Here is a 57,671-nt window from a genome sequence, read left to right as displayed (position 1 = left end):
CTGCGAAATGTGCCACAAGCTGCTGGAAAACGGCGGTATCGGTCACTCTCTGGCTATTCACTCGCAGAATGAAGAAGTCATCCGCGAGTTCGGTTTGAGAAAGCCCGTTTCCCGTATACTGGTAAACACCCCGTCCACTCAGGGCGCCGTGGGTATTTCCACTTCGCTGTTCCCCTCGTTCACCCTTGGTTGCGGTACCGTTGGCGGCAGCTCCACCTCTGACAACGTGACTCCGCTTAACCTGATGAACGTACGCCGCGTAGCGTACGATCTGGGTAACACCTGCTGCCAGCCTGCTGCTCAGTCCGCAGCGTGCGCACCCGGCGGGCATGATGCCTCTTCGTCCATCGACGTTGCAGCCATCACCCAGCTCATTGTGGAACAGCTGAAGAAAATGGCCTAATCCGTGAGGCTCTAAGCCCGACACGGTTTTAACATATATATCAACTTTGAATTTAAGGAGAATAATATGTCCTCTTCCAACGCACTCGGAATGATCGAAACCCGTGGTCTGGTTGGCGCAATCGAAGCTGCCGACGCAATGGTAAAAGCTGCAAACGTAACCCTGATCGGCCGCTCTCAGGTAGGCGCAGGCCTGGTTACCGTTATGGTTCGCGGCGACGTAGGTGCTGTTAAGGCTGCTACCGACGCCGGTGCCGCTGCTGCCAACAACGTTGGCGAACTGGTCAGCGTACACGTGATTCCCCGCCCCCACGGCGAAGTGGAACTGATCCTTCCTAAAGCAGAAGGTTAATTCTTCTGCAGGAAGTACGGCCTGCCGGTTCTTGGCCCGTCAGCAACCGTATGACCTGTAAAAGCGGAGGAGGGGGAACGCCTTTCCCCTCCTCCCCTAACCGCCCGAAGCGTTCCGGTGAGAGTGGAGCGCATAAAGGCACAATACCGGCAGCATGCGCAGACTAAGGCCGTACGCAGCCCGCCGATACGAAAATTTTAAACGGCCATAAACAGCAAGCACCGGACATAAGCAGATGCAACAACGCAGGCAGAGCCGGTCGATATTTGTAAGCGGAGCAATCATGAACGAGAAAGCCTTGCAGGAAGTCCTTGAAGGGGTAATCCGCGGCGTAGTGCAGCAGCTGGGCAACCAGTCTGTCACTTCCGCCACGACGGATGTGAACACTGAAGATTCCATTCCCGTCGAGCTTTCGGCACGTCACGCACATCTCAGCGAAGCAGACGCCATCGCCCTGTTCGGTGCGCCTCTTACTCCCGTGCGCGAACTGTCACAGCCCGGTCAGTTCCTGTGCAAAGAGCGCGTCCGTCTTATCGGGCCCAAGGGTGTGATTGATAACGTAGCCGTTCTTGGTCCTTCCCGCGGCAGCTCTCAGGTTGAAGTTTCCAAGACCGATGCACGTATTCTCGGTGCAGATGCTCCTGTGCGCCAGTCCGGCGACATCAACGGTTCCGCCGGTATCATTCTGGCTTCGCAGAACGGCATCGTGGGTCTTGAAGAAGGTCTGATTGTGGCTTCCCGCCACATCCACATGTCCACCGAAGATGCAAAGCGCTTCGGTGTGGCAGACAACGACCTTGTGTGCGTCCGTCTTGAGGGCGACCGTCCTCTGATTCTGGAAGATGTGCTGGTCCGCGTTAACGAAAATTTCAAGCTGGCAATGCACATCGACGCCGACGAAGGCAACAGCGCCGGCTGGAGCAAGGCTGTATCCGGCAAACTCGTAGGCAAAAAGTGCGGAGCCGCTCATGGACTTTGCAAGAATTGATCAGCAGATCAGCGCGCTTGAAAGCTGCGTTGAGAATACCATTGAGGTTAGCCCCGGCGAACAGTTGTTCGTCGGGGTGGACCTTGGCACCGCGTACATCGTTATCGTGGTGCTGAATGCGCAGAAAGAGCCCGTGGCGTGCGCCATGGAGTTTGCGCAGGCCATCAAGGACGGACTGGTGGTGGACTATGTGGGCGCATGCCACATTGTCCGCAAGCTGGTTCAGCAACTTGAAGGACGCCTTGGCCGCACGCTTACTCATGCTGCCATCGCCATGCCTCCGGGAACAGGCCACAAAGACAGCAACACGCATCGCCATGTTGTGGAAGGTGCAGGGCTGGAAGTTACCGCCATTCTGGACGAACCCACTGCCGCCAATGCTGTGCTCGACGTGCAGAACGGCGTCATTGTGGACATCGGCGGCGGCACTACGGGTCTTTCCGTTCTGGAAGACGGCGAAGTGACGTATCTGGCGGACGAAGCCACCGGCGGCACCCATGTGTCGCTTGTTCTGGCCGGAAGCTACGGCATCAGCTTTGTAGAGGCGGAAGACCTGAAAAAAGACCAGGAACGTCAGGCCGAGATTCTGCCTGTTGTGCGTCCTGTGATTCAGAAAATGGCCTCTATTGTGAACAAGCACATTGAGGGCCGCGATATTTCGGGAATTTACCTTGTTGGCGGCACCTGCTGCCTGAAGGATTTTGAAAAAGTGATGGAAAAGGAAACCGGCAAGCCTGTGTACAAGCCTGCGAATCCTTTTCTGGTTACGCCGCTGGGCATCGCCCTTAACTGCATTGCCCCGCAGGCGGACGCTTAGGAGCCACCCATGGATGTCAATGAACTGGTAGGGGCCATTGCCCGTGAAGTCATCAAGCAACTCCATGGGTCTGCTGAAAGGGCCTGCGTCATGGTGCTGGAAAACCGTGATGCGCATCTGGCCGAAATGGTAAAGGGGTACCTTGGCGAAGAAGCTGACATTGTTTTTTGCGGAGAAGACACCGCAGGACGCAAGCCTTCGCGCTACATCCTGCCGTATGTGACTTGCTCCGAAATGGCAGACCTTGCAGCGGGCAGAGCCGATGCTCCCGCGCTGAAGGAAGCCCTCCGGCTGCTCCTTGCAGGAGTGCAGGTAGAAGCGCTGGAGTTTGAATACAAGGTGTACAGCGAAACTGCACCCGGACCGCTGTACAGCCTGTACGAAGGCTATGAAAAAACGCTGGCAGGGTACGGCCTGAAACCGTTTATGCACAAGAAGCCGGAAACCGTGCGCTACTGGCAGAATCTGGTGACAGAAACCGTGGTTGCTCAGGCAGCAGAAGCCGGAGCGCGGAATCTGGAGGTAAAGCGCGGCGCAGTGGTCACCCCGCTGGCGGCGGAAACGGCAAAGAATAACAACGTCAACATTCTTAAGCAGTTATAGGGCGGAAAGCATATGATTATCGGTAAGGTGATCGGCAACGTGTGGGCCACTCGTAAAGAAAGTGCCCTCAACGGCTTGAAGTTGATGGTTGTTCAGCGTCTTGATGCGCAGACCAATCAGAGTCTGGAAACATTTGTGGCGGTGGACTGTGTGGGCGCAGGTACTGATGAAAAAGTGCTCATAGTTACCGGCAGCTCTGCCCGCAAGGCGCTTGATAATCCTTTGTCGCCTGTTGATGCGGCCATTGTGGGCATCATCGACGAAGTAAAAATCAGGCCGGAAGGCTAACCCGTCAGCAGACGCGGAGATATTGGTCGTGGATACGCTCGGAATCGTGGAAAGCAAAAGCATTGCCCGTGGTGCAAAACTGGCGGATGAGATGGTCAAGGTTGCGCAGGTTGAGCTTGTGCGTGCCACCACTGTCTGTTCCGGCCGCTATACGATTTATGTGGGCGGCGACAGGCAGGCCGTGGAAACGGCTGTGAACCACGCCCGTCAGTCCGGTGTCAGCCTGATGGGCAGCTATGTGATTTCAGGAATTTCCGCTCAGGTTCTGGCTGTGCTCAAAAAGAGCGTGAAGCCGGAATACATTGATGCACTCGGCCTTATCGAATGCCGTACTGTATCAGCGGGTGTTGCCGCTGCGGATAGTGCGGTGAAACGGTCGGCCGTCAGTCTGCTTCGTCTTGTGACGGGGCAGGGCATCAACGGCAAATCATATTTTGTGATCAGCGGTGATGTGGCCTCGGTTGAAGAAGCCATAGAGGCCGCAAAAACAGCTTTGGGCAAAAATCTTATCGAGGCGGTGTCCATTCCCAGGCCGGACGCCTCGGTCGTCAAGGCCCTAACAAGTGGTGTGAGGTAAAAAATGAAGAAGAAACTTGTAGGGGTAGAGTGCCTTAATGAGTACATCTGCCAGTCCAGCAACAAACTGTATGCCGACGGTTCCATTATCCTTTCACCCGGTGCAAAGGACGAACTGGCAAAGCGCGGCGTGACCATTGTGTACGGTCCCTGTCCTGATGCGGCACAGGGATGTCCTCCCGGCTGCACATGCCCCGCATGCATGGCAGCGCAGGCATGCCCGCATGGTTGCACTTGCGCGGAATGCACAGCGACGATGGACAAGGACCTTGAACGACTTTTTTACGCCGTAGCGGCCATGCTGAAGACCGAATACGGCATTACCGACCATGAACAGCTGAAAAAAATCAGTTGTCAGGTGGTCAAAACTCTTAAAGCAAACATCTAGCAAGAGGATAACCGGAGGATAGAATGATGAACGCTCTTGGAATGATCGAGACCAAAGGTCTGGTAGGCGCTATCGAAGCTGCTGATGCCATGGTGAAGGCTGCCAACGTTGAACTGGTCGGCCGCGAGCAGGTTGGCAGCGGTCTGGTGACCGTGATGGTGCGTGGTGACGTGGGTGCCGTTAAGGCAGCTACCGATGCAGGTGCAGCAGCTGCCGGTCGCGTAGGCGAACTGGTAAGCGTACACGTGATTCCCCGCCCCCACAGTGAAGTGGAAGGCATCCTGCCCAAACGCGCAGCGAAATAGTGACAATACGGGCGTGCATGTCGGGTACTCCCGCCGCGTGTACGCCTTGTGATTCTGCCGCCCGCACCGGCACCGGCTTACCCATCCGCCGGAGACCATGTTCGGGTTGCATCGGGAGTAATATTTCTTTGCCTGCCCTTAGCCTTTGCGGTCGGTACCTGCGTTGAAAACCGTTAACGCCTTGCTGTGGTGTGATGACTTTTCAAGGTGCCGGCCGGAACAGGGCAAACAGGGCAGACAGCCTGCCACAGGTGATGACACCGGTGCAGGTCCGGCGCGCAAGCGCACGACGGCTTATGGGGCTGGGATGGTGCTCAGTTCTGCAGGCCGCACAAACAAAACACCATAACGCAATGTATAACAGAATATTGTAGGGGGCGAGGGTGACACAATTCTACGGAAAGACAAAAATCTGCTATGGCGAAGACGCCCTTGAAACCCTTGAGAAGCTTCCCATCAAGCAGGCTTTTATTGTTACCGATCCTTTCATGGTGAAGACCGGTTTTGCTGACCGGCTGAAGACCCACCTTGACCTTGGCGGCATCGGGCACACCACCTTTGACGGTGTGGAGCCTGATCCTTCTCTGGAAACTGTGACCAGAGGCACGCATCTGTTCATGCAGAATCATGCGGATGCCGTGATCGCTCTTGGCGGCGGTTCTGCCATTGACGCGGCCAAGGCCATTGCCTTCTTTGCGGGCAAGGTGGATACCAGCCGTCCCAAGCCGCTGCTGGTGGCCATTCCCACCACTGCCGGTACCGGTTCTGAAGTGACTGCCATCTCCGTTGTGACCGACAAGGTCAACGAGGTTAAAATTCCCCTCAACGACGAGATGCTTATTCCTGATCTGGCAATTCTGGATGCCCGTTTTACCCGCACCCTGCCGCCTTCCGTCACTTCCGTTACCGGCATGGACGTTTTGACCCACGCAATCGAGGCATACACCTCGCGCAAGGCGAACACCTTCACATCCATCTATGCAGAGCATGCCATCCGCTACGTGTTCAAGTACCTGCCCAGAGCATACAAGTGCAGCGACGACATGGAAGCCCGTGAAATGATGCTGCTTGCTTCATGCATGGCCGGTATGGCGTTCAATAACAGCGGTCTTGGCATTACGCACAGCATCGCCCACAGCCTTGGCGGTATTTTCCATATACCGCATGGCCTTGCCAATGCCGTGGTGCTGCCATTTGTCATCCAGTTCAACAGCTTTGACGCCGGTGTGCAGTACCGAGAAATCGCACAGATGCTTTCGCTGCCTGCAGGTTCCGTGGGTGAAGGTACCAACAGCCTTATCAAGGCCGTACGCGACCTGAATGAATCCATGGGCATTCCCGGCAGAGTCGGCGCTCTGAAGATTGAAGAAAGTGCGTACCGGCAGCATCGCGAAGTTATTGCCAGAAACGTTCTTGACGATATCTGCACCGCAGGCAACCCGAGAACGCCTTCGCGTGACGACATTAAAACCCTGCTGGACCACGCCTGGTAAGTTCAGGCGGCAGGTTCCGGCGTTCTTTAGGATAGATGATTAACGCCCCGAGTGCTTCTGCGGTGCGCATGGCAGAAGCACAGCGGCGCGGGCATGAATGAGACCACTAAAGGGGACTGCAATGAGAGAGCAGACGGTTGAGATAATTCGATCAGCAGGTGTTGTAGGGGCCGGCGGAGCCGGTCTGCCCACCCACGTTAAGGCCAATGCGACAGTGGACACGGTTCTGGTGAACGGTGCTTCCTGCGAGCCGCTGCTTATGAGCGACCCTTACCTCATGGAAGCTCACGCCGATACCATGATCCGTGGTCTCAAGGCCGTTATGGCCTGCACCGGTGCCGCACGGGGCATCATCTGCCTGAAGGGCAAACACGCCAAAGCCATGGCGTCTGTACGCGAAGCTGTCAGCCGCGATACATCGGGCCAGCTTGAAGTTTTTGAGCTGAAGGATTTTTATCCCGCAGGTGACGAGCATGTGCTTGTATACGAAGTGCTGGGAAAAACCGTTCCCGAAGGCGGTATTCCGCTGCAGATCGGTGCTGTGGTCAGCAACGTGGAAACACTTTTTAACATTGCTTTGGCCATGGAGGGGACGCCTGTCACCCACCGTTATGTGACGGTGTCGGGCGAGGTGAAAAAGCATATGGTGGTCAAGGTGCCTGTGGGTACCCTTGTCTCAGACGTGATCGCCTTTGCCGGCGGCCCCACTATCAATGCGTATGAGGTTGTGGATGGCGGCCCCATGATGGGCCGCGTCCTGCCCGATACGGGGCGTCCCGTGACCAAGACAACCAGCGGCCTGCTGGTTCTGCCCCCAGACCATACCGTGGTGGCAAGAAAGATCATGGATCCCGAGCGCGTACGCAAGATTACCACCAGCATCTGCTGCCAGTGTTCGCACTGTACCGATTTGTGCCCGCGTAACCTGCTGGGCCATTCGTTGCGTCCGCACAAGCTGATGCGTGCGTTTAACGGTGATATTGCTACCAGCTCTGTAGCCCGCGAAGCGTTGCTGTGCTCCGAGTGCGGCCTGTGCGAAAAGTTCGCCTGCCCCATGATGGTGTCCCCGCGCGAACTGAACGCCCAGATCAAGCAGATTCTGCGCAAGGAAGGCATGCGCTGGGAAGGTACCGGTGAACAGCCGAAGCCCCATGCATTCCGCGGCAGCCGTCACGTCCCTACCGGCAGACTTATCAAGCGTCTGAATCTGGTTCAGTACGATACGCACCCCGATTATGCCGGAGAATTTACCCCTGATAAAGTACAGATTCCCCTTGCGCAGCATATCGGTGCGCCTGCCGGTTGTGTGGTGAAAGCAGGCGACAAGGTGCAGCAGGGCGATGTGATCGGCGAGATTCCCGATCAGGCGATGGGCGCCCGCGTGCATGCAAGCATCAGCGGTGTAGTCGAGTCCGTGGCAGACGGCATGGTAACCATTAAGGCTTGTTAACAGCAGGTGATAGATATGAATTTACGTACTATTGGATGTGTGGAGCTGAACAGCGTTGCCATGGGCATGCGTACTGCGGACGAAATGGTAAAAGCTGCCGAAGTTGATCTTGTGGTGGCACGTCCCACCTGCCCCGGCCGTTATATCGTTATTGTTGCCGGTGATACCGGCGCAGTGACCAGCAGTGTCGAGACCGGCTGCCGGATCGGCGGCGAGATGATTATCGACTCCTTTGTGCTGGCCAGCGTGCATCCCGACGTTATTCCTGCTCTCAGCGGTACTTCACTGGGTGTGGACATCAACGCTCTGGGCGTTATCGAGACCTGCACCTCGGCCTCCTGTATTCTGGCTGCGGACGCAGCAGCAAAGGCCGCAGCCGTGAACCTGCTCGAAATCCGTTTTGCGGCAGGTCTGGCAGGTAAGGCTTTCGTTGTCATGACCGGTGATGTAAGCTCGGTACAGGCGTCTGTTGATGCCGGTGTAGCAGGTGTGGGTGATTCCGGCCCCGTGCTCAGCCATGTGGTCATTCCTTCACCCAGTGCAGGGCTGAAGGCTCAGATCCTGTAATTATTGTGATGCCGCAGGTGGCGCAACCGGCAGCTGTAAGGCTTCTGAGCGCCGCCTGTTTTTCTACACAGCGGAAGGATTTGTATGACGTTTTTCGATAACGAGCCGAAACAGCGTGTTATTCAGGAATACGTTCCCGGTAAGCAGATTACGCTGGCCCATGTGATAGCAAGCCCGCAGAAGGGGCTGTACCTTAAGCTGGGTCTGGATAACGAAACCGGAGACGCCATCGGCATTCTGACCATCACTCCCAGTGAAGGGGTTATTATTGCCGCGGACATCGCCACCAAAGCCGCCGGTGTTGAAATAGGCTTTCTGGACAGGTTCGGCGGCTCGCTGGTCATCGTGGGCGATGTAGCCAGTGTTGAAGCTTCGCTTAAGGCTGTTCTGGCCTACTTTGACGAAGTTCTGCATTACGCGCTGGCACCCATTACCCGTTCGTAGGATGCTACGGCCATGAAAAAGGTTATGCTCATCGGGCAGACAGGAGCAGGTAAGGCTGCGCTTATTCATGCTCTGTCTGAAGATGGGTATGCAGCCCGTAAAGCCATGGCCGTTGACTACTGCGGACCGTTTATAAACACCCCCGGCGAGTTTCTGGAAAACAGGCGTTTTTATTTCGCGCTTATCACGACATCTGCTGATTGTGACATGTTGTTTATGGTTCAGAGTGCCACACACAGCACCAGCCTGTTTCCGCCACAATTCGCCACAATTTTCAATCGCACGGTACTCGGAGTAGTGTCACATGCTGATGCTCCCGACGCAAACGTGGAGCGGGCCCGACGCTACCTGCAAAGTGCTGGGGCCCGCTCCGTAATCTGTATTGATGCCGCAACCGGCAAAGGGCTGGATGAGGTGCGCGCTCTGATCGGATCGTGATCCTGTTTATACTGAATCTGCCTATACGATATTTCTATCCTCACCCCTCATGCTGTGTTTGCCGGACATGTTCAGCCTGTCCGACAGCGCAAGGCCCGTCTGAATGTTCAGGCGGGCTTTTTTTTATGCACTGTATGCATGGCAGAGTACCAACATGATATACAGTGATGTATGTATTGTTTTATGATTGTGGTGTGGTGTGGTGTAGAAGAGATTGCATCATTGTTCAGATGGGTGATGAGCATGTTCTTCGCGATGCCTGCTGTGTTGTTGCACTGTATCAATCTGTTTTTTATGGATTGTACTTGTCTTGACCGTGCTGCCTTCACTTGGTACGGAGTTCGAAAGTATAGACAAGTCTTTGTCTGTGCACGCGACAGGCGTAACACCGTTTTAGGGGAACGGGGGGGATGATGCTGATAAGCCGTGACTGGAGCGGGGCTCTGGTCAAACCTGTTTTGACAGGATTTTATTGTTTAGGGGTAGTGATTGTACAGTTGACGCTGGAAGCTCATTCCGAGCAACTCTGGCGAATGTTATACATGTCATTTGCTCCTCTGATGTTGGTTGCACGATTTTGCCCATGGCAACGGCTTGCAGTGACAGCTTCTGTTCTGGCAATCGGTGTTCTGATTACAGGAGGAATTCTCAGCCCGCTTGAATTGGAAGTAATAGAGGAAAGCTTCATAATTATTCCTCTGTTGTATCTTGCTCTTTACCCGGGCAGGCCCTGGGCTTTTATTTGTTCACTGTTGCTTCTTATTCCGTATTTGTACGGAAGTGGTGAAGAACTTTTTGAAAATGTACTTGAGGACTGCCTAGAGCTGATAATCATTACAGCTTTTGCCAGTGTCATGACGTATTATCAGCAGCGGTCTTACCGGTTGATGCTGGGATATCGCGATGAAAGCCGGACTGACTATCTGACACAGCTCAAGAACAGGCTGGCGTACAGCATTTCACTAAGAACTCTTGAAAAGCGCTCCGTGCAGGAGCGTTGTCTGTATGCGCTGCTTCTGATTGATCTGGATGATTTTAAACGCATCAATGACCTGCACGGGCACAGTTACGGCGACCTGCTGTTAAAGCAGTTTGCACGCCGGATTTGTAAGCTTGATTTTCTGAATACCTACCGCATTGGTGGTGACGAATTTGCTATTCTGCTTCGTGAATCTGAAAACATGAACGCAGAAAAAGCAGCTGAAGCTATTTATGCTGTCAGTCGCGAACCGTATGATCTTGGCAACCGCTCCCTTGAAGTGGGACTTAGCATCGGTGTGGCCAGATATACTGGTGAGATACAGGGTAGCGAAGAACTTGAACGTAATGCCGATCTGGCGTTGTTTCAGGCAAAACAGGCCGGTAAAAACAAGGTCAGCTTTTTTGAGCCTACGATTTTAAAGGCAAGAGAACTGCAGGATAAGCTTGCACGTGACATGGGAGCTGCACTGGCCGCAGGCGAGTTTTTTGTGGTGTATCAGCCTAAAGTGGACATGCGGACAGGGTGTATTGTCGGGGCAGAAGCTTTGCTGCGCTGGGAGCACCCTGAGCTGGGAATGATAAGCCCTGCGGAGTTTATTCCCGTAGCGGAAATGACCAGACAGATAGTCCCGCTGGGGCGGTGGGTTCTGGAGCAGGCATGCCTGCAGGCGGCAACATGGCAGCAGAGGGGTGCCACCATAAACCTTTCTGTCAATGTCTCCGGTATGCAGTTTAAAAACGACAATATGGTTCAGGTTGTCGACGATGCGCTTACAATGTCCGGCCTGCCGGCAGCACAACTGGATGTCGAGATAACTGAAACAACCCTGATGGACGATTCTGCGTTTATCATTCCTCTGCTGGAACAGTTACGCGAAAGGGGCGTTGGGTTGGCGGTGGATGACTTCGGCGTAGCGTATTCATCGCTTAATCAGCTTAAAACATTACCCGTCACTGTGCTGAAAATTGATAAAAGCTTTGTGGATCATTGCCATACGGACACACAGGATCTGATGATAATCCGTTCGATTATTCAACTTGCGTCGAACCTCAACCTGTCTCTGGTTGCAGAAGGTGTGGAAGCTAAGGCGCAGGCAGAACTCTTGCTCCAAGAGGGTTGTCTTGTGGCTCAGGGCTTTTTCTACTACCGGCCCCTTGATGCACAGAGTTTTGAAAATCTGCTTTTGCCACCCGTCCCGCTGCAACAAGACTTAGGATAGTTCTTAGATGGTTCAGGTTGCCTGATTTGTCAGGCGGTATAGTGAACCTTTACTGCGTGCCCCTAACTGCATGCCCGTCAGTTGCGTAATGTCGCCTTCAAACGTGCGGGATGGAGCAGCAGGTCCAGTCCGTCGTTTATGTTGTGTATAGCAACTTGCGCGGCAATCAGTGCTGCCGTTGATGTGCCTTCAGTTCCGGTAATCGCAATGGAAAGTGCGGCTTCTTTCAGCATCAGCGCATCATTGCGACCGTTCCCCATAGCTACGCATTGCGTGGCTCCTAACTGCACAAGTACCTGAAGTTTGGCTTCTGCCTCTGAAAAACGTGCTTCATGCGGGTTCGGCTCCTCTTTTGCCGCATAAGTAGTTTCTTTACCTGTTAGGTCTTTTCCCTGCACATTTTCTTTTTGTGCGCTTCCAGCAGGGGGAGTGTCACGCTGTGATTCCATGATATTGATGTCCGGTGTGCTGCCTGCCACATCGTGCCCGCCACATGATGCGCCGGAGATATTGCGGTGCGCTGTGTGTAAAATCATCACTTCTACAGGAAGATCACGCACTGCTGCGGCAACGGAACCATGCGTGTTCGCTGTAAGCACAACAATGCGCAGTGATTCCGCAAGCTGTCGTATCCGCTTTGCAACGCCGTCTATCAGTGCGCCGTCTCTGGCTATTGTGCCATTGTAATCCAGCACCAGCGTTTTCAGATTTAAGGGGGCTCTGCCATGAATTTCTATATGCAGCATGATGCGTTCTCCAGATAGTTTTCAAGATCCGCTATTTCAGGCAGGCCGGATTCTTTTTTCCAGACTCGGGTTATGCAGCCTTCGTTCATCAATACCAATGTATCAGCAAGCCTGAGAGCCTGACCCAGACTGTGAGAGACCATCACGACGGGAAGGCGTCTTTTCAGCGAAGTGATAAGTTCTTCAATGGTGCGGGAGGCAACAGTGTCCAACGATGCAGTCGGTTCGTCCAGCAGAAGCAGTTCCGGCAACATCGCCAGTGAACGGGCAATGCACAGGCGCTGCTGCTGCCCGCCGGAGAGTGACTCCGCAGGGGCATCAAGCCGCTCGGATACTTCGCGCCATAGCCCTGCATCCTGCAATGCCTGCTGCATACGCTTGAAGATGGCTGATGAAGGCATATTCAAGACATGCTTGAGTGGCAATTCCATGTTCTTGCGGATGGAAACGGGCAGAACGTCCGGTGTCTGAAATACCATGCCTATGGCGGCCCGGAGTATCGGGACATCCCGTGCGGGCAGGCTGTAAACGTCTACATTTTTGCCGGACAGATTCAGGCGGATGCTTCCTGTTGTGGTGCATTCTGCCATGCACTCATTCAGTCTGTTGATTGCGCGCAGCAGTGTTGTTTTGCCCGAACCGGACCTGCCTACGATTACGGTGGCACCCTGCCGGGGTACTGCCAGCGTGACGTTATGCAGCGTCTGATGCTTGCCGAAGGACAAAGACAGTCCGCTGATGGTTACGGCTGCATCGGGTGAAATATCGGAAGTTCCGGTAGGAGGATATATGTCAGCGATGTTCATTACCCTGTCCTTGCCATTGTTTTTCTAACTTCTTTTGCAGCATGGCAGCGGCAGAAAGCAGGCTGACAGATATGGCCAGCAACACAAGAGTGGTAGCAAAGCCTTGCTGAAGGTCTGCTGCATCACGATACTGTGAGGCTCTGTAAAATATGGAAAAAGGCAGCGCTTCAAAACGTGAAGTAAGCCCTGCCGGCAGTCCCGCGTTGGCAATGGCTCCTGTCAGCATGATAACTGCCGTATCTTCTGCGGCGCGACCTGCAGCAAGAAGGATTCCACCGAGAATTCCCCGTGTTGAAGCAGGCAGCAATACATGGCGCAGAGCCTGCCAAGTGTCCATGCCCAGCGCGCTGGCTGTCAGGTGCAATCTGTCCGGCAGGGCTTCCAGCGTTCCGCGTGTGGTGGAAACAAGAACAGGCAGAACAAGCAGCGCAAGGCATGATGCCGCCAGCAGCATTGAAGGTTCCGCATCTGGGGTAATGGTGCGGCGCAGGGCAAGCATCAGCAAAAATCCGAACAGCCCCATAACCACAGAAGGTATGCCTGCCAGCAGGTCGATGCAGAATCCCAGAGAAGCTTTGACCTTGCCTGAAGCATAACAGGCCAGATACACCCCGCAGCCGATGCCGGGGACAAGCGCCAGCACCATAGTGAGAACAAGCAGCGATATAGTGCCGATACAGGCAGGCCAGATACCGTCCCAGACGGGCAGGCGGCCGGTTATGGCGTAAAAGGGCGGCGTATCGCCGAAGAAAAGCGTCAGCCCGAGGGCGCCGCTGCCGCGTATGATCAGAAAAGCAAGTAATGTCAGGATGACAGCGGGAACAAGCACCCCCGACAGCCATGCGAGGACATGTATTGTGCGTACAGCAAAGGCAGGACGGGCAGAAGCTGTTTTGCGTATGGGGCTGCTCATGCCTGTTCTCCGGATTTCAGAATAGCCCGCAGAGCCAGCTGTACGATGGTGTTGAAAAGCAGCAGAAGGCAACCGGCTATGAATACAGAACTATACAAAGCGCTGTTGCTGTCTGTGGCAATAACAAGGCCGATATGGGCTGTAAGAGCTCGTACGCTGTCAGAAAGAGCCAGAGGCCACTGCGGCGCGTTACCTGCCAGCATCAGGGGAATAAGCGTATCACCGATTGCTCTGCCGAAGCCAAGCACGGCTGCGGCTGCGCAGTTCTTTCTGCATGCGGGCAGAACCAGATGTACCAGCGTCTGGGCGGGGGTAAAGCCAATGGCGGCACCGCTAAGGCGCAGTCTGTTTTCTGCCTGCTGCATACCGGCATCCATCACCAGAGCCATGGTAGGCAGCGCAACAAGCGATAACACCAGCGCCGCTGCGGCAATGCAGAATCCGGAACCGCCTACAACTCCCCGCATGGCCGGAACCAGCAGGAACACTGCTGCAAACCCATACACCACAGTGGGAAAAGCGGTCATACCGCGTAAGAGCAGGGTCAATGCCCGTCCTGCAGGGCGCGGGGCCAGACCATGTATACAGCAGCATACTCCCAGCGCCAGCGGCCAGCCGATCAGCAGTGCAGACAGGCTGAGGCCGACAGTCGCAGCCAGCATGGGCATAATGCCATACAGCCCTTTGGCGGGGTGCCAGACAGCACCCAGAATGGAAAGACCCTGCCCGCCGGAAAAGACGGGCAGGGCGAAAACAATAAGAAAGCCGAAGATAGCTGCCACAGCCGTGGCAACAGTGGCTGCAGATGCAACCAGCACAACGCGTGCGCAACGGCTTTGCGTTCTGACCATGTTATTTTGCTACGGGAATGTATCCGCTGGCACTGATGATTTCAGCGCCTTCGGGGGTGTACAGATATTCAATGAATGCTTTCACCACACCGGAAGGCTCGCCTTTGGTGTTCATATACAGCTTGCGGGTAACGGTGTAGCTGCCGTTGGCGGCATTTTCCTGAGTGGCGGTCATGCCGTCCACGACAGGGGCTTTAACGGAAGTATCAATATGGCCGATACCCACGTAGCCGATTGCACCGGGGTCCTGAGCCACTGCAGTTTTCATGGCGCCGTTGGAAGGTACAACGTTGGCGGACATGGCGATGTCACCTTTTGCAAGCAGCTTTTTATAAAAAACTTCTCTCGTGCCGCTGGCTTCGTCTCTGGTGTACAGGTTGATGGCCTGATCTGCGCCGCCAACTTCATTCCAATTGGTCACTTTACCGGCAAAAATAGCCTGAACCTGTGCAGAAGTAAGTTCATTAACGCCATTTTGCGGGTTGATTACCAGTGCTACACCGTCAACAGCAAAGGGGAAGCTGACAAGGCCGTACTTTTCCACTTCTTTATCAGAAAGAGCGCGACCGGTGTTGCCGATATCTACCAGCCCTTCACCGGCCTTTTGTACCCCGACGCCGGAGCCGCCAGCTGCAATGCTGATACGGATTTCAGGATTCGCGATCATAATGCGCTTGGCAGCCTCTTTCATGACGGGGATGTGCGCTGTTCCGCCTGCAATATCAATTGTTCCCTTTTGCCCTTTAAAGGCATCCAGAGGAGCCGCATGTGCCATGACTGCTGTAAGCATGATGCAAAGGCACGACATAAATAACGTACGAATGGAACGAAGCATGGTGATTCTCCCTGATCTAGATGTGCGTTGCCTGTGGTGGGTAAAATACAGTGAGCAACCTGATAATATGTTGGGACAATATGCGTACCGGCGCATGTCGGCAAATAGATAATCGCCAGTGCTATGTACAAAATATATTTGTTTTATCTATGAGAAGTGCATGATTGTACAGTGACCATGCCGGAAACGCGTTGCTCCAAAAATGCAGGGCAGACAAATGTACTCCGGTGGCGGTAAGGACGGACCTTTGCGGGCGCAAAGCATGCGATATGGTCGGAACGCTGTATTCAGTGATGGCTGCAAAAGAATACTGTTTGTGGAATAGCAGGATATTACTATAGTAGAATTCATATGTTGTACGACCATTCATGAAGACCTAGGAGCTTGATATGAGATTGATACCTGTTCATGACAGTCCCGGATGGTGGGCAGCACGGTACATTGCCCGTGCAATCAGAACGTTTGCACCTCAGCCGGATAAACCTTTTGTGCTGGGGCTTCCGACGGGCAGTACTCCGCTGGAAATGTACAGGGAACTTATCAGATTATATCAGGCAGGCGAGGTGAGCTTTGCGAATGTGGTCACGTTTAATATGGATGAATACGTGGGACTGCCGGAAGGCCATTCGCAAAGCTACAAGCACTATATGCATGAGAACTTTTTTAATCACATCGACATTTCATTGCAGAATGTCAATCTGTTGAACGGAAATGCGGATGATCTTGAGGGTGAGTGCGCCGCTTATGAACAGAAGATACATAGCTGCGGCGGGGTGCATATTTTTGTGGGCGGGGTAGGCACTGACGGGCACATTGCTTTTAATGAGCCTGCATCTTCTCTGGCATCTCGTACGCGGCTTAAAACGCTTACAGAAGAAACCCGTGCTGCGAATTCACGTTTTTTTGCCGGAATCGATGAAGTACCCCGCTTTGCACTGACGGTAGGTGTGGGGACGGTGCTGGATGCACACGAAGTCATTATTCTTGCGTCAGGCATGAGCAAGGCTCTGGCCGTTCACTACGCAGTGGAAAAAGGTGTAAACCATTTATGGACTGTTTCGGCCCTGCAACTGCACCGGAAAGCCATAATGGTATGCGACGAGGCCGCCACGATGGAACTGAAGGTAAAAACGTTACGGTACTTTCAGCAGATAGAGGCGGAGAACCTTGCTGACCCTAAGTAGATAAAAAACGGAGCTGAGTTGTCGTGAAGTCGTAAGGAGCTCTGACGTTACTTAAGGGTATCGAAAAACAGGCTGGCTCGGTATGTTGTTAGGGGTATCCATGGTGCTGTGTGTGATTTTCTTGAATGATACAGTAAGAATACGGGTTGTTGCCGCATGGTTTCAAGTAGCGGTTCCCTGACTGATAGCAGACCACCTTCAGGCACATACTCGCTGGATACGGGGATGCTTTACCTGTTTTGAGCAGGTGTTGTTACCGGATGGCAATGAGAAATATTATTATAGGCTGGCGTGCAGAAGTGATGATTTAGAAAGGATAATGCTATGAGAATAGTATGTTACCTTGTTTTGTTAGTGTGATGTCCTGTCACGAAAGCATACTTGTAACCTGTTGCAGAGGCCGCAGTATACGCTGCGGCCTCTGCTTTTTATTCAATGTGTACATGTTGTTATCCATGAGGGACGGGCTATGAGGCGTCGTATGAAATTGCCGTGACGTTACGCGCATCTGCTGCTGACCATAAGGTTATAAGTTACTGAATGATATTTCAGGCTGTAGAATTTTCTCATCATTTATCAGGTGCTGCAACAAGCGAAGCCACAACCGGACTATCATGCCGGACGTGTTCAGTAAGCCAAGGGGAAGGGCGCTTACCGGTTGTACTTGTGAGGTGAACGATGAACAGTGAACAGTTGGTGCCGGATGAAAAATTTCGCCTGAAGGAACTCTCACACTACGGAGTGGTACTGGACGAAAAAGAAGAGGCATTCTGTGATATCGCAAAGATAGCAATGTTGTTTACCGGAAATGCCTTTCGGCGGTGTCAGTCTGGTAGATAATAACAGAGTGTGGCTGAAAGGCCGGGTAGGGGTTGATGTGGCATGGCTGGAACGTGAAGGCGCGTTTTGTTCTTACGCTGTGGAGTCCAGCGAAGATATGTTTATTGTGCCGAACACCCTGCAAGACGAAAGGTTTGCAGGGAATCCTCTTGTGTGCTCTGCACCCGACATCCGTTTTTATGCCGCTGCAAATCTTATCGGGCATAGAGGCTATAATCTTGGCACATTATGGGTGATGGGGCAGGCTGAGAATGAGCTGACAGAAGACCAGCGCAATGCCATGCGGGGGCTTGCAGGACAGGTCGTCCGCCTGCTTGAAATGCGGTATCAGAATGCAGTGACAGGGCTGCCCAACAGAGGTGCTTTTGTCAGCAACCTGCAGTGCGCTTTAAACCAGCAGGAAGGTAGCGAAACGTGCCGCCTTGCCAGTTGTTCGCGCCGGACTGCAGAAGGTAAATGCCTGAGCAGGATGCAGAAGAAAAACGCAGTCATCGGGTGCATAAAGATACACAACCTGCACCTGATCAATACCGCATATGGCTCAAATACAAGTGAAGAGTTGCTGCACAAGCTGACTGCCAGATTGCAGGAATGGGTGGGCGAGCATAATCTGCTGGCCCATCTGGAGAATGACGATATTGCTTTTGCGTTGTTCGAAAATACGTTTGTTGCAGATAGCCTGCTGAAAGAGTTGGTGCTCTCCCTTTCGTATCCCGTGGAAGTAAGCGGCAGTATGCTGCATTTGAGTACCTCCGTCGGGGTTTCTCATTTTCCGGATTCAGGGCGGGGGGCTTCTGCCTTGCTGGACCAGGCTTCGGCTGCTGCCAGCCGTGCGGAAGAGATTCCGCCTGCTACTGTCCTGACATTTTTTGACAGTCAGGCCCATCAGATAGTGAAGCACGTTGAGTTTATAAAGCAACTCCCCGAGTATCTGCGCAATCGTAATTTCATTCCATATTATCAGCCTCAGGTTGATACCAGTACAGGCCGCCTAATCGGCTTTGAAGCACTGGCGCGCCTTCGGTGTCCTAAGCTGGGCCTGATCGGGCCGAATAAATTCATTCAGCCTGCAGAACAAAGCGGCTTAATCTACGAAATTGACATACTGATGTTCGATGAAACATGCCGTAATTTGCGAAACTGGATGGATGAAGGCCTGAATGTTGTCCCTGTGGCCGTGAATCTTTCCAGAATGAGCGTGTCAAATCCTGACTTATTACAAAGGCTGCGGACGAGTCTGGCATATTACAAGGTGCCTCCGGAGCTTGTTGAACTTGAAATGACAGAGAGTGGCTTTTCAGAAGATCCGAAGAAAGTGGCAACGCGCATACAGGAGCTGCATCACCTTGGCCTCAAGGTCGCTATTGATGATTTCGGCACCGGTGTATCAAACCTCAGCACTATCAGGGACATTCCGTTTGAGCGCTTAAAGGCAGACCGGCTTTATGTTCATGGTGCTTCTGCCAATCTGCATGTAGGCGGTATCCTGCGTTTTATCAAAGGAATCAGTGACGTTTTTAATACGGAGCTGCTGTGCGAAGGGGTTGAAACTACAGAAGACCTGCAGTGGATTACCGCCCTCGGATGTTCAATGTTTCAGGGGTGGTATTTTTCCAGAGAGCTTCCGCCGGAGAACGTTCCAGACTTGTTGAAGAGCCTTGAGGAGTTTTATGCCGCCGGAAACGGTCAGGTGCAACGGCATGAAGAGCTTGCAAGGGTGCTGCAACAACAGGTGGCCCTTGCATATTCCGTGTAGGCTGGTTTGAGCGGGGAGTGTTGGGCTGCTGCGTCGCAATGGGCACGGTGTCCAGCGATGTTGCCATAGGGCGGAGTGCAAAAAGGCGGGTAGTATGCCTGCTGACAGGCGGGCTGGTTCCGGCCCGAACATGTGCGTGGACGGCGTTTGCAACAACTGAAAGTGCACACCGATAAGAAAAATCCCCTGCCTATTTCATAAGCAGGGGATTTTGAAGTTGTGGAGCTCTCAAGCAGAATTGAACTGCTGACCTCATCCTTACCAAGGATGCGCTCTACCTACTGAGCTATGAGAGCACCATTATATGCTTTGGCTATCTTTAGCGTTAGCGCCGTATTTTTCCGGCACGCTCAACCAGCTGGCAGTATTGCCGCGGGAGCTTCGTCGAAAGCCTTAGCGACTATAACAGTCGTATAAGTCGGGATTAAAAATCAGCCCCCCGAATTTTCATTCGAGGGGCTGTGGGGTTTAAGCGTATGGTCGGGATGAAAGGATTTGAACCTTCGACCCCTTGAACCCCATTCAAGTGCGCTCCCAAACTGCGCTACATCCCGACGTCGCGAGAGAGGTGTTTACGTCGGTAGGGCGGTGGTGTCAACAAGAAAAATGAAATTTTTTTGATTTATTTCTTATAGAGGAATACAGGGTCGAACTGTGCTATTATTGCAGTTACGTGCTGTTGTGTTCATGTTGTTTTTGATAGCAACTTATGCCCGTTGTCATTCTCAGGGTACAGCGAGGGAGCTTATGTTTTCGTCTGTCAGAAGAGCCCGTACTATTACGCCATACGATTTACGAACGCTTATCAACCGGAAAAATGAAGCAGAGTATCTGATTGTGGATGTGCGCCATGAAGCGGAATTCCGTCAGGGGCACATCCCCGGTGCTGTGCTGATACCGGTTGCGGAACTGGAATCACGTCTGCATGACCTCGACCCTGAACGCGAGTATGTTTTTTATTGTCACTCCGGCGGGCGGTCTACTGCTGCAGCCCTGCTGGCTGAAGAAAGCGGTCTGCTGCGGGGGCAGCTTTATAATCTTTCTGGCGGAATTATGGCGTGGGAAGGGCTGGCAGTAGCGGATGTACCACGCATTGCGGTGTTTGAAGGTGTCTCAAGCATTGCGGAACTCCTGCTTCGTGCCATAGACATGGAAAAAGCGGCTTATTTGCTCTATTCGCGGGTTCGCGAAGCCGCATCCAGAGAGACTGTCTGTTCTCTGATGGATACGCTTGTAAACATGGAAGAAGCCCATGCCAGGGTGGTGTACAGCTATCTGAAAAAACAGATGCCGGATGTGAAGCCCTTTACCGAGCTTTTTGATGAACTTAGCGGTAATGTTCTTGAAGGCGGGCTTAGTGTGGAGGAGTTGGACCCGTGGATACGCGGAGCAAGCACCGGTGATTGTATGGAAATTGCCGATCTGGCGCTGGAGGTGGAATCTAACGCGCTTGATTTATATAGGACGTTGGCCTTTGAGGCTGCCAGAGCCGCCATTCGTCGTAATTCAGCCTTTATTAGTGACGCCGATGGAAAGCCGAAGAAAGAGCTGAAGGACGAGCCTGCCATGTTCGGAACGGGGATTGATCTGGCTGAGGCTGTAGACGCGTTTACCGATCTGGCCCAGCAGGAAAAACAACATACACGAATAATATTGCAACATATGGACGTGTTTCAAAAGGATTAATGTTGATGCAGCGTTATCACACACAGGTGACTGATGCATAAGCGTGCTGAATCTGCAGTTGGAAAGGATGATGGGCAGGCGGGAGACAAGGTGCGGGAAGCGATAGCCGTGGCGTTGCAACGGTGTGCTAGTTACTCGCGTCCGTTGTTGGAAAAAGCCTGTGCGGATGCGCTAGAGGCTGCTGGCTGGAAGCCGGAGTTCGGTTGCAGGCTGCTTATCAAACCCAACCTCCTTCGTGCTCAGGCTGACGGGCTATGCTGTACGCACCCTGAAGTGGTTCGAGCTGCCGTAATATATGCGCAGGCTTGCGGAGCCCGCGTAACTGTGGGGGATTCTCCTGCTTTTGGTTCTGCCGTGCGCGTGGCGGACAGCATCGGCCTGCTAGAGGCCCTGAAGGGGCTGGATGCGCCGGTTGTCACATTGGATAGCCCGATTTCCTGTATATTGCCTTCTGGAATTAGCATCGGTATTGCGCGACTTGCGCTGGAGTCTGATGCTCTGCTTAATCTGCCAAGAGTCAAAGCGCACAGCCAGATGAGGCTGACTTTGGCTGTGAAAAATCTTTTCGGATGCGTTTCCGGCGTCAGCAAAGCAATTGCACATACGAAGCACGGTGACAGGGGAAACCGTTTCGAGTCGATGATTGTGGAACTGGACGAGATGTTGCCCCCCACTGCGGCGCTTGTGGACGGTATCACTTGTATGCATCGTACTGGCCCTTCAGGGGGGGACCCGTATTCGTTGGGGCTTATCGGGGCGTCGACAAGCTGCATTGCGCTGGACACGGCTTTGTACAGCGTGCTGCAGCTTCAGGCAGAAGATTTGCCCTTGTGGGCAGAGCTGCAACGCCGGTCAGCGCTTGGAGCTTTTGCAGCAGACCTGATGTTTCCTTTATTGAAACCTGAGGATTTCGAAGCGGCAAATTTTGAAATCCCTCGCCAGCTGAAGCCAGTCAGCTTTCGTCCTGCAACTCTTTTGCGCAGTCTGGCAAGGCGCATCTGGCACAGGTACGGGCCTTCCAGCCAGTAACTGTAGCGAGCAGGTGTTTGTAACGTCGCAACGCTTGTGCGGAAAAGCATGTTACGAAAAGCGTTTCCTGCCAGCGACTTTTTTTGCAGGCAAAGACATTACGGCAGGACCACAGAGAGCTGAGGCGACGCAGTTTTTTTTATGCTATCGGTCGTGCCGCAGGCTGAAATCAGAAAAGTTCTTTTTGCCTGTGCAGCGGCTGGCTGTTTACAGGTTTCTTCATGTAGGTACTGTAGCTGCACCGTTTGCAGACTGTCCGCTGCTTATGATCTTCTGCAAATCAAAATAGATAGTTATAGGTGGAAAAGCATCGTTATCAGATATTGATAAGGCCCCTTTCGGGGCCTTTTGTTATGTACATACTATGTGGTCGCATCTAGCGCTGCATGTCGTCCATTAAACTGCGCAGGGTGCCTGCCTGCCCAGCCAGATGCGAGATGTCACCTGCAGATTCGCTGATCAGGCGGCCGTTGTCCTGAGCAAGCGTATTCACCTCTTCCACGCTGCGGGTAATTTCTTCGCTTGCAGCAGATTGTTCCTCTGCAGCAGTGGCTATGGATTGCACCTGTCCTGCGGCATCTTCGGCCAGTCTGACAATTTCGGCCAGCGTCTTTCCTGAAGATAATGACTTGCTTGCCGCGTTGGCAATGGCTTTTGCAGCCGCATCCATTCCTTCAACGTTGGTACGTGCAAGGCTTTGGATTGTGCGGATTGTTTCTCCCACTTCCTTGGTGGCGGTCATGGTTTTTTCTGCCAGCTTGCGCACCTCATCCGCCACAACTGCAAAGCCTCGTCCCGCTTCACCTGCACGAGCGGCCTCAATGGCTGCGTTCAGTGCCAGCAGGTTTGTCTGGTCGGCTATGTCGTTGATCACGTTAATAACTTCTCCGATAGAGTCGGACTGCTGGCCCAGCTTGTGCATATTTCCTGTCAGGCTGTCCGCAAGCTCCTTCAGTTCACTCATGGCGGCCACGGTAGAGGCCACAGATTCCGCACCTTCCAGAGCCTTTATGCGAGATTCTTCAGTTTGCAGGGCTGCTTCTGCGGCATTTCGTGCAACCTCCATCACCGTGGCATTCATCTCTTCCATGGCTGTTGCGGTTTCGTTGATTCTGGCCATCTGCATGTCAGTGCCGTGGCTGATGTCATTGCTGCGCATGTCCAGATCGCCTGTTGCTTCGGCAATGGCGTTGACTACTCCTTCCAGCCTCTGAGCGGCCTGCAGGATACCTTCACGGGTGGCCTGCTCCGCGCGGGCCATGGCTTCTTTTGTCTTTTCTGTCGCTTCCTGAGCCGCACGGGCCTGCCTGTTGGCTTCGGCTTCTTTAATTTTAACGTCTTCTATTGTTTCCGAAAGGTTCTGAACCATCGTATTCAGGGATGTCTGCAACTGCGCGATTTCGTCTTTGCCGGTTACGTCAAGCTCAGTATTCAGGTCGCCTTCTGCAATGCGCTGTGCTGCATCTGTAGTAGTGCGAAGAGGCTTTGTGATACTGAGGATAATCAAGGTACATACAGGCAATACGATGAGCAACAGCAGGACGCCGAGAATGATAACAATGCGGAGAATGGCACTATCGACCATTTCATGTGTTGTCTGGCTGAGTGCGTCTTTTTGCGCGGCTATATTGTCAATGTATACGCCTGTACCAATCCAGTATTTTGTACCGGGAATGAGCGTAGCATATGAAATTTTTGGTTGAACACCTTTGCCTGGCTTGTTGAAAGAATACTCTACATATCCGCCGCCATTGATTGCTGCTTTTTGCAGTTCCTGAATGAATAATAAGCCGTCTGGGTCTTTGCTTTGCTTCATGTCCGTACCGACCAGAGACGGCTTAGGCGGCATAGCAACGGCAGTAGAGTCTTTGAATATGAAGTAGTAACCGGAGCGATCTTCTTCGTAGCGGATATCATTTACTGAGTTTTGCAATAAAACGCGCTGTTCTTCTGGATTTGTAACACGCTTTAGCTGTGATGCTAAACTTGATGCCAGAGCATCTGTACTGATTTTGAGCTTATTTTGTTCCCCCTTGAACATAGCAGATTGAGTTTCATTGATTGAGAAATCTATAATTCCATTCTGTATGTGCAAAAGTGAAGTGATAGAAAGTAAGATACATGAAAGCAGTAATACAACAAGAAAGATAATCCGAACACGAATACTGAACCGTCTCATTAAAAAACCTCCAAGACCAGGAATATGAAAGTGTGACTCTAATTCTATTATAATTGCATCTAACATAATGCACATGCGTGTCAAATAGAATGAGTGACACTGTGCAGTCTTTTAAGTTTTTTGTTGAGAGTGTATACAAAACAAGAACAGGCAGGCCCGCGCGGGCCTACCTGTCGTTTTATGGGTACGGGGAGCTTGCTAGCGTTTCAGTTCTTCAACCAGCTGGCTGAGCGTGGTTGCCTGTTCGACCAGCTGCGAAACATCCTGCACGGTTTCTCCCACCATTCTGCCGTTATCCTGTGCAAGGTTGTTCACCTCTTCTACGCTTCTGGTAATCTCTTCACTGGCGGCGGATTGCTCTTCGGCTGCAGTTGCGATTGACTGAACCTGACCGGCAGCCTCCTGCGCCATGGCTACGATTTCTTCAAGCATTTGACCTGAGGATGCAGAGAGTGTCGCAGCATTATCAATAGCCTTGGAGGCTTCATCCATACCTTCAACGTTGGTCCGTGCCAGTGATTGTATCGAACGGATGCTGTCGCCGACCTCTTTTGTGGCGGTCATGGTTTTTTCTGCCAGCTTGCGCACTTCGTCTGCCACCACAGCGAATCCGCGGCCGGCATCACCTGCGCGGGCTGCTTCGATGGCTGCGTTCAGCGCAAGCAGGTTTGTCTGGTCAGCTATGTCGTTAATCACGTTGATGATGGCACCGATTGATTCGGACTGCTGACCCAGCTGGTGCATATTATCCTTAAGATCGCCAGCCAGATTTTTTAGCTGGTTCATGGCAGTGACGGTTGCAGATACGACTTGCGCCCCCTCAAGCGCTTTTTCGCGTGAACTGTTGGTCTGTTCAGCGGCTTCAGAGGCATTGCGGGCCACTTCCATGACTGTCGCGTTCATTTCTTCCATGGCGGTTGCGGTTTCATTGATTCTGGCAACCTGCATCTGCGTTCCGTTGCTGATTTCCGTACTGCGGTGGTCGATGTCGCCCGTTGCTTCGGATATGGCATTGACTACACCTTCCAGCCGCTGGGCTGCTGCAAGCATACCTTGCCTTGTTGCCTGCTTTGCCTGCTCCATAGCTTCTTTGGTCTGCTCTGTTGCCTGGCGCGCAGCCTCAGCCTGACGGTTAGCTTCTGCTTCTTTTTGTTTTACGTCTTCTATGGTCGCAACAAGCTGGGTCACCATCTGGTTCAGCGAGCGCTGCAGTCTTGATATTTCATCCTTACCTTCTTCATCCAGCGTGACATCCAGATTTCCGCTGGCAATTTCCTGTGCGGCGTCTGTTGTTTTACCCAGCGGCCTGGTGATGCTTAGAATTATGCCCACGCAGACAGGGGCTACAACTAGCAGCATAAGCGCTGCAAGTATTGAGTAGAGTACCAGTTGCTCGCTGTTTTCAATTTCGTGTGCGCTGGCAGCAATATGCTCTTTCTGAGCTTCGATGTTATCAATGTAGACGCCGGTTCCAAGCCAATACTTAGTACCCGGAATATAGCGGGCGTAGGCAAGCTTGGGCTGCAAGCCCTTACCTGGCTTGTCGAAGATATACTCTACAAAACCACCACCGGCTTCAGCAGCTTTGCTGAGTTCGGTAATGAATTGGATGCCGTTGGCATCGCGGGCTGCCCCCATATCTGTTCCCACAACAGATTTTTTAGCTGGCAAAGCAACGTTCGTAGTGCCTGTAAAGATGAAGAAGTAGCCGGATTTGTCGTCTTCAAAGCGGATGGCATCCACTGCGGCACGTAATGCTTCTTCCTGAATTGCGGCGGGAGCGGAGGTGTCTATGAGCGTACTCAGGCTGATGGCCATACTGTCTACCGCAACAGTAAGTTTATGCTTTTCGCCTTCCAGCATGATTTCCTGCGCGGCACCTAGGTTGTAATCCATTACCTTACCTTGCATTCTGGTAAAGAGAGCGGAGACAAGAGCAATGCAAAGGATAAGGAAAGCCACTAACATGATGATGCGTATACCAATGTTGATTGATCTAAGCATAACTTTCCCCCCATAATGAATATTGAAGCTTCTTTTCTATAATTAGTGCAGACCCATGTTTTGTTAAGGTGATACCCGTTAGAATGTTGTTTTATAAAATAAGCAGCCTCGCGATGAGGCTGCTTTGATTAAAGGTCAGGAGATTTCGTTAACGTTTCAGCTCTTCCACAAGATCAGTCAGAGTTGCAGCCTGTTCGGCAAGCTGGGAAATATCCTGAACGGATTCTCCGACCATTCTGCCGTTGTCCTGCGCAAGGTTGTTAACTTCTTCAACGCTGCGGGTGATTTCTTCACTGGCAGCGGACTGTTCTTCCGCAGCGGTGGCAATGGACTGCACCTGCCCTGCGGCATCTTGTGCCAGTTTGACAATTTCATCTAGCATCACGCCCGAAGAGGCAGAAAGCTCCGCCGCTCCATCAATGGCTTTGGCAGCATCGTCCATGCCTTCCACGTTTGTACGGGCAAGGTCCTGAATGGCCTTGATGCTGTCGCCGACTTCCTTGGTCGCTGTCATGGTCTTTTCTGCCAGCTTGCGTACTTCATCAGCGACAACCGCAAAACCGCGACCGGCATCGCCGGCGCGGGCTGCTTCGATGGCTGCGTTCAACGCCAGCAGGTTTGTCTGGTCTGCAATATCATTAATCACGTTGATGATAGCGCCGATTGATTCAGACTGCTGTCCAAGCTTGTGCATGTTGCCTTTAAGGTTGTCAGCAAGACTTTTCAGGTCATTCATTGCCTTGACGGTGGTAGAGACGACTTCTGCCCCCCGCAGCGCTCTCTGGCGGGAATGATCTGTCTGTTCTGCTGCTTCGGCCGCGTTACGCGCTACTTCCATAACTGTAGCGTTCATTTCTTCCATGGCGGTCGCTGTCTCGTTGATCCGCGCCATCTGCATTTCGGTACCGTTGCTGATTTCGCTGCTGCGACTATCAAGGTCCGCTGTGGCTTCGTTAATGGCGGCTACGACACCTTCAAGTCTGCGTGCGGCAGCCAGCATGCCGTTGCGGGTAGCCTGTTCTGCACGTGCCATGGCTTCTTTGGTCTGTTCTGTGGCTTCGCGAGCGGCTTCTGCCTGCTTATTTGCTTCAGCTTCTTTGATTTTTACATTTTCAATGGTTTTGACCAGCTCGGAAACCATGCTGTTAAGCGAGCCCTGCAGGGCGGCAATTTCGTCTTTGCCCACTACATCAAGGCTTACGTCGAGGTTGCCCTGAGCGATAGCCTGCGCAGCTTCTGTGGTAACGCGAACCGGTTTAACAATGCTGGAGATGATCAGCACGCAGATGGGCAGAACAATAAGCACAATAACAGCGCCGATGATCGCCGTAAGATTAAAGACCGAATTGTGCACCATCTCGTCTGAGGCAGCCTGAATGCGGGCTTTTTCCGCCTCAATGTTGTCGATGTATACACCGGTGCCGATCCAGTATTGTGTTCCCGGAATCATTACAGCAAAGGCAAGCTTCGGCTGCAGCCCTTTGCCCGGTTTGTCGAAGATATAGTTTACAAATCCGCCGCCTTTCTGAGCAGCTTTGCTGAGTTCGCTGACGTAATAAACGCCGTCGTCGTCTTTTACTTTTGAAAGGTCTTTACCGATAAGCGATTTTTTGGTGGGCAGAGCGACAACGGTGGTTCCTTCGTATACAAAGTAGTAACCGGACTTGTCGTCTTCAAAACGTATGTTTTCAACAGCTTGCTGAACCATACGCACCGGATCAGCCCCTGTCGGGGCACCGGCAAGCAGGTCTCCGAGAGCTGTGGCGATGCTCTCTGTGGCGATCTGGATTTTCTGCTGCTCTTCTTTGAGCATTACCTGCTGCGTTTCGCTTATGTTGAACTTAACGATACTCTCCTGAGTGTTAAGTGATGCAAGCATCACACCCGCAATACATAGTATAAGCAGAACTACCAGCGCAATGACTCTGGCTCTGACTGTAAAATTGCGTAGCATAGACTCCTCCCGAATCTTAGGCATGTAATATAACAATAGGCTATCGTGCTGTAGCTTAAAAACACTTATCGATCATATTAGATTATAGTCTAGGGTAAATGTAAAAAAGGCCACCGAAAGACGGTGGCCTTTAGTATTATAACATGCGGCGATGAAGTTTATTTCATCTTGTCGGCAAGCAGCTCTGCAACGTGACGGACTTCAATGTCACGTCCGGAGGACTTGCAGCCGCCGCGCAACTGCATAATGCAGCCGGGGCAGTCGGCTACCATTTTCTTGGCGCCGGTTGCTTCGGTGTTATTCAGTTTCTTTTCAAGCAGCTTTTCCGACAGTTCGGGGAACTTGACGGAGAATGTACCGCCAAAGCCGCAGCATACTTCTTCTTCTTCTGCCTTTGCGTAATCGGCAGCCATGTTGATGAGGTTGCGGGGCTGTTCGGTAACATGCAGACCGCGGCAGAGGTGGCAGGATGCATGGTATGCAACCTTTTCATCGCTCTTTTCGAATTCTTCGGCCTTAACGCCCAGCACATCGTGGGTGAAGGAGCTGAAGTCGATGACGCGCTCAGAGAACTGCTTGGTGCGGATGCTCAGTTCAGGCTTTTCAGCCAGCAGGTTAGGATATGTTTCCTTCAGCTGCGAGGCACAGGAAGCGCAAAGTGTAACGATGTAGTCGTACTTTGCAGGATCAAATGCCATAACGTTCTGTGCGGCAACATCAATAGTGGCCTGACGTTCACCCATCATCTGCACGGGCAGACCGCAGCAGCTCTGTTCCATGGGGAAGTCCACATCAACGCCGTGTGCGCCGAAGATCTTAACAGCGGCCTTCATCTGTTCGGGGTAGACAAAGTCCTGTACGCAACCTGCAAACAGGGCAACGCGCAGTTTGGGACTGGTCACTTTGGGCTTGATTGCTTCAAATTCGTCACGGAAAGCCTTGTCGGCAACGGACGGGAAGCGACGGAAGCCCTGATCCTTCATGAACATGAGGGGCAGGTGGCGGAGGTAGGGACCGTCCTGAACAGGCTTTTGAGCCCATTTGCCGAAGCGCAGCAAAGTGTGGAACAGCTTGCGGTTTTTCAGCACCTTGCCCAGCAGGTTGGTTTCAACCGGCATACCGCCTTCTTCGTTCAGGCGTGCGCGGATGTCTTTGATCAGGCGGGGCAGATCAATGCCACCGGCGCAGATGTTTTTGCAGGCCTCACAGTTGATGCAGTTGTGTACAAGGTTTTTGGCCTTGTCGGAACCGTGGAAGAAGTATGTGAGGATGAGGCCGATGGCGCCGATGTAGATGTGACCCATCTTGTGACCGCCGACCAGACGGTACACGGGGCACACGTTTGCGCAGGCGCCGCAACGGATGCAACGCAGTACCTGCGAGTAAAGCGGATCGTCAGCCATTGCACGGCGACCGTTGTCCAGAAATACGATATGCATTTCTTTTTTGCCTTCGGGACCGGTTTCGCACTCGTTGGCACCGGTGATCCAGGTGACGTACGAGGTGATGGCCTGACCGGTAGCGTTACGGGGCAGAGCCTTCAGCGAACGCAGGGCGTCGTGCATGTTGGGCACCAGCTTGTCCAGACCTGCCAGTGCAACGTGCACGCGGGGCAGGGTGGAAACCAGACGGGCGTTACCTTCGTTGGTTACCAGACCGATGGTACCGGTGGAAGCCACACAGAAGTTGGCACCGGTGATGCCCATTTCGGCTGTGGCGTATTCTTTACGCAGTTCGCGGCGTGCAACCTTGGTCAGCTTCTGCGGGTCGTTCTCCTGCTTCTGCTTGGTTACGTCGCTGAAAAGGTCGGCAACCTGATAACGGGAAAGGTGGATAGCCGGCATAACCATGTGGGAAGGACCTTCATGGCGCAGCTGAATGATCCATTCGCCAAGGTCGGTTTCCACAACTTCGAACTCGTTTTCAACAGCATGGTTGAACTGAGTTTCTTCGCTGGTCATGGACTTGGACTTGACGATTTTCTTTACGCCGGCTTCACGGCCGATTTTGGCGATGATGTCGTTGGCTTCCTGTGCGGTTTTAGCCAGATGCACTTTTACACCGCGCTTTTCAGCTTCTTCCTTGAACTGAGCATACAGCTCGTCCATGCGCTGGGCTGCGGCGTCTTTGGCGTCTGCAATTTCGCGGATCAGAGCCTGAACATCCATGTCTTTAAAAGCATTGGCGCGGCCGATGGGGTACGCAACCGCGAACTTGTCCATGGTAGAGCGCAGAAATTCATTATCCAGAGATTCACGCAGCTCGGCGCGGTATTCTTTCAGATTCTTTGCGTCTTGCATCGAATTAATCCTCCAGCAGCAGCAGGTGCAGTTCAAGGGGGCCGTGGGCGCCCAGAGCAAGTGTGCGTTCAATATCAGCCGTACGGCTGGGGCCGGTGATGAAGGCAGTGTAAGCAGCGCCCTGCATCAGGTCGGCCAGCAGCGGTTCTGCGTCGTAAGAGTCTGCCAGAATGCGCGACTTGGGCAGAACGGCAACGTGAATTTCGCTTACCATGGTAGCGATACGCACTTCTTCGCTGTTGGAGTTCAGAACAATAGTACCGGTTTCGGCGATGCCTGCATCACACAAGGTAAAACCGATGTCGATGCCGGCAAGGTGATTGCGCATGCCGTCTTTGATCATACGGATGCCGCGTTCTTCGGCAAGAGCAGCCAGCTTGGTGAATTCATCGTCAGCCAGTGCGGGAGCGGCCATGATTTTGTCTTGCTTGGTCTCGCAAAGTTCTGCAGCCTGGGCAGAAAGGTTCTGCTCGCAGCCGGAGATAACTAGCTGACATGCTTCTTTTTTATCACACAGTTCCACGGCGTAGGCATATGCCTCTTCAATGGACTTTACCTCTGCCACCGTGGCAGCCACCAGTTCGGCTTTCTCACGCATAAGCCGGGACAGGTCTTGAGACATGTGGTGTTCTCCTGATTAGAAGCCGAGTTTTGCCTTCAGAGCGGGGTAATCCAGAGCGTTATCCACCAGCTGGGCGGCGCGGCGGATTTTTACAAGTTCCCGCAGCTTCTGGCTGTTAAGGATCTCTTCCATTTTGCGGGCAACGGAGTAGGTGTCTTCGCGGACAACTATCACCGGCACGCCCCGCGCTTCCGAACGGGCGCGGATGATTTCATCGGGGGTTATGTTGCCGGTCAGGATAAGACAGGGGCACTGGCCTTCCAGCGCCACCAGTTGCAGATCCGTACGGTCGCCACCCACGATGGTTGCCGAGTTGGCGTGCTGTTTGAAGTGAGACATGAAATTGTCCACCTGCATGGTGCCAATGAGGAAATCTTCCACAATACGGCCCGATTCCCGATTGCCGGAAACTATCCTGCCGCCAAGACGCCATGCCAGCTCTACAGCCTTGATTGCATTAAGCAGTCTGTCGCGCGGTACAATGCCGAGGGCCGGTATATCGTGCTCCGCCAGATACGGAACAAGAATATCCTCTGCATCGCGTAGGTAGTCTTCGGGAACATCATTAAACAGCACACCCGCAAGGGCGTCTTCTAGGATTTCATGGTAGCCCAGCAAGGTATCGTAATGTAACGCGCTATCATACCTGTCTACGATGAGGGCTTTCAGACCCAGTTCGCGGACAAGAGCGGGCCCCTCTATTCCGGCATGTCTACCGGAGTGCAGAAATTCGCCGCAGCCGCTTATAAGCATGATGTCCCGCCCCCGGGACAGTGTCTCATATGCGGTTGCCACGTATTCCAGCTCGTTCTTCCGGTCTGCCAGCGAGCAGGTACGCAGGTTGGCAGGAGTTATGACAGGCGTAACCAGCGCAGGATCATCTTCCAGTCCCAGAACCTCCTGCACGAAGAAGGCATCCTCGTCGCCTACAACTTCGTCCACGGTTTTGGGCCGTACTCCCAGCGGCTTCATGTAACCGACACGTAACCCTTCACGCTGCAACCATAATCCAATGGCCATAACAGCAAGGTTTTTGCCTGCCCACGAGCCTGTAGAGCCGATGTATAGTCCTTTCATGCCGGTGTCTCTTCTGTTTTTTTCTGTTTTCTGCCGGAAGAAATTTATAAAGCGGGGGCGTTGCCCTAGGGTTCCGGCCCCCGCCGGCTGGTCTGTACTTTCGGATTAGCCTTTCAGCACTTCCATGGTTGCCTGAGCAATTTCCAGTTCTTCGTTGGTGGGAACCACGAGAACTGCAACGCTGCCTTCGGCTTTTGCGATGTTGCGGGGTTCACCGGAGCGAACAGCGTTCTTTTCAAGGTCGATGGTAATGCCGAGCACTTCCATTTCGGAGCATACTTCAGCGCGAACGATGTCGTCGTTTTCGCCGATGCCTGCGGTGAAGATCACAGCATCAACGCGGCCGAGAGCAGCGTAGAATGAGCCGATGTATTTTTTGATGCGGTAGACGAACATGTCCAGTGCCATTTTGGCTTTCTCGTCGCCTTTTTCAACGGCAGCGTGGATGTCGCGCATGTCGTTCATGCCGCAGATGCCCTTCAGACCGGACTGCTTGTTCATAAGGGTGTCCACTTCAGCAGCAGTCATGCCCTTTGCTTCCACGAGGAAGGGAACAATGGCAGGGTCGATATCACCGCAGCGGGTTCCCATCATCAGGCCTTCCAGAGGGGTGATGCCCATGGTGGTGTCGATGCACTTGCCGTTTTTCACAGCGGCCATGGAGCAACCATTGCCGAGGTGGCAGGTCACCAGATTCACTTCGTCAACAGGCTTGCCAAGGAACTCGGCAGCTTTTTTGGTGACGTAGCGGTGCGATGTACCGTGGAAGCCGTAACGACGGACTTTGAGGTCCTCGTAGAGGTTCAGCGGCAGGGGGTACATGTATGCACGCGAAGGCATGGTCTGGTGGAACTCGGTATCGAACACGGCAACGGAAGGCGTACCGGGGAAGAGTTCTTCAGCCACTTCGATACCGGCGAGGTTGGCAGGGTTGTGCAGAGGACACAGAGCCTTGTAGCCGTCGATGATTTCCTTCACCTTGGCGTCTACTTTTACGGACTTGGTAATTTCTTCACCGCCCATAACAACGCGGTGGCCGATGGCGCCGATTTCGCTCTTGTCTTTCACTACGCCTTTGTCGGCGTCGGTGATCAACTCTACAACCTTTTTCATGCCTTCGACATGGTTGGCAAAAGGCTGCTCAAGAACGATCTTTTCTTCCTTGTCGGTATCGGGAGCGATTTTGTGAGCCAGTTTACCCATGTCTTCGCCGATACGCTCAACCAGGCCGGCGCACAGCACGACCTCGTTTTCCATATTGATGAGCTGGTACTTGCAGGAAGAGCTGCCAGCGTTGATAACCAATACGTTCATTCTACTTACCTCTTTACTCTATAAATTGACCTAACGAAGGCCTTTTTCTGCCTGTGCCTGAATGGCTGTAATAGCTACTGTGTTTACGATGTCGGGCACAAGGCAGCCACGGGACAGGTCGTTTACGGGCTTGTTCAGGCCCTGCAGCACGGGGCCGATAGCTACGGCTCCAGCAGCACGCTGAACAGCTTTGTAGGTATTGTTGCCGGTGTTCAGATCGGGGAAGATGAACACAGTGGCCTGACCTGCCACATTGCTTTCGGGCATTTTTGTGCGGGCAACGTCCGCGTCGATAGCGGCGTCGTACTGCAACGGCCCTTCAAGTGCAAGCTCGGGTGCACGTTCTTTGGCAATGCGTGTGGCTTCGATAACTTTTTCCACGTCCGCACCTTTTCCTGAAGATCCGGTTGAGTACGACAACATTGCCACTTTGGGGTCAATGCCGAAGATGCGGGCGGTTTCGGAAGAATTAAGTGCGATTTCGGCGAGTTGCTCTGCAGACGGGTTGGGGTTGACTGCGCAGTCGCCAAAAACATGCACGCGGTCTTTCAGACACATCAGGAACACACTGGATACGATGGACGCGCCCGGCTTGGTCTTGATGAATTCGAAAGCGGGGCGGATGGTGTGTGCGGTGGTGTTGATAGCACCGGATACCATGCCGTCTGCGTCGTTTTTATGTACCATCATGGTACCGTAGTAGGTGGTGTCGGACATGATGTCGCGAGCCTGTTCCATGCTGATGCCTTTTTTCTTGCGGGCTTCGAAGTACGTGGCAACGTAGTCTTCAAAGTTGGGGGCAAGCTCGGGCTGGATGATGGTCACACCGTCAAGCTCCAGACCAAGATCGCTGATCTTTTTACCCACTTCGTCGGCATTGCCCAGCAGGATGAGTTCTGCCACGCCGCGGCGCTGCAGGATGTCAGCAGCACGCAGGATACGCTCTTCTGCCCCTTCGGGCAGAACAATGCGCATTCTGTGCTTTTTCGCCTGTTCGATCAGGTTGTATTCGAACATCTTGGGAGTGATGCGCGAAGAACGGCGGCTGACGATACGCTTGCCGATTTCCGCGGTATCAACGTTCTGCTCGAACACGCCGAGTGCGGTAGCAATCTTACGGTCGTCTTCGGGGCCGATTTTACCATACAGATCATTCAGAATCTGCGTGGTAAGATAGGTGTGTTCCTTGGCGCACAGTACCGGCACGGGCACGCCGGTCCAACCTTCGATCAGACGGTGCACATTGGGTGCGGGCTCAAGGCCGCCGGTCAGCAGAATTCCGGAGATGTCAGGGTACGAGGACGACAATCTGGAAGCAAGGCTGGCGAGAATGATGTCAGAACGGTCGCCGGGGGTGATGATAAGGGTGCCCTGTCCGATGTAGTCGAGGAAGTTGCCCACCTGCATGGCTGCGATGATGTAATCATCCACCAGCGAGTCCAGACGGCCGTGGCCGTACAGAACAGAAGCGCCGAGCCATTTTTTGACATCGCTCATGGTGGGCTTGCCAAGGGTGGGCTCTTCGGGAACAACGTAAACAGCCAGAGGGTTGGCGCAGTTTGCCTTGCACTCAAGGTTTTTGATGATCTGCGCTTTTTCTTCGTCAGTGACGCTGGCGCGGTTAACCACGGCAGCCACCACGTCAAGGCTCTTTTCGTCCAGCTGGTCGATGGTCAGCTGAGTGGAGCCGATGATGTCGTCACAGGTCTTGTCCAGACCATTGGCGACAACAACTACGGGGCAGCCGAGGTTGGCAGCGATATCCGCGTTCAGATCAAACTCAAACGCGGCATCTTTGCCAAGAAAGTCAGTGCCTTCGCAGAGAACAAAATCGTATTCTGCTTCAAGGGCTTTGTACTTGTTGAGAATGTTCTCAAGCAGGGTGGCGTGCTGCCCGTTGTTGATGAGTTCACGAGCCTCGTGCAGGGTATAGGCGTAGGTGCTTTCGTAGGGAATGTCCAGACCGTAGTGGGTCAGGATCAGGTTGATGTCGTGATCGCGGACTTCTTTGTTGGAATTGTTGATGATGGGGCGGAAGAACGCGACGTTTCGGACTTCGCGAAGCAGTAGCTGCATCATTCCCAGCACGATGGCGGACTTGCCGCTTTTGGACTCCGTCGCTGTAATGTACAGATTCTTGGACACGTTGGACTCCTTGCATATCCATTACATCTGCCCCGGGTCGGGCATCCGGGGAGTATATGGCCTGACGGAACCGCTCCGTCACAGCCCGAAAGGCCCGCCCTACGGGCGGGCCTTAAGCTACGCTGTTGCACGGCGCCTGTGCGCCTGCTTGAGAAACTCTAGCCGAGCGTTTCGGCGTAGAGTTCGATGCAGTGTTTTACCTGCACGCTGTCGTTGTTCTGCGACAGCAGGTCAGTCATCTGCATCATGCAGGCGGGGCAGCCGGTGGCTACAACCTGCGCGCCGGACGCGACAATGTTGTCGCGCTTGCGCTGTCCGATCTTTTTGGACAGATCGTAGTGGTACAGGTTGAACGTACCGCCGCAGCCGCAGCAGCGGTCGGCTTCGCTCATTTCCACAAGTTCCAGATTCTTGTTCATGCGTACCAGATCGCGGGGCTGCTTGTGCACGCCGAGCGACTTTTTCAGGTGGCAGGAATCATGGAATGTTACTTTTTTACCGCCGGTGGGAACTTCCGCAGGGCTTACACCCAGCACGTCCACCACAAATTCGCTGATGTCCATGGACTTTGCAGCGAAATCGGCAATTTTTGCTTTCATGTCAGCAGGGTAGTCGTCACCCATGTGGCCCCACAGCTCTTTGATGGTAGAGGTGCAGGAACCGCAGGGCGAGATGATGTAATCAAAGGTGCCCTTGCTGAACAGCTCCACATTGTACTTCACAAGCTTGTCGTATGCTACCCTGTCACCGGCAGAAAGTGCGGGAATACCGCAACAGGCCTGTGCATCGGGCATGTATACGCCTACGCCGTGGTGTTTGAACACCTTCAGGCAGGCTTCAGCCATGTTGGTGTACATCTTGTCGCCCACGCAACCGGGGTAGAACAGCACGCGGATGCCGCTTTTGCCGGTGGGTATATCAAGAGTGCCGTACTTGCTGTGCAGCGATTTTTTCGCCAGCGGAGAGAAGTGACGGTCACCGATGATGGGCGACATGATTTTGGAGCATGAAGAACCAAGCAGTTCGTTGGCCTGAGAAGTGAACAGACCCTGGAATTTAGAGCCGATGTCCAGCAGCAGGTTGAACAGCTTGGGGTTAGATACCATACCGCGAAGAATAGCCTTCTTGGCGGGAGAAAGACCCACGTAGGTGTTCACGATCACACGGGCACGCAGGAAGATGTCCATGATCTGCACGCCGGAAGGACAGTTGGCAGCGCAGGAGCCGCACAACAGACACTTGTTGACGCGATCCTGAACACTGACAGGATCCTTGATCATCTCGTGAGCAAGGTTTTCCAGCAGGGCGATTTTACCACGGGTAACATCAGCTTCACGCATGGTCTCGGCAAAAACCGGACATACAGCCTGACACATCCCGCATTTCATGCAGGCGACCATCTGGTCGTCAAGCTCCTGAAGCATTTTGGCAAGTTTATTCAGATCGGCCATTTGCATTAGCCTCCGATGATCTTGCCGGGATTGAGGATATTTTTCGGGTCAATCGCACGCTTCATGTTCAGCGAGAAGTCAATGGTGGCCTTGGAAGTTTCTTTTTCCATCCACTTGGACTTTGCCATACCGATGCCGTGTTCGCCGGACAGGGTACCCTTAAGCGAAAGCGCTACGTCGAAGATTTCGTCTACAGCATGTTCAACACGCTCGAATTCTTTCTTGTCGCGGCGGTCGCACAGAATGGTGGGGTGCAGGTTACCGTCACCGGCGTGGCCGAAGGTACCGATGTTGATCTGGTACTTGGCTGCGATGTCGTTGATGGCCTTAACCATGGCAGGAATCTGCGAACGCGGAACGGTTGCATCTTCAAGCACGGTGGTCGGTTTCGCACGGGCAAGAGCAGGCAGAGCGTTACGACGGGCTTCCCACAGTTTGAACTTTTCTTCAGCGTCCTTGGCAACCTTGATTTCGGCACCGGTGCTTTTCAGAACCTGTTCAACACGGGCAGCGTCGTCTTCAACCTGTCCGGGGTGACCGTCAACTTCGATCAGCAGAATAGCTTCTGCATTCACGGGCAGACCGGCCTTGGTGTAGTCTTCCACGTAGCGGATACTTGCCTGGTCCATGAATTCAAGTGTGCAGGGCACAACGTGAGCGGCAATGATGCCGGCAACAGCTTCAGAGGCTTTGTTGATGTCGTCAAATATAGCCATCATAGCCTTGGATGCGCGTGGCGGAGGAACAAGCTTCAGGATGATTTCACTGAATACGCCAAGGGTGCCTTCAGAGGCAGCCATCAGACCTGCAAGGTTGTAGCCGGTTACGCACTTGACGGTACGGGAGCCGGTTTTCACCAGTCCGCCGTTAACGTCAAAGAATTCGATGCCCATGACGTAATCTTTGGTAACGCCGTATTTCAGGCCGCGCAGACCGCCGGCGTTTTCAGCCACGTTACCTGCGATGGTGGAAACAGCCTGAGAGCCCGGATCGGGAGGATAGAAAAGGCCACGCTTTGCAACTTCTGCTGCAAACTTGGCGGTAACGACACCGGGCTGTACCACTGCGTACAGGTCCTGTTCGTTGATTTCAAGAATCTTGGTCAGGCCGTTGGTCAGAATGACCACACCGTCGCGGGGGTCCGGAATGGTGCCGCCGGAAAGGTTGGTGCCTGCACCGCGTACGGTGATGGGCAGGCCGTTTTCGTTACAAAGCTTGACCACCAGACCGATCTGTGCAGTTTCGGTCGGGCGCACAACCAATGCGGGGACAACGGCATCAAGTACTGCAGAATCGTAAGAATAACACTGACGGTCTGCTTCGTTGTCGAAAACGTTTTCGTCACCGACGATGGTTTTAAATTCCTTGATAAGGGATTCACTAAGCATGGGAGATGCTTCCTCCGGAGTGGTTTCTTCCTCTGCACCGGGGCGGCGTGACCCGCACCCTGTGAGATAAAAAACGGAGCAGCTACCTAAGTTCGCTCCGTCGCCTATGCATGTATAACCGCGGGGGGCGGAATTCGCGCTTTCCGCCCCCCATGCGGGTTAGAACAAGTTGGGGTAAATGCTGAAGGTAAGGAGGGAGGCAATGATGCCGACCACCAGACCGTACAGCAGGAAGGGCCATACGGTACGCTTCAGGATTGTACCTTCCATGCCGGAAAGGCCGACAACAGCGCAGGCTGCAACGATGTTGTGGATGCAGACCATGTTCCCCATGGCGCCACCGACAACCTGTGCTGCAACGATGATCTGACGCGGCATATCAAGCTGCTGAGCAACGCCCCACTGGAATTCAGCGAAGAGCAGGTCAGAAACAGTGTTGGAACCGGTGATGAACGAACCGAGGCCACCCACGAAGGATGCGAACATGGGCCATGCGTTACCGGCAATGGCGGCAACGGTTTTAGCCATGGCCAGAGGCATGGAGGGGTAGCTGTTGGGGTTCAGGCCGGCATCCATAACGCCGGAACCGCGGAAGATGGAAACCAGACCCACTGCGAAGAACAGTGCGATGGCGGGGTTTTTCATCTTTGCGATGGATTCGGTCCATGCACGCTTGGCTGCGTCGCCCTTCATGCCGTGGATGAGGATAGTGAGCAGAGCAACGAGTACGAACGGAATGGTACCGGGCAGGTACAGGTATGCGATGCTGGCGTTAACGTTGTCGTAGCCCAGAATGCCGTTGAAGCTGATCTTCTGGCCGGCAAGCAGACCCTTCAGGCCCAGCTCGGGGATACGGGTAACAACAAGGATGGCGCCGATCAGGATGTAGGGCAGCCATGCCTTGAACTGGCTCATGTGAGCCTTGAATTCTTTAGCCTGTCCGCCTTTGATATCACCGGTCCATTCGGGGTCCCATTTGTCAGGGTCACCGAAGTCCCAAGTCTTTTCAGGCACGCAGAAGCCTTTTTTGGCACCGGCAACTACAACGCCCAGACCAACAAGACCACCGATCAGCGAGGGGAACTCGGGACCGACGTACCATGCAAAGATCAGGTAAGGAATAGTGAAGGACACAGCTGCGAAAATGCAGAATTTCCAAGCGGCAAAGCCGTCAGACCAGCTACGGTTGGGGCCGAAGAAGCGGGTGATGAAGCCCAGCATAAAGATGGGCAGCACGAAGATCATCACAACGTGCATCACGGTGGCCCACTGGCCGATGATCATGTTGAAGCTGTCAAAGCTGGTGAAGTTGACGCCGGCTGCACCGGAGGCAACTGCTTTTTCCACCAGACCTTTCAGGGGAGTCATACCCAGAACAATGGGGGTACCGACTGCACCGAAGGATACGGGGAAAGAGTTGAAAACAAGGCAGAGAACTGCGGCTGCCAGCGGGGGGAAGCCCAGCGAAAGCAGCAGCGGTGCGGCCAGAGCAGCGGGAGTACCGAAGCCTGCGGCGCCTTCGATGAACGCTGCGAACAGGTAGCCGATGATGATGGCCTGAACGCGACGGTCACGGGAAATGTTCTGCATGCCGTACTGAATGGTTTCCATACCACCCGAATACTGCAGCGTGTAAAGAATGATGATGGCACCGAATACGATGATCAGAATACCGATAGCGGTGATGAAGCCCTGCACGGTAAGAGCTGCTACGTAACCGGCAGGCAGCTGCCACGCAAAGATAGCGCCTGCGGCGCAGACAAGCCATGCAAGGGGCATAGCTTTAGTAGCGGGCCAACGCAGGCCTACCATCAGAACCAGAGCTACCAGAATCGGCAGCAGGGCAACGAGTGCCAACAATTCCACAGACATACAACGCTCCTCTGAGTTTGCGGTGTTGCAGTGACGAACCACACATGTCACTGCGGCTTGTGGTTAAAGCTGCCGGAAGGGCTTCCGCTCCCTTCCGGCAGCCGGGTATACTCAGGCCTCAGGCTTATTTGCCGTTACGGCCGTCTTCGCATGCTTTGCCGGCAGCATCATCGTGAGCGTGCTCGGCAGTGGCGGTTACGGAGCATGCTTCACCGGCATCTTCGCCGGCGGCTACAGGCTTTCCTGCTTCGGCGGTAAAGCCGGGCAGTTCAGACAGAGCCTTCATGTAGTCGTAACGCTCTTTGTATTCTTTTTCGATCTGCATACGCAGACGCTTGGACTCTTCAGGAGCCATCTTTTCGAGCAGGGCGTAACGGTTTTCACCGGAGAGGAACTCCTGAATTTCGCCGTTAGGAGCCTTGGACTCGAAGATGAAGGGGTTTTTGCCTTCATCAGCAAGCTCGGGGTTGAAGCGGTACAGAGGCCAGTAGCCGGTTTCCACGGCCAGCTTGCCTTCTTCCATGGATTTGCCCATGCCCTTGCGGATGCCCTGGTTGATGCAGGGAGCGTAGGCGATGATCAGCGAGGGGCCCTTGTAAGCTTCAGCTTCCTTGAAGGCCTTGAGAACCTGCTGCTTGTTGGCACCCATGGAGATGCTTGCAACGTAGACGTATCCGTAGGTCATGGCCATACGGCCAAGATCTTTCTTGGAGGTCTTTTTACCGGAAGCGGCGAACTTGGCGATGGAGCCGAGGGGGGTAGCCTTGGAAGACTGACCACCGGTGTTGGAGTACACTTCGGTGTCCATTACCAGAATGTTGATGTCTTCGCCGGAAGCGAGAACGTGATCAACACCGCCGAAGCCGATGTCGTATGCCCAGCCGTCACCACCGAAGATCCATACGGACTTCTTGGTGAACAGGTCGTGCATGCCGTAGATTTCATCTACCAGCGGGCTGTCGCCCAGCTCGTCGATGTAAGCCAGAACTTCGTCGCCGCCCTTCTTGGACAGTTCGGCGTCGTCCTTGTTTTCCAGCCAGCCCTTCAGGGCAGCCTTCAGCTCTTCAGACTCGGCAACTTCCAGAGCCTGCTGGCACAGGTCGGCCAGCTTGTTGCGGAGCTGTACGTAAGCCATGTTCATGCCGTAGCCGAATTCGGCTGCGTCTTCGAACAGTGAGTTGCCCCAGGTCGGGCCGTGGCCGTCCTTGTTGACGGTGTAAGGCGTGGTGGGAGCAGATGCGCCCCAGATGGAGGAACAGCCGGTTGCGTTAGCAACAACCATGCGCTCGCCGAACATCTGAGTAAGCAGCTTTACGTAAGGAGTTTCGCCGCAGCCTGCGCAGGCGCCGGAGAATTCCATCAGGGGCTGCTGGAACTGCGAACCCTTCAGGGAGTCGCGGCTCATCAGGTTGTCCTTGATGGCGATGTTTTCTTCAGCAAAGGCCAGGTTGGGCACTTCGGTGGGCAGCTGGGTTTCGATGGGCTTCATCACCAGCGCCTTGTTCTTCGCGGGGCAGACATCTGCGCAGGAACCGCAACCGAGGCAGTCCTGAGAGTAAACCTGCATGCGGTACTTCAGGCCCTTAACTTCCTTGCCCTTTGCTTCAACAGTTACGAAGGACTCAGGTGCGCCTTCCAGTTCTTCTTCGGTAGCCAGTACGGGGCGGATAGCTGCGTGGGGGCATACGTAGGAGCACTGGTTGCACTGGATGCAGTTTTCAGGCAGCCAGCAAGGCACGTTGATGGCAACGCCACGCTTTTCGAAAGCAGCGGTGCCAACAGGGAACAGTCCGTCGGGCTCGAAGGAGGAAACGGGCAGTTTGTCGCCCTGCTGAGCCAGAATGGGACGTACAACGTCTTTGATGAAGTCAGGTACGTCGTGACCGCAACCGCAGCCGCAACCGGCGTCGGTGGCTTCTGCCCAGGATGCGGGGTACTGAACTTCAACAAGAGCGTCCACTGCTTTGTCAACAGCGGCAACGTTCATGTTAACGATCTTGTCGCCCTTCTTGCCGTATGCTTTCTTGATGGAGTCTTTCAGCAGTGCGATTGCCTGCTCAAAGGGCATCACGTTGGCAAGCTTGAAGAATGCAGTCTGCATGACCATGTTGATACGGCCGCCCAGACCAACTTCACCGGCGATTTTAACAGCGTCGATGTTGTAGAATTTCAGCTTCTTGGCAGCGATGGTGCGCTTCATGGAAGCAGGCAGTTCTTTTTCCATGTCTTCAAGGTTCCAGTGCGAGTTCAGTACGAACACGCCGCCTTCCTTGATGCCTTCCAGCACGTCGTACTGGGTGACGTATGCGGACTTGTGGCAGGCCACGTAGTCGGCACGGTTAACAAGGTAGGTGGACTGGATGGGCTCGTTACCGAAACGCAGGTGCGATACGGTGAAGCCACCGGACTTCTTGGAGTCGTAAGCGAAGTAGCCCTGAGCGTACATGTCGGTGTTGTCACCGATGATCTTGATGGCCTGCTTGTTGGCGCCAACGGTACCGTCTGCGCCCAGACCGAAGAATTTGCACTGTACGGTTCCTTCAGGAACGGTATCAAGAGCTGCACCGACTTCGAGAGAAGTGTGGCTTACGTCGTCAATGATACCCACGGTGAAGTGGTTCTTGGGACCGGCAACCTTCATGTTGTCGTATACGGCAACAACGTCGGCGGGGGTGAATTCCTTGGAGCCGAGACCGTAGCGGCCACCGATGATGGTGGGAGCTTCGCCGTGTTCCATGAAAGCGGTGCACACGTCGAGGTACAGGGGATCGCCCAGAGCGCCGGGCTCTTTGGTGCGGTCGAGTACGGTGATGGTGTGTGCAGTTGCGGGCAGAGCTGCCAGCATGTGTTCGGTGGAGAAGGGACGGAACAGACGAACCTTGATAAGGCCGACGCGCTCGCCCTTTTTAACCATGTGGTTAACTACTTCTTCGATGGTTTCACAGCCGGAACCCATGGCGATGATGACGCGCTCGGCTTCAGCGTGACCAACGTAGTCAAACAGCTTGTATTTACGGCCGGTAACGCCTTCAACCTTCTTCATTGCAGCCAGAACTTGAGTGGGAACCTGCTCGTAGAAGGGGTTGCAGGCTTCACGTGCCTGGAAGTAAATGTCGGGGTTCTGAGCAGTACCGCGCAGATGGGGGTGCTCAGGGTTCATGGCGTTGTGGCGGAAAGCTTCCACCTTTTCCATGTTGATCAGGCCCTTGATGTCTTCGTAGTCGATGACTTCGATTTTCTGCAGCTCGTGAGAGGTACGGAAGCCATCAAAGAAGTGACAGAAAGGAACGCTGGTTTCGATGGCAGCCATGTGAGCAACCAGTGCCATGTCCATTGCTTCCTGAACAGAGTTGGAAGCAAGGAAAGCAAAACCGGTCTGACGACAGGCCATTACGTCCTGATGGTCACCGAAGATGGACAGTGCATGCGAAGCCAGTGCGCGGGCGGAAACATGGAAAACACCGGGAAGCAGTTCACCGGCGATTTTGTACATGTTGGGGATCATCAGCAGCAGACCCTGAGATGCCGTGAAGGTGGCAGTCAGAGCGCCGGCAGCCAGAGAACCGTGAACGGCACCTGCTGCACCTGCTTCGGACTGAAGCTGACGTACGGATACGGTCTGTCCGAAGATGTTCTTTTTACCGGCGGCGGCCCAGTCGTCGGCCACTTCGCCCATGTTGGAAGAGGGGGTGATGGGGTAGATGGCGGCGGTGTCGCTCAGTGCGTATGCGATATACGCAGCAGCGGTGTTACCGTCCATCGTCTTCATCTGCTTGGCCATGAGTGTAAACTCCTTTTTCTAACCTTGAAGCATGATGTTATTGAGTGATTATCAGCCGGATTCGGGCATCCGTGATAACCTCATGCGCCGAAGTAGTACCCGTCCGGAACCCGCAGGTGCCGAGGGTAGCTTCAGCTTCCGCTAATTACAAAATTTGTGCCATGGTGTGTCTGTATGCTATGCGTTGTTTATTCGCGGCGTTACCTCCTTTTTGGGGTGGTGCTGTTGTCCGGGCAATAATACAGAGTCTGAAAAAAAAGACAGCTTTTGCAACGCTGCTGGAACATAAATCTCATCAAAAAATTATCTGAAGCAGCATGAAGACATTTAGTAGAGCCGATTCAGGCTGTCTGGAAAAGTGGAAAACAATCTTGTCTGAAAAAACAGACAAGGTATGCAGGCAAAATTCCTGCACACTTCTGATCATACCGTAAAGTGCCACCAAGAATCAAAGCACAATATTATTCTTTTTCAGCAGCGCATAGAAGTGTGAACGCGACAGGCCCGACGTTTCCAGTATCGACGGCAAATCCCCTTTGTGCTGGGCTATGATGCCTTCCAGATACTTGCGTTCCATCATGCGTTTAAACGTGCGCATGTCAGGTAGCGGGCAAGGCAGCCCGCCATGCTGTGCTCTGGTTGGCGTGCATTCTTCAATCAAGCTGACGGGAGAGACTGCCTGATTTTCACGGGGTTCTCTCTGATTGATGCTGCTGTCTTTTGAAAGGTGTGCCTTTGCCGCCTTGATGCGCAGTTCCTGCGGCAGATGCATGGCATAAAGCATGCTTTCAAGGCCGGATGCCACAAATGCCCGCTCCAGCACGTTAAAGAGCTCGCGGACGTTGCCCGGCCAGTCGTGACGGGCAAGCATAGTAAAGAAGTCAGAACTGAAACCCTTGTTGGGCACGCTGTATTGTTCGCACAGCTTGTCTACATAATACATGGCAAGGGGCTTCAAATCTGTCAGGCGCTGACGCAGCGGCGGCAGTACCACGTGCATGGTCTTCAGACGGAACAGCAGGTCCTTGCGGAATTCTCCCCGCTTGACCATGGCGTCCAGATCTCTGTTGGTTGCCGAAATCAGGCGGAAGTTACTTTTTACTTCCTGTGTCCCGCCAACGGGGCGGAAGGTTCTTTCCTGCAGAAAACGCAAAAAAGCACGTTGCAGCGAAAGGGGCATTTCACCTACTTCGTCAAGGAAAAGGGTGCCGCCATCGGCAAGTTTTGCCAGACCTTCCTGATCAGACTGGGCACCGGTAAATGCGCCTTTCTTATGACCGAACAGCGTGGATTCCACGAGAGTTTCAGTAAGGGCGGCACAGTCCACAACTACAAACGGGCCGTGTGCACGGCCACTGTTTTTGTGGATAGTGCGGGCAAACAGCTCCTTGCCGGTACCTGTTTCGCCGGTAATGAGTACATTGGTGTCGGTTGCCGAGGCCTGTGCGACAATATTGAAGGACTCACGAATCCGTTCGCTGCTGCCGACAACTCCGTCAAGGTTCAGGGCGACTGGCGGAGCGGACTGCTTGTTAAGCTTTTCCTGCCGGTACTGCAGCGCTCTGTTCAACGTGAGAGTGGTCTGCTTGATGGGAGTGGGTTTGACTAGGTAGTCCCAGACGCCGCCCTGAATAGCCAGCTCGGCCCCGTCAGGATCACCTTCTCCGGTCAGGATAATGACCTCGGGACTGTTCTCGTGCTTTCTGATTTTAGACAGCGCCTCCAGCCCGTTACCATCGGGCAGGCGGACATCCAGAAACACCACGTCGAAATCTTCCTGTTCCAGCAGTGCTAGGCCCTGTTCCAGAGTATGGGCAGAGCGGCTTTCGTACTGCAGTCGTGAAAGAAGGCTTCCGATGGTTTCGCAAACGATAGTATCGTCGTCTATGACCAGTATTCTGGGCATGATGCGTTCCATAGCTACCCGAGAACCCTGCGGATGGTCTCGGACAAGATGTTTCTGTTGTAGGGCTTGGGTACGATTGCTTTGATATTGGGGAACGCGCCGGCTCCTTCTGCCACCACGTCACGCCCGGACACCATAATAACAGGAATGTGCGGGGCAATATCGCTGATTTCGTCTGCCAGTTCAAGGCCGTTGGTCTCCGGCATGTCGTAATCAGTTATGACCAGATCGTATGCTCTTGGGTTTTCGCGCAGCAGCTGGGCAGCCCGCGAAGGGCTTTTCAGCGCACGTACGGTAAAGCCCAGCGATTCAAGCACACGGGGAATTGTGTGCAACTGGTCATCATCGTCTTCAACAAACAATATCCGTTCGTCACCGCCCTGCAGATCACCGGCATCGGATATGGGCAGCGGAGTGCCTTCCGCGTCAAGCATGGGCAGCCATATTTCAAACGCAGTGCGCTTGAAAGGCTCTGAAGTCACCCGTACTGCACCGCGGTGAGCCTTTACAATACCATGCACAACGGCAAGGCCAAGGCCTGTTCCTTCTGTTTTGCCTTTGGTGGTAAAGAACGGATCGAAAATTTTGTCTGCAATTACAAGCGGAATGCCGGGGCCGTCATCGCTGACAGTCAATTTAAGGTAGTTGCCTGCTGAAACGGCAAGCTCCTGAGCCGCCTCTTCTGCCAGCGGTTCCTGCTCCAGATTGATTTCCAGCACTCCGCCTGTTTCACGCAGCGCCTGAAACGAGTTGGTGCACAGGTTCATGATAACCTGATGAATCTGCGTCGGGTCAGCGTACGTCAGCGACGGACGCGGCGGAATGGCCAGCCGGATGTCGATGTTTCGCGGCAGTGATGCCTTGATAAGGCTTGCAGCTTCGTTCAGGGCTTCGTTGATGTCGGTGGTGACAAAGCCTTCTACGGAAGGCCTGCTGAACGTAAGTATTTGTTTTACAAGATGGCTGCCGCGCTGTGCTGCTTTCAGGGCGCGCATCAGGTCATTGAATGTTATGGAGGCAGCTTCCACATCCGTAAGAGCCAGCTCAATGGAGTTGATGATGGACGTCAGGATGTTGTTGAAATCGTGCGAAATGCCACCGGCAAGCGTGCCGATAGCTTCCATTTTTTGAGATTGCAGTAATTGCCGCTCAAGGTTGATTTTCTGTGTGACGTCTTCTGCTGTTGTCAGCAGACCCACAACGTGCCCTTTTTCATCGTGCAACGGCACACGGTTAGTCTCCAGCCAGACGCTTTTTCCGTCTGCTGCTGTTGTGGACCATTTATACCGATAGCGCGGGGTGTTCGAGCGTATGACCTCTTCGTCTTCATCTCTCAGTCGTAACGCCTGTGCTTCATCAGGCAGAATTTCGATGTCGCTCCTGCCGATTGCACCTTCCAGTTCGTCAATGCCGAAGAACTGAGCAAACGATTTGTTTGCACCGATGTAGCGCAATGATGCGTCTTTCCAGCTTACCAGCTGCGGAATGTTATCCAGCACCAGCTGCAACATACGCTGTGACTCACTGAGCGCCTGTTCCGCTTCTTTACGTTGTGTGACGTTTTCGGCGTATCCTTCCAGCATGCTGATGGCACCGGTCTCATCACGCGCCACGCGCAGTGTTATGTGCGCGGTCACATTGCTGCCGTCCGGCTTTGCAAAGGTGTGCTCAAAGTCCACAACTTCATTGGGGCCGGTATTGTCTTCGGTTATTTTTTCCACAAGCCGTGAAACGCTTACCGGCAGTTCGGCAGCCAGTTCTTCGGGAGAATCATACCCTGCCATGCGCGCCAGTGACGGGTTCAGATCAATAAATTCATCCTGCGGTCTGATGCGGAAAATACCCAGAGGTGAACCTTCGAAGATTGAACGGTATTTTTCTTCTGCCGCTCTCAGGCTGTCTTCTGCCCTGCGGCGTGCCGTGTAATCAAACACCACGCCCACAAGGCCCACAATATCGCCGCGCGCGTTGTTGTGGGTAGCCTTGTGCAGAATGATATTTCGCAGCTTGCCGTCCGGCCCTTCAATGGTTTTGTCGCTGATTTCAATATTAGGCCTTCTGAGCAGACGTACATCCGAAGGGTCTGTCAGAGCCAGTACGGCACTGTTATCCGGATTGCCGGAAAGTCCCAGCAGGGATTCTCTGTCCACGTTGAAAAATTCTTCGAACGCCTTGTTGCATTGCAGAAAACTGCCGTTTTTATCTTTTGTGAAGATCGGAAGCGGAATGGTGTCCATGAGCAGGCGCAGAAAAGACAGCTGGTCTTTTATTTTTTGTTCAACACGCCGCTTTTCCAGAATATTCATAGTCAGCATGACCATGCTTGCCGAAAGCAGAACCATGAAGATGATGATTGTCCAGAATACCTGCTTGTTCAGTTCATAGAACGGACTGGGCTCGTTGATCAGCTTTGAGCCGTCGGGTAACTGCTCAGGAGTGATGAACAGCCTGCGGAGTTCGTTATAATCAAATATGTATGTTTCACTGTCTGCAGCATCCGCTGCGGAAATGATAGGAATTTCATCAACAGGTGTGCCATGCAGAATCTGCATGGCAATCTTGGCGGCCACTTCACCGTGACGGACGCCTGAAATCAGCTTGCCGCCCAGAATGCCGTGGCCCAGCAGAAATTCCCAGTTGGAGTACAGCGGAGCTTTGGAGTTGGCGTGTACTTTTTCCAGCAGCTCCTGTGCGGAATAAAATTGCCCGTCAATGTCGCGGTACATGGGAATGAAGTAGAAAAAGGTGTCAGGGCCCTGCCTGCGCACGTTTTCTAGCATGTCTTCCAGCCGGTACTCTGTCCAGAATTCAACCTGCAGTTTGCCTTCGACCACTGACAACGCGCGTTTTATCTGGTTGCGGATGGCCGTGCCGGTGACAGAGGTGTCTCCGATGACAACCATTCGCTTCATCTGCGGATGCAGACGCATGGCCAGCTGCAGGTTGGCAACAACGTCATATTCTTCTGTCACACCTGTGTAGCCATCCAGCTTCAAGCCTTCTATCTGAAAGTCGTTAAGCCCGCTGAAGATGACAGGAACACCGGGAAACAGCGTGTCGCGGAACTGCTGCAGGAAATCAAAGGCGATGTTGTCCGAACAGATAATCGCATCAAAATGCTTGCCGCGGAATTTATCCCGATAGAGTCTGAAAAGGGTTTGCACCGTGTCATCATAATGGAACTTTTTTGAGTCCATGTATTCGACCTGCAGAACAACGTTATAGTTGTCCTGCTCGGCAAAAACATTTTTGACACCTTCCAGAATTTTGTCAGACCACGAGTATCCGTTATGATATGAGTTTAAAAAAAGGACGTTACGGCGTTTGTCCTGCTGGGCTGCGGCAGGCTGCGACCAGATGCAGATAAAGGCGCAAAGCAAAACCAGCGTGGCGGCAATGCGCAGGCCGTGAGAAAGCAGCACAGAACGGCAGAACGTTGACGTGTCCGGCTGATGGCGGAAGGGAAAATTATCTGCTGCAGTCATGAAGGGTAACATGCCCGTGCCGTAAGGCGTTTTGATTAGATTGAGCGAGGAATCAATCTACGTGTGGTAACGCTCGCAGTCAAGCACGGCAAAATGGCTGCTTGCATGAGATGGCGATATTCCTGTAATAAATGTCTTATGATTGAAAAATCTAAAGAAGTGCCTGTGCTGATGAGAGCCAGCAAGCTGGAAACTGAGCCCCACTCCGGGCGCATTCAGCAGGAATACCGCTATATGCTCGATGTTCTCGGCTCCGAGAGTGAAGTATGGAAAAGCTTACAGGGGCAATTTGGTGTACTTAATCAACGTACACAGGCAATTTTCGGAATCGGCGCTTTGCTTATTTCGGTTACCGGCTTTTCGGGACACCGGATGGTTGTTGCCGGTATGCTGAGCGGAGTCCCGTTGATTGTGGGGTTGCTTTTTGTATTGGTAAGTCTGGGCATAGCGTTGTTCGGCGTTACCCGTTTGCATTGGATTTCTGCAATGCAGCGGGCTTCGGTAGCCGAAAGTATGTGTCTGGTGATTGCAGTACGGAATAAAAAGACGATTCTGTTTCTTTGGTCACTAAAGTGTATGCTTGCGGGTATGGTCTGGTATGTTTTTGCTGTAATTAATTATCTATATCAGGCGTCCATGGGAGCTATGCCCATTCTGTAAGATAGGGCAGAACATGGAAGGACGCAAGGCTATGACGGAGAGCAAGTTGAGAAACACGCAGACAGCAGATATCCGGCATGATCCCCGGTATGAAAATGCCCGCGAAATTGTTGAGGCCCGCTTCCGTCATGCCGGAACGCACGACGAGGTGACCGCGCTTCTTTTCCGGTACGGGCTTGAGCGTACGGTTGCGGAAATTGCCGGAGGCAAGGTTCCGCAAGATGTTCAGGCTGTGCCGCAGGATTTGGGATTTGTGGATTTTACCCCGCTTGATCCGCTGGCGCTTTTGCGTGAAGAAATCAAGCTTCCCTCGTTGCCTGCGGTAGTTGCAGAGCTTCGCGACGTATTATCGGATGATAATGCCTCTGCCGCAGCTGTGGCCAAAGTAATCAGCCGTGACGCAGGACTTTCCGCTTTTTTGTTGCGCATGGTCAACAGCGCTTTTTACAGCTTTCCTTCGCGTATTGAAACCATTTCGCGTGCTGTTGCGCTGGTAGGGCGGCAGCAGCTTTCCACTCTCGCTCTGGGAGTTATGGTAATCGGTTCCATGCGTGACCTGCCTGTAGCCCACATGGACCTGACACTTTTTTGGCAGCACAGTATCGCGTGTGCCGTTGTAGCCGGAAAGCTTGCAGAGGCCATGGGCGAAGAGGAGCCGGAGCGTTTTTTTGTGGCAGGGCTTCTGCACGACATCGGGCGCCTTGTGGTGTTCAGTTCGCTGCCGGAACGGTCTGCTGCCATTCTTGCCATGTGCTCTGACTATGGTGTGCCCTCGCAGGATGCCGAATTACGGGTGCTTGGTTTTGACCACGGTACGCTGGGCGGTATGCTGCTGCGCAAGTGGAATTTTCCCATGTCCCTTGTTTTTTCCACGCTTCATCATCACGTGCCGGAGCGTAATACAAGAAATCTTGAACCATGCGTAGTGCATCTGGCAGATATTGTTGTCAAAGGGCTGGGTATCGGTGTCAGCGGGATGCACTTGCTGCCCCAGTTTAAAGTCGACGCCTGGGAGCGCCTTGGTCTTAGTATCGAGCAGTTGGAAGAGATTGTGGTGAATCTTGACGAGTTGCTGCGCGAAACATCCGACTTGTTGCTTTCATAACCTCCGCAGGCGTCATAGTTCTGGCATTCGTATTGCTCTTATTAAAGTATCTCTATTAAAATCAATATGTTTTGCGTTTGGCAAGTGCTTTGCATCTGTGTGGATATACTAAATTATCGTATCCACTTCTGCCGGTATTTTATGCCGCGCAGTGATGTAAAGGAGGCCTTCCATGTTGTTTTTGCTTGGCGGTAGCGAAAAAAAGAGCAAAAAGTCCGAATCCGGCTGTATTGAAAATGTTGAAGTGGTCAAAGAATTGTTCCGGAACGGGCGTTTTCCCGTTGTGACCACTGAAGCTCTGGAAGGTCGGACAATCGGTAAGGTGCTCGGACTGGTAGCTTGCAGAGCATACGATTCTGAAGAAGCCTTTTTCGGGATGGCTGCACGTGCCGTCAACAAAGGTGCGCAGGCGATCATCGGCTATCAGGAAAATGTGGCGTTTCATCCTGACGGCAGTAAGTTCTTTTCATGCTACGGGACTGCAGTGCAGTTTGAAAAGGGCAAGCGCGTCTAGTGTAGCCCGTTAGACAAAAATATTTCTGTTTTGCTTGTGCAGTGTTATGGCACAGGCCGCAGGCGGACTAAAAAAGCGACCTCATCATGAGGTCGCTTTTTTTTACTTGGTGCAGTTGTTGTTTTCTGCTTTGGCTTTGCATTGGTTGCACAGTTCACCGGTTGTGGGCTTGGTTGTGCGTTCGTCAAAGTCCTTATCAGGCCAAGCTGTACAGTTTTTGCAGAAATACCAAGTGTCGCTTCCATTTTTTCTACGGTAAGTCATATCAAGCTCCTTAAATTTAATTTAAAAAGCTATATATTAAAAGCATGATATAGATGACACTTTATCTGCGACATTCGACAAGTCCGGTTATGCGAGCTTCAGCGATGACATGGCCCTCCATGGCTCGCAGCAGTTGACCGCGGGCCGCTCCGGCCTTGAGGGGCAGCCGTTTGTCCAGCGCATAAAGTCTGAAATGTACCCGACGGGGATGACATGACGGTTCCGGCCCGTCGTATCTACACTTGCCGTTTTCATTCAGGCCGTGGGAAGCGCCCTTCATGGGCGTAAAGTCGTCTATGACGCCTGCTTCGAGAGTGCGCATATCCGCTGGCAAATTATAGATCATCCAGAGGGTTCTGGTGCCGCCTTCGGCGTCTGGATCATCACACAGAATCACAAAGCTGCCGGTGCCTTCCGGGGCATTGTCCCACTCCAACGCGGGGGAAATGCCGCCACTGGCAAGCATTTCTTCGGGCAGTGTTTCGCCTTGAACGAATGCGGGGCAGTGCAGTTTCATCGTGTGGATTCTCCCAGCGCGGTTCCGGCCTGCATGACCTGTCCGGTAAGTGTTGTTTCGTATCCGCCCAAAGCTTCGATACGTGCCAGAAATGCCGGTGAAGACAGCAATTGCAGTACAGCCATGATGCGTGGATCTTCCATGAACTGTTCCGGAATAAGCAGGTCATAGCGCTCCCGCGCAAGCGGTACGAAATCAAGCCCCAATGCGCGGGCCGCAGCGCGGATACCCAGGCCGCAGTCGGCGCTGCCTGTCAGTACGTTGGCGGCAACAGCCATGTGCGTGTATTCTTCTTTGCGATACCCGTTTACAGCGTCAGGAGATAAACCGCTTTCTTTCAGGTACCAGTCAAAAAGAATGCGTGTTCCTGCACCGCGTTGCCGGTTGATGAAGCGCAGCCCGCGTGTCGTGATATCTTCAATCCCGCTGATCCCTTTGGGGTTGCCTTTGGGCACAATGAATCCCTGATGGCGTATGGCAAGGTTGATCAGAACTGCCGGTGTGTCAGGAAGATACTTCCGGATAAAGGGAACGTTGTAGTCGCCTGTTTCGGGATCAAACAGATGCATACCCGCCATGTGGCATGAGCCGTTTTTAATGGCCATGATGCCGCCCATGCTGCCCACGTGGCTGGAGGCAAGACGGAAAGGCGTATCAAGTCCCATCAGCTCGTCAGCCAATGTGTCCAGCGTGTTATCGTGGCTGCCTACACATACAAGCGTACGTTCCAGCGATGTGCGCGAAACCATAAGCTCTGCAGGCACGGTCTGGTTCTGTTCCAGACCTTCGGCGTTGGCAGGAATGCGGGTGACGGCCTGCGCCTTTGAAAGCGTGGTGATGCAACCTGCGCCGCGTCCAAGCGGGGTGGCTACGTATTTTGCACCCACTCTGCCAACCGAAAGGCGCATGAATTCTTCCACACCCAGTTTGGAAGGCACTTTACGAGTCAATTCCACGTGCACTTCTTCACGTTGCGGAGTTTCGCTGCGGCTCAGCCATGATACGAGCGGTGTGAGCAGTTCTTCAAAGCAGATTACAGAACTGACAGGATAGCCGGGGGCACCGGCAACAAGTCTGCCTCTGCAGATACCCATCAGCGAAGGCTTTCCGGGCATGGCGGCAATGCCGTGCACCAGTACCTCGCCCAACGCTTCGATGGTGCTGCGGGTAAAGTCTTTGCTTCCAGCCGATGAGCCTGCGCAGATGATGGTCAGGTGCATCTTGTCATCAAGCGCGTCGGAAACCGCTTTCTGAATGGCCGCAGGCGAATCCGGAACAGGAGGAATGCGTTCCACATGGCACCCCAGACTGCGGGCCAGAGTGGCAAGCACCTGCGAGTTGCTTTCCACTACCTGACCGGGGCCGGGTTCGGGGCGGGTGGTGAAATCGAGAACTTCATCGCCTGTAGGAATGATGCGCACGCGGATACGCTCATAAACACTTACATCCCATATGCCGCCGGAAAGCAGTGTGCCCACATCGTATGCATTTATTTTGTGCCCCTGCGGGAAAAGCAGTTCTGTGGCAACGATATCTTCACCTATGCGGCGCACGTGCTGCCACGGAAATGCGGGAGCTTCGATAGTGACCGATTTTGGCTGTGCGCTGTCCGGAAGGGCTTCCACTATATTTTCGATCATGATGACCGCATCGGCACCTTGCGGCAGGGGATGGCCGGTATTCACCGCCACGGCGTGCCCTTGTTGCAGCGGCAGACTTGAACCTGCCTGTACAACTTTAAGAACAACAGGGGCGTCTTCGTGTGCGGCGAAAGTGTCTTCTGCCCGTACGGCAAAGCCGTCCATTGCGGCACTATGGAACGTGGGGGATGAATAGCGGGCGAAAACGGCTTCTGCCGTCACTCTGCCTGCTGCTTCATGTGCGGGAACCTGCTCGGTGCGAACCAGAGTCTCACGGTCCAGAACATTGCGTACTGTTTCTACCGCTTGCGGTATGGGAACCGTCTTCAGGTAGACATTGCGCTTGAAGGAGGACATGGCGTTACTCGCTTGTGTGCTGTGCTATGCGTGATTGATAAATTAGGCAGTGCTGACAATATCCTGTTTATGTTTGCGGAACAACCCGCGAAATTGGTGATACGTCAGTCCGAGAAGCTCGGCGGCTTCGCGCTGGTTATGGCGGGTGCGCTCCAATGCGGCTTTCAAGTATCCAAGCTCCAGCTGGCGTGTTGCTTGTTGGAGGGGAGTGCTCAGGTCTGTCTGCTGAAGAGGGCCCGTGGAGTGGGCAGCAGAGCAGGTAGTAAGGGGGGGCGCAGAGGGTAGCGAGGATTCCCCTTGCGGGCAGGGCGCTTGCGGTCGCTGTGAAGGAGGCTCTTGAGACGCGGGTTGCGATGCGTCTGAAGGTTGTTTCGCAAGCCCCTGCCGCCAGGGAGAGACAAAAGGGTCCAGCTCTAAGCTGTCTATTATGTCACCGTCTGCGTGAAAGACGGTACGGTCGATTGTATTTTTCAGTTCACGTATGTTGCCGGGCCACTGGTGCGCAAACAACTGCTGTGTTGCATGCTCCGAAAAAACCGGTGTGTCTGGCAGCCCCAGCTCTGTTGCCATTGAAGCGGCAAATCGCTGCGCAAGCAGCAGGGCGTCATTGTTACGCGCCCGCAAGGGGGGCAGCGTCAAAACTTCAAAGGCCAGCCTGTCCAGAAGATCGCGCTTGAATTTACCGGCGTTTGCCATCTGCACAAGGTCAACGTTGGTAGCCGCAATAATGCGTACGTCCGTTGCCACAGGGTGCGAACCCCCGACCCGTTCAAAAACACCGTATTCAACAACCCGCAGAATTTTTTCCTGCATGGGCAGCGGCATGTTACCTATCTCATCCAGAAAAAGTGTGCCGCCGTGCGCCCGTTCAAAACGGCCTGTCCGCTGCCTTGCCGCACCGGTGAAGGCGCCGCTTTCGTGGCCGAACAGCTCCGATTCCATCAATGACTCGGAAACCGCAGCACAGTTGAGCGTAACAAACGGGTTCTGCCAGCGCGGTGAGAGATAATGCAGTCTGGCAGCGGCAAGCTCCTTGCCTGTTCCGCGCTCGCCCAGCAGCAACACAGGGCGATCTACGCGTGCAGCTCGTGAAACTCTTTCCTGAAAGGCAAGAAAGACATCAGAGTTGCCCAATGCTTCCACATGGGCCGCGTGAGGCGGTGCTGGTTTCGGCATGGTTTTAATTACCAATATTTGGTTAAAAAAGCTATAAATTAGTTTTAAATGCCGATAGCACGCTGTGCGTTGTCTTGAAGTGTCTTTAAATGCAGGAGGTTATGTTGCTTTTGTCGGCTGGCACAAAAACTGCTTTTACCGGAGACATACTAAACAAGGAGTCTGCCATGGGCATCTTTTCCCGATTCAAGGATATCGTCAGCGCCAATATGAGCGCGATGCTGGACAAGGCCGAAGATCCTGAAAAGCTTATCAGACTTATGATTCGCGAGATGGAAGAAACGCTGGTCGAGTTGAAAGCCAACTGCGCAGGCAGCATGGCCGAAGCCAAGCGTGTAGGCCGTGAGCTGGACATTGTAGAGCAGAACAGAAACCGCTGGGCTCAGCGTGCCGAAATGGCCGTCAGCCGTGGCCGCGAAGACCTTGCCCGGGAAGCGTTGCACGAAAAGCTCCGCGAGCAGGAAAAAGTAGATGCGTTACTGCGTGAACTGGCGGGTATTGAAGGTCTGGTCGATCAGGCGCGCGAAGATATCACCACGCTGGAAGAAAAGCTGAACGCCGCCCGCGAAAAGCAACGCTTGCTGATGCAGCGCCATGCTCATGCCCGCGTGCGTACTCAGGCCAGACGCGATATGAACCGCGCCGTGTCTTTGGATGCAATGCGCCGCTTTGATGAGCTGGAACAGCGTGTGGAATTTATGGAAGCAGAAGCGGAAATTGAAACCCCTGTTCGTAAGCCTGATCTGGAAGAGCGATTTGCCGATCTGGAAGGTGCCGACGAAGTCGAGCGCGAACTGGAAGAGCTGCGACGCAAGGTGAACCCTGCTTCGTAGATCCGGCAAGCAAGCCGGGCATGGAGTACGCTATTCTGTTGTACCCTGCGCCGTGCTCATGTAGCATATGAAAGGTACATGTAAAGCGTACCTCTTTGCCGGCAGATAGGCCGTATCGTTCAGATTACAGGGAGTAATAGTCATCATGCATTCGATCCCGATGGGTATGTTCTGGTTCATGGTAGTTCCGCTTATTGCCATTGCCATTGTTCTGGTTCTTTTACTGCGTATGTTGCGCGACAGAAGGCCGGGGCCGGAATCAGAGGCCGCCATGGACGAAACCAGAATGATTCAGGAATTGTACCGCGGAATGAACCGTATGGAACAGCGGGTTGAAGCGTTGGAGACTCTTTTGCTTGAGCGTGATGCGCATTCCGGCCGTCGGCAGCGGGAGCGTATGGAGGATGAGTAATGAGAAGATATAAATCAGCAGGCTGCAGAAATGGCCATGAGCGTTGTCATCCGTACGGAAAGAGACCCTTGTATCGAGCACGTGATGGCAAAATCATGGGTGTCTGTAAAGGGCTGGGTGAATACTTTGAGGTTGAGCCCAAATGGATACGCCTGTTTGTGATTCTTGGTGCTCTTGCTACCGGCCTGTGGCCTGCGCTTGGTCTGTATATTCTAGCTGGCCTGCTTATGAAGCCGAAACCCGTGGTGCCGGTGGAAGATGTCTACGAGGATGAATTCTATTCATCGTATGTGGCTTCGCGTAAATCTGCCCTTGCGCGGCTGAAGGATCAGTTCGACAGGTTGGACAGGCGCATCCGGCGTATGGAAGATTCCGTAACCAGCCGTGACTTTGACTGGGAGCGTCGATTTCACAGGCGAGACTAACTCAAGCAGCGTTTAATTGTGTCTGAGAGCATTCGTATAAGAGTATTGAAAGAATAAAGCGGCCTTCGGGCCGCTTTTGTTTTTGTATGCAGAAAACCCCCCGCTAGGCGGGGGGTTCCGTAAAGCTTAAAGCTATAGAGATATTAGTAAAACTCCTTTTGATTTGCTAACTAATCCCTGCGGTCTGGCAACTGCAGGTGGCAAATCAAAAGGAGGCCACAATGGGTGACACTAAGAGTTTAGCCCACACAAAATGGAACTGCAAATACCACGTAGTGTTTGCGCCAAAGTATCGGCGGCAAGTTTTTTACGGAGAGAAGAAGCGCGCAGTG

The 57,671-nt window shown here is 53.4% G+C and carries 49 protein-coding genes and 2 tRNA genes (1 of these 51 running past the window's edge); 26 read left to right on the top strand and 25 right to left on the bottom strand.

Annotation, left to right across the window (positions count from 1 at the left end; all coding sequences use genetic code 11):
* The 15 genes from ACK5LI_RS09925 to ACK5LI_RS09855 all read left to right on the top strand — a co-directional run.
* Positions 1-403 carry the 3' portion of an acetaldehyde dehydrogenase (acetylating) gene (locus ACK5LI_RS09925; protein ID WP_416948783.1) on the top strand. 1,061 nt of this gene lie to the left of the window's left edge, so the window shows 403 of its 1,464 coding nt (coding positions 1,062-1,464); its start codon lies off the left edge, out of view; it ends in the stop codon at positions 401-403.
* Positions 404-469: 66 nt separating this feature from the next.
* Positions 470-754, top strand: a complete 285-nt coding sequence (eutM, locus tag ACK5LI_RS09920) for an ethanolamine utilization microcompartment protein EutM (protein ID WP_416948781.1) — start codon at positions 470-472, stop codon at positions 752-754.
* 283 nt (positions 755-1,037) lie between these two features.
* Positions 1,038-1,742, top strand: coding sequence for a phosphate propanoyltransferase (locus ACK5LI_RS09915; protein WP_416948779.1), 705 nt, complete (start codon positions 1,038-1,040; stop codon positions 1,740-1,742).
* Positions 1,723-2,559: an ethanolamine utilization protein EutJ gene (gene eutJ, locus ACK5LI_RS09910; protein WP_416948777.1), complete on the top strand. Its 837-nt coding sequence runs from the start codon at positions 1,723-1,725 to the stop codon at positions 2,557-2,559. The genes ACK5LI_RS09915 and eutJ overlap by 20 nt, the downstream gene beginning before the upstream one ends.
* A 9-nt stretch (positions 2,560-2,568) precedes the next feature.
* The gene (locus ACK5LI_RS09905) at positions 2,569-3,162 is read left to right on the top strand and encodes a hypothetical protein (RefSeq protein ID WP_416948775.1); all 594 of its coding nucleotides are present in this window, start codon (positions 2,569-2,571) and stop codon (positions 3,160-3,162) included.
* A 12-nt stretch (positions 3,163-3,174) separates the two neighbouring features.
* The gene (locus ACK5LI_RS09900) at positions 3,175-3,450 is read left to right on the top strand and encodes a EutN/CcmL family microcompartment protein (RefSeq protein WP_416948773.1); all 276 of its coding nucleotides are present in this window, start codon (positions 3,175-3,177) and stop codon (positions 3,448-3,450) included.
* Between the two features lie 28 nt (positions 3,451-3,478).
* Positions 3,479-4,027 (top strand): BMC domain-containing protein, encoded by a 549-nt coding sequence (locus tag ACK5LI_RS09895; RefSeq protein ID WP_416948771.1) that lies wholly within the window; start codon positions 3,479-3,481, stop codon positions 4,025-4,027.
* Positions 4,028-4,030: 3 nt separating this feature from the next.
* The gene (locus tag ACK5LI_RS09890) at positions 4,031-4,414 is read left to right on the top strand and encodes a hypothetical protein (protein WP_416948768.1); all 384 of its coding nucleotides are present in this window, start codon (positions 4,031-4,033) and stop codon (positions 4,412-4,414) included.
* Positions 4,415-4,437: 23 nt separating this feature from the next.
* Positions 4,438-4,719 (top strand): ethanolamine utilization microcompartment protein EutM, encoded by a 282-nt coding sequence (gene eutM / locus ACK5LI_RS09885; RefSeq protein ID WP_416948765.1) that lies wholly within the window; start codon positions 4,438-4,440, stop codon positions 4,717-4,719.
* A 383-nt stretch (positions 4,720-5,102) separates the two neighbouring features.
* A complete protein-coding gene (locus ACK5LI_RS09880) occupies positions 5,103-6,212 on the top strand; it encodes a 1-propanol dehydrogenase PduQ (protein WP_416948763.1) in 1,110 nt (369 codons plus the stop codon).
* Positions 6,213-6,333: 121 nt separating this feature from the next.
* Entirely contained in the window at positions 6,334-7,662 is a 1,329-nt protein-coding gene (locus ACK5LI_RS09875; RefSeq protein WP_416948761.1) for an SLBB domain-containing protein, read from the top strand.
* A 15-nt stretch (positions 7,663-7,677) separates the two neighbouring features.
* The gene (locus ACK5LI_RS09870) at positions 7,678-8,229 is read left to right on the top strand and encodes a BMC domain-containing protein (RefSeq protein WP_416948759.1); all 552 of its coding nucleotides are present in this window, start codon (positions 7,678-7,680) and stop codon (positions 8,227-8,229) included.
* Positions 8,230-8,313: 84 nt separating this feature from the next.
* A complete protein-coding gene (locus ACK5LI_RS09865; protein ID WP_416948757.1) occupies positions 8,314-8,673 on the top strand; it encodes a BMC domain-containing protein in 360 nt (119 codons plus the stop codon).
* Between the two features lie 12 nt (positions 8,674-8,685).
* On the top strand, positions 8,686-9,111 hold the full coding sequence (locus ACK5LI_RS09860; RefSeq protein WP_416948755.1) for a EutP/PduV family microcompartment system protein: 426 nt from the start codon (positions 8,686-8,688) through the stop codon (positions 9,109-9,111).
* Between the two features lie 410 nt (positions 9,112-9,521).
* Positions 9,522-11,312 carry a putative bifunctional diguanylate cyclase/phosphodiesterase gene (locus ACK5LI_RS09855; RefSeq protein WP_416948753.1) on the top strand — a complete coding sequence of 597 codons (1,791 nt, stop codon included), beginning with the start codon at positions 9,522-9,524 and terminating at the stop codon, positions 11,310-11,312.
* 77 nt (positions 11,313-11,389) lie between these two features.
* On the opposite strand, the gene ACK5LI_RS09850 is transcribed toward ACK5LI_RS09855, so the two are convergent.
* The 5 genes from ACK5LI_RS09850 to ACK5LI_RS09830 are packed head-to-tail and all read right to left on the bottom strand — an operon-like array spanning position 11,390 to position 15,463.
* Positions 11,390-12,058 (bottom strand): HAD family hydrolase, encoded by a 669-nt coding sequence (locus tag ACK5LI_RS09850; protein WP_416948751.1) that lies wholly within the window; start codon positions 12,056-12,058, stop codon positions 11,390-11,392.
* Positions 12,046-12,864: a phosphate ABC transporter ATP-binding protein gene (locus ACK5LI_RS09845; RefSeq protein ID WP_416948749.1), complete on the bottom strand. Its 819-nt coding sequence runs from the start codon at positions 12,862-12,864 to the stop codon at positions 12,046-12,048. Before ACK5LI_RS09845 ends, ACK5LI_RS09850 begins: the two co-directional genes overlap by 13 nt.
* Positions 12,851-13,777: a PstA family ABC transporter permease gene (locus tag ACK5LI_RS09840; protein WP_416948747.1), complete on the bottom strand. Its 927-nt coding sequence runs from the start codon at positions 13,775-13,777 to the stop codon at positions 12,851-12,853. The genes ACK5LI_RS09845 and ACK5LI_RS09840 overlap by 14 nt, the downstream gene beginning before the upstream one ends.
* A complete protein-coding gene (locus tag ACK5LI_RS09835; RefSeq protein WP_416948745.1) occupies positions 13,774-14,628 on the bottom strand; it encodes a PstC family ABC transporter permease in 855 nt (284 codons plus the stop codon). The genes ACK5LI_RS09840 and ACK5LI_RS09835 overlap by 4 nt, the downstream gene beginning before the upstream one ends.
* Before the next feature lies 1 nt (position 14,629).
* Positions 14,630-15,463: a phosphate ABC transporter substrate-binding protein gene (locus ACK5LI_RS09830; protein WP_416948743.1), complete on the bottom strand. Its 834-nt coding sequence runs from the start codon at positions 15,461-15,463 to the stop codon at positions 14,630-14,632.
* 389 nt (positions 15,464-15,852) lie between these two features.
* Between ACK5LI_RS09830 and nagB the strand changes: the two genes are divergently transcribed.
* Positions 15,853-16,647, top strand: coding sequence for a glucosamine-6-phosphate deaminase (gene nagB, locus ACK5LI_RS09825; protein WP_416948741.1), 795 nt, complete (start codon positions 15,853-15,855; stop codon positions 16,645-16,647).
* An 808-nt stretch (positions 16,648-17,455) separates the two neighbouring features.
* Entirely contained in the window at positions 17,456-19,243 is a 1,788-nt protein-coding gene (locus ACK5LI_RS09820) for an EAL domain-containing protein (RefSeq protein WP_416948738.1), read from the top strand.
* A 220-nt stretch (positions 19,244-19,463) separates the two neighbouring features.
* Here the strand turns inward: ACK5LI_RS09820 and ACK5LI_RS09815 are convergent.
* Together ACK5LI_RS09815 and ACK5LI_RS09810 are read right to left on the bottom strand one after the other, a co-directional pair.
* Positions 19,464-19,539 (bottom strand) — tRNA-Thr (locus ACK5LI_RS09815).
* 181 nt (positions 19,540-19,720) lie between these two features.
* Positions 19,721-19,797: transfer RNA gene (locus tag ACK5LI_RS09810), tRNA-Pro, on the bottom strand.
* Positions 19,798-19,990: 193 nt separating this feature from the next.
* Here ACK5LI_RS09810 and ACK5LI_RS09805 point away from each other — a divergent pair.
* Positions 19,991-20,929 carry a rhodanese-like domain-containing protein gene (locus ACK5LI_RS09805; RefSeq protein WP_416948736.1) on the top strand — a complete coding sequence of 313 codons (939 nt, stop codon included), beginning with the start codon at positions 19,991-19,993 and terminating at the stop codon, positions 20,927-20,929.
* Positions 20,930-20,962: 33 nt separating this feature from the next.
* Positions 20,963-21,958, top strand: a complete 996-nt coding sequence (locus tag ACK5LI_RS09800; protein ID WP_416948734.1) for a DUF362 domain-containing protein — start codon at positions 20,963-20,965, stop codon at positions 21,956-21,958.
* Between the two features lie 376 nt (positions 21,959-22,334).
* Here the strand turns inward: ACK5LI_RS09800 and ACK5LI_RS09795 are convergent, their stop codons facing one another.
* From ACK5LI_RS09795 to ACK5LI_RS09730, 14 genes are all read right to left on the bottom strand, one after another.
* Complete coding sequence (locus tag ACK5LI_RS09795; RefSeq protein ID WP_416948732.1) at positions 22,335-24,137, bottom strand: methyl-accepting chemotaxis protein; 1,803 nt, start codon at positions 24,135-24,137, stop codon at positions 22,335-22,337.
* A gap of 198 nt (positions 24,138-24,335) precedes the next feature.
* The gene (locus tag ACK5LI_RS09790) at positions 24,336-26,141 is read right to left on the bottom strand and encodes a methyl-accepting chemotaxis protein (RefSeq protein ID WP_416948730.1); all 1,806 of its coding nucleotides are present in this window, start codon (positions 26,139-26,141) and stop codon (positions 24,336-24,338) included.
* A gap of 148 nt (positions 26,142-26,289) precedes the next feature.
* The gene (locus ACK5LI_RS09785) at positions 26,290-28,095 is read right to left on the bottom strand and encodes a methyl-accepting chemotaxis protein (RefSeq protein ID WP_416948728.1); all 1,806 of its coding nucleotides are present in this window, start codon (positions 28,093-28,095) and stop codon (positions 26,290-26,292) included.
* Between the two features lie 158 nt (positions 28,096-28,253).
* The gene (gene ldhH, locus ACK5LI_RS09780) at positions 28,254-30,395 is read right to left on the bottom strand and encodes an L-lactate dehydrogenase (quinone) large subunit LdhH (RefSeq protein WP_416948726.1); all 2,142 of its coding nucleotides are present in this window, start codon (positions 30,393-30,395) and stop codon (positions 28,254-28,256) included.
* Between the two features lie 4 nt (positions 30,396-30,399).
* Positions 30,400-31,017 (bottom strand): lactate utilization protein, encoded by a 618-nt coding sequence (locus tag ACK5LI_RS09775; RefSeq protein ID WP_416948724.1) that lies wholly within the window; start codon positions 31,015-31,017, stop codon positions 30,400-30,402.
* A 15-nt stretch (positions 31,018-31,032) separates the two neighbouring features.
* A complete protein-coding gene (locus ACK5LI_RS09770; RefSeq protein ID WP_416948722.1) occupies positions 31,033-32,094 on the bottom strand; it encodes a DRTGG domain-containing protein in 1,062 nt (353 codons plus the stop codon).
* A gap of 105 nt (positions 32,095-32,199) precedes the next feature.
* A complete protein-coding gene (locus ACK5LI_RS09765; RefSeq protein WP_416948720.1) occupies positions 32,200-33,408 on the bottom strand; it encodes an acetate kinase in 1,209 nt (402 codons plus the stop codon).
* Positions 33,409-33,438: 30 nt separating this feature from the next.
* On the bottom strand, positions 33,439-35,553 hold the full coding sequence (gene pta, locus ACK5LI_RS09760; RefSeq protein ID WP_416948718.1) for a phosphate acetyltransferase: 2,115 nt from the start codon (positions 35,551-35,553) through the stop codon (positions 33,439-33,441).
* Between the two features lie 158 nt (positions 35,554-35,711).
* Positions 35,712-37,004, bottom strand: a complete 1,293-nt coding sequence (locus tag ACK5LI_RS09755) for a (Fe-S)-binding protein (protein WP_416948716.1) — start codon at positions 37,002-37,004, stop codon at positions 35,712-35,714.
* Positions 37,005-37,009: 5 nt separating this feature from the next.
* The gene (locus tag ACK5LI_RS09750) at positions 37,010-38,392 is read right to left on the bottom strand and encodes an FAD-linked oxidase C-terminal domain-containing protein (protein WP_416948714.1); all 1,383 of its coding nucleotides are present in this window, start codon (positions 38,390-38,392) and stop codon (positions 37,010-37,012) included.
* Positions 38,393-38,551: 159 nt separating this feature from the next.
* Positions 38,552-40,264 (bottom strand): L-lactate permease, encoded by a 1,713-nt coding sequence (locus ACK5LI_RS09745; RefSeq protein WP_416948712.1) that lies wholly within the window; start codon positions 40,262-40,264, stop codon positions 38,552-38,554.
* A 124-nt stretch (positions 40,265-40,388) separates the two neighbouring features.
* Entirely contained in the window at positions 40,389-44,045 is a 3,657-nt protein-coding gene (gene nifJ, locus ACK5LI_RS09740) for a pyruvate:ferredoxin (flavodoxin) oxidoreductase (RefSeq protein WP_416948710.1), read from the bottom strand.
* 448 nt (positions 44,046-44,493) lie between these two features.
* Positions 44,494-45,951, bottom strand: a complete 1,458-nt coding sequence (locus ACK5LI_RS09735; RefSeq protein WP_416948708.1) for a sigma-54-dependent transcriptional regulator — start codon at positions 45,949-45,951, stop codon at positions 44,494-44,496.
* 14 nt (positions 45,952-45,965) lie between these two features.
* Positions 45,966-49,436, bottom strand: coding sequence for a PAS domain S-box protein (locus ACK5LI_RS09730; RefSeq protein ID WP_416948706.1), 3,471 nt, complete (start codon positions 49,434-49,436; stop codon positions 45,966-45,968).
* 138 nt (positions 49,437-49,574) lie between these two features.
* Here ACK5LI_RS09730 and ACK5LI_RS09725 point away from each other — a divergent pair, with 138 nt between their 5' ends.
* From ACK5LI_RS09725 to ACK5LI_RS09715, 3 genes are all read left to right on the top strand, one after another.
* A complete protein-coding gene (locus tag ACK5LI_RS09725) occupies positions 49,575-50,096 on the top strand; it encodes a hypothetical protein (RefSeq protein WP_416948704.1) in 522 nt (173 codons plus the stop codon).
* Positions 50,097-50,109: 13 nt separating this feature from the next.
* Positions 50,110-51,201, top strand: a complete 1,092-nt coding sequence (locus ACK5LI_RS09720) for an HDOD domain-containing protein (protein WP_416948702.1) — start codon at positions 50,110-50,112, stop codon at positions 51,199-51,201.
* A 172-nt stretch (positions 51,202-51,373) separates the two neighbouring features.
* Positions 51,374-51,715, top strand: a complete 342-nt coding sequence (locus ACK5LI_RS09715) for a hypothetical protein (protein WP_416948700.1) — start codon at positions 51,374-51,376, stop codon at positions 51,713-51,715.
* A 102-nt stretch (positions 51,716-51,817) separates the two neighbouring features.
* Here ACK5LI_RS09715 and ACK5LI_RS09710 read toward each other — a convergent pair whose 3' ends face one another.
* From ACK5LI_RS09710 to pspF, 4 genes are all read right to left on the bottom strand, one after another.
* Positions 51,818-51,979 carry a hypothetical protein gene (locus ACK5LI_RS09710; protein ID WP_416948698.1) on the bottom strand — a complete coding sequence of 54 codons (162 nt, stop codon included), beginning with the start codon at positions 51,977-51,979 and terminating at the stop codon, positions 51,818-51,820.
* 61 nt (positions 51,980-52,040) lie between these two features.
* A complete protein-coding gene (locus ACK5LI_RS09705) occupies positions 52,041-52,496 on the bottom strand; it encodes a YbhB/YbcL family Raf kinase inhibitor-like protein (protein ID WP_416948696.1) in 456 nt (151 codons plus the stop codon).
* Positions 52,493-54,493, bottom strand: coding sequence for a molybdopterin biosynthesis protein (locus ACK5LI_RS09700; RefSeq protein ID WP_416948693.1), 2,001 nt, complete (start codon positions 54,491-54,493; stop codon positions 52,493-52,495). Before ACK5LI_RS09700 ends, ACK5LI_RS09705 begins: the two co-directional genes overlap by 4 nt.
* A gap of 42 nt (positions 54,494-54,535) precedes the next feature.
* Positions 54,536-55,669, bottom strand: coding sequence for a phage shock protein operon transcriptional activator (pspF, locus tag ACK5LI_RS09695; protein WP_416948691.1), 1,134 nt, complete (start codon positions 55,667-55,669; stop codon positions 54,536-54,538).
* Positions 55,670-55,836: 167 nt separating this feature from the next.
* On the opposite strand from pspF, the gene pspA reads away from it, so the two are divergent.
* From pspA to ACK5LI_RS09675, 4 genes are all read left to right on the top strand, one after another.
* A complete protein-coding gene (gene pspA, locus ACK5LI_RS09690; protein ID WP_416948689.1) occupies positions 55,837-56,502 on the top strand; it encodes a phage shock protein PspA in 666 nt (221 codons plus the stop codon).
* 145 nt (positions 56,503-56,647) lie between these two features.
* The gene (gene pspB / locus ACK5LI_RS09685; protein WP_416948686.1) at positions 56,648-56,914 is read left to right on the top strand and encodes an envelope stress response membrane protein PspB; all 267 of its coding nucleotides are present in this window, start codon (positions 56,648-56,650) and stop codon (positions 56,912-56,914) included.
* Positions 56,915-56,982: 68 nt separating this feature from the next.
* Positions 56,983-57,339 (top strand): envelope stress response membrane protein PspC, encoded by a 357-nt coding sequence (pspC, locus tag ACK5LI_RS09680; RefSeq protein ID WP_416948684.1) that lies wholly within the window; start codon positions 56,983-56,985, stop codon positions 57,337-57,339.
* 221 nt (positions 57,340-57,560) lie between these two features.
* On the top strand, positions 57,561-57,671 hold a 111-nt coding region (locus ACK5LI_RS09675; RefSeq protein ID WP_416948979.1), incomplete at its 3' end, for a transposase.

This window comes from Oleidesulfovibrio sp., from assembly GCF_047973035.1.
Taxonomy (GTDB): domain Bacteria; phylum Desulfobacterota; class Desulfovibrionia; order Desulfovibrionales; family Desulfovibrionaceae; genus Oleidesulfovibrio.
This window is presented reverse-complemented; position numbering and strand designations above follow the sequence as displayed.

Coding starts and splice junctions, on each gene's coding strand:
- ACK5LI_RS09820 (WP_416948738.1), top strand. CDS start 17,456: ATGCCTTTCGGCGGTGTCAGTCTGGTAGATAATAACAGAGTGTGGCTG.
- ACK5LI_RS09730 (WP_416948706.1), bottom strand. CDS start 49,436: ATGACTGCAGCAGATAATTTTCCCTTCCGCCATCAGCCGGACACGTCA.
- ACK5LI_RS09725 (WP_416948704.1), top strand. CDS start 49,575: ATGATTGAAAAATCTAAAGAAGTGCCTGTGCTGATGAGAGCCAGCAAG.
- ACK5LI_RS09845 (WP_416948749.1), bottom strand. CDS start 12,864: ATGAACATCGCTGACATATATCCTCCTACCGGAACTTCCGATATTTCA.
- ACK5LI_RS09745 (WP_416948712.1), bottom strand. CDS start 40,264: ATGTCTGTGGAATTGTTGGCACTCGTTGCCCTGCTGCCGATTCTGGTA.
- ACK5LI_RS09840 (WP_416948747.1), bottom strand. CDS start 13,777: ATGAGCAGCCCCATACGCAAAACAGCTTCTGCCCGTCCTGCCTTTGCT.
- ACK5LI_RS09765 (WP_416948720.1), bottom strand. CDS start 33,408: ATGAACGTATTGGTTATCAACGCTGGCAGCTCTTCCTGCAAGTACCAG.
- pspB (WP_416948686.1), top strand. CDS start 56,648: ATGCATTCGATCCCGATGGGTATGTTCTGGTTCATGGTAGTTCCGCTT.
- ACK5LI_RS09900 (WP_416948773.1), top strand. CDS start 3,175: ATGATTATCGGTAAGGTGATCGGCAACGTGTGGGCCACTCGTAAAGAA.
- ACK5LI_RS09850 (WP_416948751.1), bottom strand. CDS start 12,058: ATGCTGCATATAGAAATTCATGGCAGAGCCCCCTTAAATCTGAAAACG.
- nifJ (WP_416948710.1), bottom strand. CDS start 44,045: ATGGCCAAGCAGATGAAGACGATGGACGGTAACACCGCTGCTGCGTAT.
- pspA (WP_416948689.1), top strand. CDS start 55,837: ATGGGCATCTTTTCCCGATTCAAGGATATCGTCAGCGCCAATATGAGC.
- ACK5LI_RS09755 (WP_416948716.1), bottom strand. CDS start 37,004: ATGGCCGATCTGAATAAACTTGCCAAAATGCTTCAGGAGCTTGACGAC.
- eutM (WP_416948781.1), top strand. CDS start 470: ATGTCCTCTTCCAACGCACTCGGAATGATCGAAACCCGTGGTCTGGTT.
- ACK5LI_RS09805 (WP_416948736.1), top strand. CDS start 19,991: ATGTTTTCGTCTGTCAGAAGAGCCCGTACTATTACGCCATACGATTTA.
- ACK5LI_RS09875 (WP_416948761.1), top strand. CDS start 6,334: ATGAGAGAGCAGACGGTTGAGATAATTCGATCAGCAGGTGTTGTAGGG.
- ACK5LI_RS09790 (WP_416948730.1), bottom strand. CDS start 26,141: ATGCTTAGATCAATCAACATTGGTATACGCATCATCATGTTAGTGGCT.
- ACK5LI_RS09705 (WP_416948696.1), bottom strand. CDS start 52,496: ATGAAACTGCACTGCCCCGCATTCGTTCAAGGCGAAACACTGCCCGAA.
- ACK5LI_RS09785 (WP_416948728.1), bottom strand. CDS start 28,095: ATGCTACGCAATTTTACAGTCAGAGCCAGAGTCATTGCGCTGGTAGTT.
- ACK5LI_RS09735 (WP_416948708.1), bottom strand. CDS start 45,951: ATGCCCAGAATACTGGTCATAGACGACGATACTATCGTTTGCGAAACC.
- nagB (WP_416948741.1), top strand. CDS start 15,853: ATGAGATTGATACCTGTTCATGACAGTCCCGGATGGTGGGCAGCACGG.
- ACK5LI_RS09890 (WP_416948768.1), top strand. CDS start 4,031: ATGAAGAAGAAACTTGTAGGGGTAGAGTGCCTTAATGAGTACATCTGC.
- ACK5LI_RS09710 (WP_416948698.1), bottom strand. CDS start 51,979: ATGACTTACCGTAGAAAAAATGGAAGCGACACTTGGTATTTCTGCAAA.
- ACK5LI_RS09800 (WP_416948734.1), top strand. CDS start 20,963: ATGCATAAGCGTGCTGAATCTGCAGTTGGAAAGGATGATGGGCAGGCG.
- ACK5LI_RS09795 (WP_416948732.1), bottom strand. CDS start 24,137: ATGAGACGGTTCAGTATTCGTGTTCGGATTATCTTTCTTGTTGTATTA.
- ACK5LI_RS09700 (WP_416948693.1), bottom strand. CDS start 54,493: ATGTCCTCCTTCAAGCGCAATGTCTACCTGAAGACGGTTCCCATACCG.
- ACK5LI_RS09870 (WP_416948759.1), top strand. CDS start 7,678: ATGAATTTACGTACTATTGGATGTGTGGAGCTGAACAGCGTTGCCATG.
- pspF (WP_416948691.1), bottom strand. CDS start 55,669: ATGCCGAAACCAGCACCGCCTCACGCGGCCCATGTGGAAGCATTGGGC.
- ACK5LI_RS09865 (WP_416948757.1), top strand. CDS start 8,314: ATGACGTTTTTCGATAACGAGCCGAAACAGCGTGTTATTCAGGAATAC.
- ACK5LI_RS09775 (WP_416948724.1), bottom strand. CDS start 31,017: ATGTCTCAAGACCTGTCCCGGCTTATGCGTGAGAAAGCCGAACTGGTG.
- ACK5LI_RS09750 (WP_416948714.1), bottom strand. CDS start 38,392: ATGCTTAGTGAATCCCTTATCAAGGAATTTAAAACCATCGTCGGTGAC.
- ACK5LI_RS09915 (WP_416948779.1), top strand. CDS start 1,038: ATGAACGAGAAAGCCTTGCAGGAAGTCCTTGAAGGGGTAATCCGCGGC.
- ACK5LI_RS09720 (WP_416948702.1), top strand. CDS start 50,110: ATGGAAGGACGCAAGGCTATGACGGAGAGCAAGTTGAGAAACACGCAG.
- ACK5LI_RS09830 (WP_416948743.1), bottom strand. CDS start 15,463: ATGCTTCGTTCCATTCGTACGTTATTTATGTCGTGCCTTTGCATCATG.
- ldhH (WP_416948726.1), bottom strand. CDS start 30,395: ATGCAAGACGCAAAGAATCTGAAAGAATACCGCGCCGAGCTGCGTGAA.
- ACK5LI_RS09770 (WP_416948722.1), bottom strand. CDS start 32,094: ATGAAAGGACTATACATCGGCTCTACAGGCTCGTGGGCAGGCAAAAAC.
- ACK5LI_RS09905 (WP_416948775.1), top strand. CDS start 2,569: ATGGATGTCAATGAACTGGTAGGGGCCATTGCCCGTGAAGTCATCAAG.
- eutJ (WP_416948777.1), top strand. CDS start 1,723: ATGGACTTTGCAAGAATTGATCAGCAGATCAGCGCGCTTGAAAGCTGC.
- ACK5LI_RS09835 (WP_416948745.1), bottom strand. CDS start 14,628: ATGGTCAGAACGCAAAGCCGTTGCGCACGCGTTGTGCTGGTTGCATCT.
- ACK5LI_RS09715 (WP_416948700.1), top strand. CDS start 51,374: ATGTTGTTTTTGCTTGGCGGTAGCGAAAAAAAGAGCAAAAAGTCCGAA.
- eutM (WP_416948765.1), top strand. CDS start 4,438: ATGATGAACGCTCTTGGAATGATCGAGACCAAAGGTCTGGTAGGCGCT.
- ACK5LI_RS09855 (WP_416948753.1), top strand. CDS start 9,522: ATGATGCTGATAAGCCGTGACTGGAGCGGGGCTCTGGTCAAACCTGTT.
- ACK5LI_RS09860 (WP_416948755.1), top strand. CDS start 8,686: ATGAAAAAGGTTATGCTCATCGGGCAGACAGGAGCAGGTAAGGCTGCG.